This is a genomic window from Streptomyces sp. NPDC102283 (genome assembly GCF_044766265.1).
Taxonomy (GTDB): domain Bacteria; phylum Actinomycetota; class Actinomycetes; order Streptomycetales; family Streptomycetaceae; genus Streptomyces.
In genome coordinates this window covers 1-57,671 of record NZ_JBIWLQ010000022.1, presented here as the reverse complement: position 1 = coordinate 57,671, position 57,671 = coordinate 1, and the positions used below count along the sequence as shown (strand labels likewise).

Genomic DNA, 57,671 nt, shown 5'->3' with positions numbered 1-57,671 from the left:
CACCGGCGCCGCGGGCGTGCACGATCCGCTCCGGGATGCGCTCGCGGTTGAAGTGGGCGAGCTTCTCCAGCAGCGCCTGGTCCTGGACGAGAACCGGCCCGCCGGCGCCGGCGGTCTCGCTGTTCTGGTTGTCGGCGACCGGCGCGCCGGCCTCCGTGGTGAGCGGTCCCTGCGTCACGTGCGCCTCCTGCGTCATGTCCTGCACTTCCAAGATCGGCCGACCTCGGTCGTCGGTCCGATGTTCCGCACAGCCTGTCCCTTGGCGTATGCCGATCCCGATCCTACAATGGACAATGTCTAAGTCAAGTGAACATCCAAAGTCACACCCGATCGGGACTCGGTCCCTCCACTGTTAGGCTGGGCTGCATGAGCGACCTGCTGGAACGACTTCGTGGACGCGGCTGGCGCATGACGGCGCAGCGGCGTGTCGTGGCCGAGGTCCTCGACGGGGACCACGTACACCTGACGGCGGACGAGGTCCACGCGAGGGCCGTTTCCCGGCTGCCCGAGATCTCGCGCGCCACCGTCTACAACACTCTGGGCGAGATGGTGTCCCTCGGTGAGGTGCTGGAGGTCTCCACCGACCGCCGGGCCAAGCGCTACGACCCGAACGCGCACCACCCGCACCACCACCTGGTGTGCGGCCGGTGCGGCGCCATCAGGGACGTGCACCCCGCGGGCAATCCGCTGGCGGACCTGCCGACGGACGAGCGTTACGGCTTCATGGTCTCCGGCGTCGAGGTGACGTACCGCGGCATCTGCCCGGCCTGCGCCGCCACCGCCTGACCCGACCCTTCGGGCCCGCCTCCGGGCGGGCCCGGCCCTTCTCGGTCGCCGTACATGGCGAAGGCGCCGTACATGATGAAGGCCCGGATCTCGATGAGATCCGGGCCTTCGTCCTTCAGTAGCGGGGACAGGATTTGAACCTGCGACCTCTGGGTTATGAGCCCAGCGAGCTACCGAGCTGCTCCACCCCGCGTCGGTGAATGCAACATTACGTCAGCGGGTCGGGCGGCGCAAATTCATTCACCCCGGCCCGTGGGCTCGGCAGGGTTACGCGGTCAGCTCCTGGTGCAGCGCCTCGCGCAGCCGCGCGGCGCGCTCGGCCACCTCGGCGGGACCCAGCTCCACCGCCCGCGCACACCAGCGCTGCCCCTCGGTCAGCTCACCCCGGCGGGCGGCGAGGAGCGCCAGGCGCAGCGCGGCTCGGCCGTGCCCGGCGGCCGCCGCACGGCTCCACCACAGGGCGGCCTCGCGCTCGCTGCCCTCACGGGCCAGCAGCAGCCCGAGGTTGAAGGCCCCGTTGCGGCTGCCCGCCTCGGCGGCCTCCCGGTACCAGTGGGCGGCGCTCTCCGCGTCCCCGCGGGCGGCGGCGAGCATGCCGACCCGGACCTGGGCGCGACGGTGCCCCTGCTGGGCGGCCCGCTCGTACCACTCCTCGCACTCGGTCTTCTCCGGCATCGGCTCACCCAGCGCGGGCGGTCCCGGCGGCGGCTGGCGGGCGTCCAGCACCCCGGCCAGCCGGAACGCGGCCTCGGCGCTGCCGCCGCCCGCGGCGCAGCGCAGGTGCCGCTCGGCCTCCCGGTCCTCGCCGTCGCGCAGGAGGGCCATGCCGACCTGGAGCGCGGCGTCGGTGTGCCCGGCCGCCGCGGCGCGCTCGTACCAGCCCAGCGCCGTACGGTCCTCGTCGCGTCCGGCGTGCAGGATGCCGAGGTTGAAGGCCGCGTCGACGCTGCCCGCCTCGGCCGCCTTGGAGAACCAGGGCTCGGCCCCGGTGTGGTCGCCGGCCTGGAGGAGCAGCACGGCGAGCGCGTTGGCGGCCTCGCGGTGTCCGGCGTACGCGGCGCGGCGGTACCACTGCTCGGCCTGCGGGGTGCGGTCCTGGGCGGCGCAGAGCAGCCCGAGGTTGTACGCCCCGTTGACGTCGCCCGCGTCCATGGCGGCGCGGTACCAGCGCTCGGCGGTCTGCTGCTCACCCCGTGCGGCGTGCAGCGCGCCGAGCGCGTTGGCGGCGTTGCCGTCGCCGTCCTGGGCCGCGCGCAGCCACCACACGGCGGCGCTCTCCTCGTCGCCCGCGTCGCGCAGCAGGAAGCCCAGCGCACAGGCGGCGCGCGGCTCGCCGTCCTTGGCGGCGGTGAGGTACCAGCGTCCGGCCTCCTTGAGCTCGCCGCGCTGCTCCAGGATCGCGCCGAGGTGCAGGGCGGCACGCCGGTGGCCCCGGGCGGCGGCCTGGCGGTACCACTGCTCGGCCTCGCCCACCCGGCCGACGGCGGGTCCCGCCACGGGGCTGTCGCCGTGGGCCGCACTCCTGGCGCCCGCGGGACCCGTCGCCCGTCCGTCACGGGCGGGTGCGGGCGGGTCGCCGGGGAGGCCGAGGCCCGTTCCGGTTCGCCCGGAAGCGGCGCCCCGGCCCAGACCGAAGGCGTCGTGCGGGTCCTCGACGGCCTTCCGCTCCAGGGCGCGGGCCAGCCGGTAGGCGGCCTCACGGTGACCCTGTTCGGCGGCGGCGCGCAGCCAGCGCTCCGCGCCGACGTCGCCGCGGTGCTCCAGCAGGTCGGCCAGCGCGTACGCGCCCAGCGCGTGGCCCTGCTCGGCGGACTGGCGCAGCCAGTACTCCGCGCCGGGCTCGTCGCCGCGCTCGCGGAAGTGCCGGCCGAGCGCGTGCGCGGCGGCGGCGGAGCCGGCCACGGCGGCGATGCGCCACCAGCCGGCCGCCTCGTCCGGGTAGCCGCGCTGATGCAGCAGGACGCCCAGGTTGTTCGCGGCGGCCCGGTCCCCGTCGGCGGTGGCGGCGCGCAGATACCGCTCGGCACCGTCCAGTTCCCCCCGGCGCAGCAGCAGCGCGCCCAGCACGCTCATGGACGAGGTGTCCCCCGCGTCGGCGGCGCGCCGGTGGCGCGCCTCGCTCTCGGCACTGTCCGCGGCGTCGACCGCGTCCGTGGTGTCCTCGTCGGACGTGCTCGCGTCGGCGCTCGCGTCGATGGCGGCGGTCCGCTGGACCGGTGCGCCCGCCCCGACGATGGCAGCGGCGAAAGCCGCGTCTACCGCGCTTTCAGCATCATGGCCGCGCTGCTGCACAAACCGCCCTGTCTCCAACAGAGTTGCCCTGTCCCCCATAAATACCATCGTCGCACCACCTGTAACCCGCGTACACCTGGTATATCGCGGCCAGTGAGGTCACTACAGCGTTTTGTCGACATACCCACAGAGAGACAAGTCAAACACGTCTGAAAGCAACTGCTGCCCAGCGAACCGCACTTCACGCCCACAGCTTGGGACCGACACGGCCTGCACGCACAACAGCACGACGAAGGCCCGGATCCCAAGGGATCCAGGCCTTCGTCTTTTCAGTAGCGGGGACAGGATTTGAACCTGCGACCTCTGGGTTATGAGCCCAGCGAGCTACCGAGCTGCTCCACCCCGCGTCGTTGTGTTCAAACCGTACCACGACGCGGGGTGGACTCTTCTCAGCTGCCCTGGTCGGAGCCCTTCTCGGCTCCTTCGGTCGCATCCGGCTTCCTCACCGGATCCGCCTTGTCCGCGTCCGCCGGCTTCTCGGCGCTCGCGGGTTCGGCCGAGCTGTCCGGCTTGGCGTCGCCCGCCGGCTTCTCGGCGCCGTCGGCCTTGTCCCCCTCGCTGCCCGCCTTGGGCTGCGCGGCGGCGGCTCGCTCCAGGGCGTCCTGAAGAGCCTCCTGGGCCTTGCCGTAGGCCGGCCAGTCCTGCTCCTGCAGCGCCTCCTCGCCGTCGGAGTACGCCTTCTGGGCGTCCGCGATGGCCTTCTTGAGCGCTGCGCTGCCGGTTGCCGGGGGCTCATCGGTCTCGCCCGGCGGCTCATCGGCATCGGGCGGTGGCGTGGTTCCGTCGTCCTCGACCCCGAAGACGGCGTTGAGCGCCTCTCCGAGGCTGTTCTCGAAGACGATCTTCGAGCCGTACGAGGCGGCCACCTTGCGCAGCAGCGGGTAGTTCTGGTTGCCACCGCGTGTGTAGACCGGCTCGATGTAGAGGAACCCGCCCTCCAGCGGAACCGTCAGCAGGTTGCCGTACTCGATGTCCGAGTCGGTGCCCTTCAGGTTTCTCACGAACTCGGCGACGTCGTCGTTGCCGTTGAGCTCACTCTGTACCTGGCCCGGGCCCTTCACGGTGGAGGTGACCCGTAGCAGCCGCATCTCGCCGTAGTCCTTGCTGGCCGCGTCCGCGTTCACCGCCATGAAGGCACCCAGGTTGGGGCGCCCTCGGGGAGTGAACGTGGTGGTCAGCGAGAACTGCTGCGCCTCCTGGCCCGGCATCTTCATGCTCAGGTAGTAGGGCGGGACGGAGCCGGGCTCCTTGTTGGTCGGGTCGTCCGGCACCTGCCACGCGTCACTGCCGCTGTAGAACTGCGCGGGATCCTCGACGTGATAGCGGGTGAGCAGCTCGCGCTGGACCTTGAAGAGGTCCTGCGGATACCGCAGGTGGTCCATGAGCTCCTGCGGGATCTCTCCGCGGGACTCGACCGTCCCCGGGAACGCCTTGCGCCAGGTCTTGAGGACCGGGTCCTTGGTGTCCCACTCGTAGAGCTTGACCTTGCCGTCGTAGGCGTCGACGGTGGCCTTCACCGAGTTGCGGATGTAGTTGACCTGGTTCTGCTGGGCGACGACCGCGCGCTGGTTGGTGGTCAGCGAGTCGGCCGTGGTGTCGCCGAGCGTGGTCCGGGACGCGTACGGATAGCCGTTGCTCGTGGTGTACGCGTCGACGATCCACTGGATCCGGCCGTCGACGACCGCCGGATAGGCGTCACCGTCGATGGTCAGCCACGGGGCGACCGCCTCGACGCGCTCCTTGGGCGTGCGGTTGTACAGGATCCGCGAGCCCTCACCGATGGCTCCCGAGTACATGATCTGCGGCTCGCTGAAGGAGACCGCGTACGCGGCACGGTTGAAGGTGTTCGAGAGGCTGACCCCGCTGTCGCCCTTGTAGCTGGTGGTCTTCTCGCCGTCCTCCTCGTAGTCGAGCTCCTTCTGGGGCCCGCCGACGATGGAGTACTGCTCGGTCTTCTCGCCGTAGTAGATCCGCTGCTCGTACTTGCCGAACTCACCGGTGGAGGGCAGCCCCGACTCGGTGAAGTCCGGGGACCCCGTCGGGTTCGTCCCGGTGGTCGTGCCCCGGGCAGCGATGGCGCCGTAGCCGTGGGTGTACGTGAAGTGGTCGTTGATCCAGTTCCGCTTGGGCAGGCCCTGGATGTTCAGCTCACGCAGACCGATGACGGTGTCCTGCTCCTTGCCGTCCTTGTCCTTGTAGCGGTCGACGTCCAGCGTCTTGGGGAACTGGTAGTAGTTCCTCCGCTGCTGGAGCTGCTGGAAGGCCGGGGAGACGACGTTGGGGTCCATCACCCGGTAGCTGGCGGCCGTGTTGGCCGCCGCCCGCAGCTTGGTGTCGTCCTCCGTCGTCGCCTGGCCCTCGTAGTCGTCCACCGTCGCGTCATCGATGTCATACGCGTCGCGTGTGGCATTGATGTTCTTCTGGATGAACTCCGCTTCCTTGGCCTGCTCGTTCGGCTGGACCTGGAACTTCTGCACGATCGCCGGGTAGAGCCCGCCGATCAGGATCGCCGAGAGCACCATCAGGCCGAAGCCGATGACCGGGAGCTGCCAGGTGCGGCGCCACAGCGTCGCGAAGAACAGCACCGCGCAGATGGCCGCGATGCAGAACAGGATGGTCTTCGCCGGGAGGTAGGCGTTGGCGTCGACGTACCGCAGGCCCGTCCAGTTGTCCGCGGCCTTGAAGTCACTGGACTTCACCGCCAGCCCGTACCGGTCGAGCCAGTACGCCACGGCCTTCAGGGAGACGAAGACGCCCAGCAGCACCGAGAGGTGGCCGGTGGCCGCCCCGGTGGCACGGGCGCCGGGGCTGGTGATGCGCAGCCCGCCGTACAGATAGTGGGTCAGCGCGGCGGCAATCAGCGAGAGCACGGTCGCCGCGAAGCCGAAGCCCAGCAGGAAGCGGTACCACGGCAGGTCGAAGGCGAAGAAGGCGACGTCCAGCCCGAACTGGGGGTCCTTCTGACCGAACGGCACGCCGTTGACGTACAGCAGCCACGTACGCCACTGGCCGGAGGCGGAAGCTCCGCCGATCAGTGCGACGAGCGCCGTGACGGCGAGCAGCACCCACTTCTTGTAGGGGGCGATGCTCATCCGGTAGCGGTCCAGGCTCTGCTGCTCCAGCGACATCGCGCTCAGCGGCGGCCTGAGCCGGTGCGCGAGCCAGATGTTCACACCGATGGCGATCGCCATCAGCAGTCCGAAGACGAGGAACAGCCCGATCTTGGTCCACAGGGTGGTGGTGAAGACGGATGAATACGCGACCGACCTGTACCAGAGCCAGTCCGTCCAGAACCCGGCGAACATGACGAAGGCCATGGCGAGAACCGCCAGGACACCCAAAGTCATGAGCAGGGTACGGGCGCGCCGGGACGGGCGGCCGACTCTGATCCGTGGCCCGGTCGGGCCTCCGCCGCGGTCCGGCATCTGGAAAGCCAACGTGCGCACCTCGTAGTTCGCGGTCGTGTGGACAGGCCCAGCGATCCTGGAGCCCACCTATGCAACTTACTGAGGCTTTACCTAGTTCCCGTTCCCGGGGCGGAAGGAGGCAGGATATTGCCCATGCCCAACGTTTCCCCCGCAGGACCCCCGATGGCCGCGAGTCCGCTCACCGTCGCCGTCCTCGAAATCGACGCCTATGCCTCCAACCTCGGCTGGGACCAGCCCGCCCGGCTGTTCGCCCTGGTCGACACCGCACAGTTGCGGGTCCAGGAGCCCGGTCTCGCCGCTCAGCTGGGCCTTGAGGACCCCAGCTCCTCCGTCGCCGCGCTCACCCCGATCGAGCAGGACGAGCTGCCCCCGGGCACCGCGCTCGACGACTTCCTCGGCACGATCGCCTGGCCCGACGCCGTGGTCGGCTGCGCCATGACGGTGGAGCGGCTGATGCTGCCGCCGTCCGCCGAGGCCTCCGTGCCGGACGGTCTGAACGACAAGCAGCTGACCCAGTGGGTCGCCAAGCACCCCGCCCGGCAGGAGGTACGGATGACCGTGGCCGTCCTGCGGGACGGGGCCCGCGAGTCCGCCGTACGGCTGCGCGAGAAGGACTCCCCCACCGAGGTGCTGACCGGCGCCGGTCTGGTGCCCGGCCTGGCCGAGGCGCTCGCGGCGACGTTCGAGTCCTGATCCGGCCGCTGCCCGGGGCCGTCGTACGGTCCCCGGGCGGCGCGGCCGTCAGCCGGTCGAGCAGCTCGGCAGGCCGGCGGTCTTCCCCGATCGGATCTGCTCCAGCGACTTCGTGGCGTCCTCGATGGTCTTGACCCGCACCAGGGTGAGACCTTCGGGGATGTCCGACGCGGCCGACGCGCAGTTGTCGTCGGGCGTGAGGAAGTAGCGGGCTCCGGCGTTCCGGGCGCCCACCAGCTTCATGGTGATGCCGCCGATCGGGCCGACCTTGCCCGCGTCGTCGATGGTGCCGGTGCCCGCGACGAACTTGCCGCCGGTCAGGTCACCCGGGGTGATCTTGTCGATGATGCCGAGGGAGAACATCAGCCCGGCGCTCGGCCCGCCGACGTCCGCGAGCTTGATGTCGATCTCGAACGGGAACGTGTGGTCCGTCCCGGCCCTGATCCCGACGATCGCCCGGTCCTTCCCGCCCTCCTCGCCGTCGCCCTCGGCGGCGGGAGCCTTAGCGGTCCTGATGGTGATCTTCTCGCCGCCCTCGGGGGCGCGGCCGGCCTTCTCGGCCGCGGCGGCGGTCTTCGCCGGGATGATGGTGAAGGTGACGTTCTCGCCGGGGCGGTGCTCGGTGACGAGCTTCGCCACGTCTCCGGGCTCCTCGACCACCGTGCCGTCGACGGCCTTGATCACGTCGCCCGCGTGCAGCTTGCCCTCGGAGGGGCTGTCCTTGACCACCGTGGAGACCACGACCTGGGTGGCGACCGGGATGTCCAGCTCCTTCAGGGCGGCCACCTTGGCGCTCTCCTGGGACTGGCTGAACTCCTCGGCGTTCTCCTGGGTGGACTGCTCCTCGGTCTTGCCGTCCGGGTAGAGCGTGTCGTGCGGCACCACGACACTGTCGTGGGCCAGCCAGCCGTAGACGGCCTCGAAGATGTTCATCCGGTACTCCGCGCCGGTGACACGGACCGTCGTCATGTTGAGGTGCCCGGATGCCGGGTACGTCTTGCGACCGGAGACCTGTAGGACGGGCTCGCCACGCGCGTCGCCCAGCGTGTTCACCGTCGGCCCGGGGGACATCTCCGAATACGGCACTTTGATCAGCACGCCTGCGCAGAGCAGCGCGATGAGGACGAGAGCGGAGGCGAGCATCGTCGCGGTGCGGCGTGGCATGGAACGACAGTACGGGAAGGGCCTGTCAGTGCACCGCCGGGGCCGGTCCGTACGAGGAGACCGGAACGCGGCGGAAAGTGGTCACGCGGCGTGCGCCGGTCTTCAGAGAGCGCCGGAACCGGAGTGCGATTTCTCCATCGCGTCACGGAACCTGGCGTAGCCGGCGAGTTCGGTGACATCGCCGGTCGTGCGATTGCGGGCAGCCCAACTCGCCCATATCGCACCACCGACAGCAGCGAAAAGTGGAATCAACAGCCAAGCGAGTGCCGCCATCACGACCTCCCTACCCCATGAGCGACCGGATGCCCGATCAGCAGATTAACGATCCGGAAGACCAACGCTCGTGGCGGGGGTGCGGTTACGCAAATCGGGGCTGATACGTCCCGGTCCGGTTTGCGCTCAGCAGGCTCCGACCCACTCCTCCGTGCCGTCCGAGAAACGCTGGTGCTTCCAGATCGGAACCTCGTGCTTGAGGTCGTCGATGAGCTTGCGACAGGCCTCGAAGGCCTCGGCGCGGTGCGGGCAGGCGACGGCGACGACCACGGCCAGGTCACCCACCTCCAGTTCACCCACTCGGTGGACGGCCGCCAGTGCGCGGACCGGGAAGTCCGCGACGACCTTCTCCGCCACTCGGCGCAGCTCGTCCTCGGCCGAGGGGTGACAGGAATAGCCGAGCGCGCCGACGTCCTGCCCCGCGTCGTGGTTGCGCACGGTGCCGACGAAGAGCGCGATACCGCCCGCCGCGTCGTCTCCGACGGCGCGGAAGACCTCGTCGACGGAGAGCGGGGAGTCCCGGATCGCCAGCAGCCGGACGGGGTCGGCCGCCGCGTGCTCGCCGGGGTGGTCGTGGGTGGGTGCCATGCTCCCATCGTGCCGTACGGCTCCGACATCCCGGAATTGCCTGATCTTCCGGCGGCCGGCCGGCCGGTTTGGAGCCTCCTACAGGGCCTCGCGCGCGGCGGGCGGTCAGATGCGGCGGCGGGCCTTGCGTGCGCGGCGCACCACGGCGGCAGCACCGAGCAGGGCGACCGTCGCTCCGGCGGCTCCGGCGGCGGTGGCGTCCTTGCGGCCGAGGCGGCGCCCGGCGAGCGTGTGGCGGCCCTCGACCTCTTCGAGGAGGGCTCCGAGCACCTCCTCGTTCGTCCACTTCGGCCGCCAGCCCACGTCGTGCAGCCGGCTGACACTGACCACCCAGGGGTGCATCGTGTACGCCAGGTCACCGGCCGGGGACGGGGTGAGGCCGATCCGGTGCAGCCGTGCGGCGGCCCCGAGCGCGACGGCGGACGGCAGCTCCATCCGGCGTACGCCGCTGAGCTCCTCGACCTCCTCCTGCTCCAGCCAGCCGTCGCAGCCGACCGCGAACTCGCCGTCGATCTTCTCCAGGGCGGCGTACTCCAGCGCCGTCACCAGGTCCTCGACGTGACAGAACTGCCAGGTGGGGCGCGATCCGGCGACGACCAGGAGGCGCGGGGACTCGAAGTAGCGGGTCAGGGCGGTGTCGGTGCCGCCGACCAGGACGGTGGGGCGCACGACGGTGACGTTGAGCCCGGGGTGGGCGCGCGGGGCCCGGCGGCCGAGCCGCTCGATCTCCAGGAGGTCGCCCACACCGGTGGCCTCGGCGGTGGCGCGCAGCTCGGCGTCCTCGGAGAGCGGCACATCGTTGTCGGCGAGCGCCCCGTAGACCATCGCCGAGGTGCACAGCACGACCCGGTGGACCCCGACGGCGGCAGCGGCGGTGAGCACGGTCTGGGTGCCGCGTACGTTGTACGCGGTGCGTGCGGCGGCGTCGGTCTCCAGATCGAGGTCGAGGGCCAGGTGGACGACGACGTCCGCGCCGCGCAGCTTCTCGGCGATCGCCGGATCCCGTACGTCAAGGATGTGCCAGGTCGCCTCGGAGACCTCTCCCCGGCGCTCGTCGATCGCGATGACCTGCTTGATCGCGTCGGATGCGGCAAGGTGGGCGGTAAGCAGTTCGCCGATGCCGGTGGCGGCGCCGGTGACGGCGACGACGGGGCCCCGGTTTCTGGGGGTCCTGGGGCGTTTCGTTTCGGGTGTGCTCTCGGGCGAGGGGTTGGTCAGGTTTCGCGCTGCGCGAACCTGCGGATCTGGGGAACTCACCGGGCGTCTCCAGCGGTTGTCTTCAGTACGTACCCGAATGACGCGTACGTACCAGGTGGCGTCCATCCTGCCGCAGGCCGGGAGTCGGCGGAGCACTGAGGCCCGAAGCGGGCGTGGTGTCTACGCTGGATGGTGATGTCGGGCAGTCGCCGTCGGTTCGAGCCGGCGGCCCTACGAGCCGAGGAAACCCGTGAGTGACACCCCATTCGGATTCGGCCTTCCGCCGGAGGAGCCGGAGAACGGCGACGAGGGCAAGAAGAAGGACCCCACCGAAGGTGGGCAGAGCGCGGGCGGGCCCGGAGGCCCGTTCGGTTTCGGGCCGGGAGCGGGCGCGGACAACCCGTTCGCCGCGATGTTCGGCTCGATGAATCCGAACGATCTCGGAGCCGCCTTCCAGCAGCTCGGTCAGATGCTGAGCTACGAGGGCGGTCCCGTGAACTGGGACATGGCCAAGCAGATCGCCCGCCAGACGGTCTCGCAGGGCGCCCCGGACGGCTCCAAGGACGCCAGTGTCGGCCCGTCCGAGCGCACGGCGGTCGACGAGGCCCTGCGGCTGGCGGACCTGTGGCTGGACGGTGTGACGTCGATGCCGTCCGGTTCCGTCTCCACCGTGGCGTGGAGCCGCGCGGAGTGGGTCGAGGCCTCGCTGCCAGCCTGGCGGCAGCTGGTCGACCCGGTGGCCGAGCGGGTGGGCCTGGCGATGGGCGATGTGCTGCCCGAGGAGATGCAGGCCATGGCGGGCCCGCTGATCGGCATGATGCGGTCGATGGGCGGCGCCATGTTCGGCCAGCAGATCGGTCAGGCCGTGGGCGTGCTGGCCGGTGAGGTGGTCGGTTCCACCGACATCGGGCTGCCGCTGGGGCCGGCGGGCAAGGCCGCGCTGCTCCCGCTGAACGTGGAGAGGTTCGGCAAGGACCTCAGCGTCCCGCAGGACGAGGTCCGGCTCTATCTGGCCCTGCGCGAGGCCGCTCACCAGCGGCTCTTCGCCCATGTGCCGTGGCTGCGGTCGCATCTGTTCGGCGCAGTCGAGGCGTACGCCCGCGGCATCAAGGTCGACACCAGCAAGCTGGAGGACGTTGTCGGCCAATTCGATCCCTCACAGCCGGAGCAGTTGCAGGACGCCCTTCAGCAGGGCATGTTCCAGCCGGAGGACACGCCGGAGCAGAAGGCGTCCCTGGCCCGGCTGGAGACGGCTCTCGCGCTGGTGGAGGGCTGGGTGGACGCGGTGGTCCACGAGGCCGCCAAGTCCCGGCTGACCTCGTCCGACGCGCTGCGCGAGACGATGCGCCGGCGCCGTGCCTCCGGTGGGCCGGCCGAGCAGACGTTCGCCACGCTCATCGGTCTCCAGCTGCGGCCGCGTCGGCTCCGGGACGCCTCGCGGCTGTGGGCCTCGCTCACGGACGCCCGGGGTCTGGAGGGCCGGGACGCGCTCTGGGCCCACCCGGACATGCTGCCGACGGCCCACGATCTGGACGACCCGGACGGCTTCGTCCACCACGAGCAGGCCGACTTCTCCGAGCTGGACAAGATGCTCGGTGAGGCGGCGCAGGGGCGCTCCGGCAAGCCGAAGGCCCCCGAGGCCGAGGGCGACGATCAGGGCGAGGGCAAGCGCGACGAGGACGGCAAGGACGGCCGCGACCAGTGACCCTGCACGACGACGCGACCCTCGTGCTGAAGGCGTACGGCCCCGAGGACGAGGCAGGTGGCCAGGCGGAGCTGCGTCGGGTCTACCTGGATCACCTGGCACAGCACGACGACGGTCTGTGGAAGGCGTGCGGGGCCGGGCATCTGACGGCCAGCGCGCTGGTGATCGATCCGGAGCGGGGGAAGGTCCTGCTGACCCTGCACCGGAAGCTCCGGATGTGGCTCCAGATGGGCGGCCACTGCGAGGATCAGGACGCCACCCTGGAGGCGGCGGCGCTCCGTGAGGCGACGGAGGAGTCCGGCATCACGGGGCTCACCCTGCTGCCCGGCGGACCGGTCCGGCTGGACCGGCACCCGATTCCGTCTCCCTGCAACTGGCACCTCGATGTGCAGTACGCCGCGCTGGCCCCGGCCGGAGCGGCGGAGCGGATCAGCGAGGAGTCCCTGGAGCTGCGCTGGTTCGGCTACGCGGACGTGCCCGGTGTCGCCGACGCCTCCGTCGTGCGCCTCCTGGAGGCGACACGGTCCCGGCTGTAGCGGCCGGCTGCCTGGATGTGCGTAAGGGGCGGCCTCCCGGAGGCCGCCCCTTACCGCTGTGCCCTGTGGGCGCCGGTGTCAGTTCCAGGCGTTGTTCTGGTTCTGGCCGTGGGAGCCCTGCTGGCCCGCGCCGAACTGGGCGCGGGCGCCCTGGCCGATCTGGGCGTTCTGCGGAGGCATGACCTCGCTCGGCTGGACCAGGGCGAAGCCCTGGCCGAGGAAGCTCAGCTCCCAGCCCTCTCCGGTGTTGCCGCGACGCCTGAAGACGCCCGAGGAGTGCGTCTGGGCCTGCATCTGCACGCGGAGGGAGCTGGACCAGGCGACGATCGCGTCCGCGTCGGCGTTCACGTACTTCTCGGGCGTGACCTGCATCATCAGGGGCTGGCCCGAGGTCATGAGGGCGACCTTGCCCGAGCCGGAGATGTTGAGCTGGTACTTGCCGCTCCCGGAGATCCCGTACTGGCTGTCCACCGCGATGACCTCGGTGTGCAGCGAGGAGTCGAGCGCGAGGACGTAGGAGCTGTCCACGGTCATCCCCTCGCGGTCGACGTCCACGACGTGGATGTACTGCGCGAGGTTGGCGAGGTAGACGGTGCCCTGACCGGACACGCGCATCAGGTCGAGGCCCTCGCCGGTGTTCGCGCGGGCGCGGCGCTGGCCCAGGGACTGGTATTCCCCGTCGAAGTCCATCAGACCCTGGTAGGCGACCATGGCGCCCTTGCGGGCGAGGACGTCGTCGTGGCCGGTCAGCGAGACCCGCAGGAGCTGCGGGTTCTGGATCGCGTAGCGGTCCTGGGTCTGCTGCTCGGTGTGGCTGAAAAGCGGACTCTGCATGATGTGTTCTCCCTCCCCGTCAGTTCCGGATCCGCAGCCGGTCCGTGCTGTCCTCGCTCGGCTGGACGACGACGATGCCCTGGCCGGAGAAGGCCATCTGGTACGCCTCGCCGCTGCCGCGACCGATCAGCGAGCCGGCCTTGAAGCTCCGCTTGCCCTTCACCTTGAGGTTCGGGGACCAGGCGACGAGCGCGTCCGGGTCGACGTACGTCTCGTCCTCGCCGCGTCCGCAGTCGACGACGATCGGAGTGCCGCGTGAGGTGATGGCGACCCACCCGGTGCCCTGGACGACGACGTTCCACAGGCCCTGTCCGGCGAACTTGGCAAGTCCCTTGACCTTCTCGACGCCCCAGGTGAGGTGGGCGTCGAAGGCGAGGAGGTTGGTGCCGTTGACGGAGATGGAGTCGTTGTCGAGGTTGACGACGACCACGTCGGCGCCGTAGTCGGCGAGGTAGAGCAGTCCGTCTCCGGAGCACTTCATGACGGGCGCGCCCTCGCCGGTGATCCACTGGGAGGCGATCTGCCGGGCGGCGGGCGGATTGGGCTCGTACTGGATGAAGCCCTCGTACGCCACCATCGAGCCGGTGCGTGCGAAGAGGTCCTGCCCGGAGGCCATGGCGACCTTGAGCATGGTCTTGCCGTGATTCTCCATACGGGCCGTGACAGGGGTCGGGGCGAAGCCCGCGAGTTGCTGGTCCATGACGGGCTCCCTCAGACCTCGTAGGGCTGGACGACGATGAAGTTGCCGGGGGCTCCCCGGAACTGGAGGTTCACGGTCTCCCCGCTGTGTCCGGGGTACGCGTTGCGGCGCAGCCGGACCTGGCTGGAGACGATCACCTGGGAGGCGGCCGACCAGGCGACGACGGCGTTGCAGTCGGCGAACGTGGTGGGCGTGACCGGCAGGACGACCGGGGTGCCGTGGGTCTTCACGATCACGGTGCCGGTGCCCTGGAACTGCATGGTGAACAGCGCGCCGCCGGGTATGCCGTGCCCCTCGACCCTGCGGACCTCGTACTGGAGGGACTCGTCGAAGGCGAGGACGCTCTCGGCGGAGACGCAGATGGCATCGCCCTGCAGCTCGATCGGGTGCAGATGCGAGCCCTCCTCGGCGAGGAAGACCTGACCGCGGCCGGTACAGCGCATCAGCTGCATCTCCTGGCCGGTGGCGTTTCCCACGGCGCGGCCGACGAACCCGGCGCTCTTGTAGCCGAAGTCCACCTTGCCCTGGTACATCACCATGCTGCCCTGGCGGGCCAGGACGCCGGCTCCGCCCATGGTCAGGTCGACCCGCATGAGCTGCTGGTTCTGCGGGGTCCAGCGCTGCCCGGTCGCGGTCTCCTTGTACGGCTGCAGGGCCGCACGGAGACCCGCGCCCGTGGCCGGCACTCCTTGGGGCACGCCCTGCGGGACACCCGGCGGCATGCCGACGGGGGGCTGCTGGCCGTACGGGGCCGGCGCGGGCTGACCGTAGGGAGCGGGGGCCTGCTGGCCGAAGGGGGCGGCGGGCGGTGCTCCCTGGCCGGGGACCTGGCCGAACTCGGGCTGGTGCGGCTGCTGGGGTTGGCCGTACGGGGACGGGGCCTGGGGCGCCTGCGGCGTCTGAGGAGCCAGCGGGGCCGCGATCGTCGGCGCCGCGTGCATCGGCTGCTGCGGTGCGGGCGGCGGCGCGGGCGCGGACGGGGCTCCGAAGGACGGCGCGGGCTGCGGGGCCGCGGGCGGCGCACCGAAGGCAGGAGGTGCGGCGGCCTGGGCCGGCGGGGCGAATCCAGGAACGGCGGCCGGGGCGGCGGCGGGCGGCGCCTCTTCCTCGGCGACCTCGCCGCCGAAGTTCTTCAGGAGCGCGTCGAGACCGCCGTCGAAGCCCTGGCCGACGGCGGCGAAGCGCCAGACGTCCTTCAGGTAGAAGTCGCCGAGCATCACGGCGCGCTCGGTGGTGAACTCCGACCCGGTGAAGGCGTACCGCACCACCTCCTCGCCGCCCGCGACGATCCGGATGTACCCCGGACCGATCTGGGACATCTGCCCGGAACCGTCGAGCGTCGCGGTGAAGGAGAGCTTCTGGATGGCTGCCGGAATGCGGTCGAGCGTGACGCGGAAGGACTCGGTGTCACCGGACTGCGCGCCGAGGAGCTGGATGGACTCCTCGGGCGATTTCGGCTGGTTGAAGAAGATGAAGTACCGGTCGTCGGAGAGCTGCTCATGTGCGTCGAGGCCGAAGCAGCTGATGTCGAAGGTCAGCCCCGGGGCCGCGATCTGCACGCCTACGTACAGATCCGTCCCCGGCGTGAGATCACTGATCTTGGCCTTGTGGCCGCGTTGGAATTCCCTGGCCATGCGTAACGACCGTCCCCCATCCCGAAGGTAAATGCGTCGCGTCAGGCTAACCGCAAACGACGACATCCGACCAAGCCGGTACAGACCCGGTACAGAATCGGCGAACGGCGACCGGCCCCGGTCACTCCTCGCGGGCGGCGGGCAGGTGGGGCAGCCGGTCGGCCGCCACGACGCCCTCCAGATACCCACGGGCGCGCTCGGTGCGCGGATACGACTCCAGCAGCCGCCAGAACCCGGGGCCGTGTCCGGGAACGAGCAGATGTGCCAGCTCGTGGAGGAGTACGTAGTCGACCACGTACTCCGGCATGCCCTGCAACCGGTGCGAGAGCCTGATGCTGCCCTCGGCAGGGGTGCACGAGCCCCAGCGGGTGTTCTGGTTGGTCACCCAGCGCACCGAGACGGGTCTGGCGCGACCGTCGAAGTACTGGGCGGACAGCCGCCCGGCGCGCTCGACGAGTTCGGTGTCACCCAGGACGCGCTTGTTCTCCTGGGCGGCGAGCTTGTCCAGCATCACGCCCACCCAGCGCCGCTCCTCCGCCTCCGACATCCGGGCCGGGATGAGCACGATGGTGCGGTCGCCCTCGCGGTACGCGGAGACCGTCCTCCTGCGCCGGGTGCTCCGGCGGACCTCGACCGCGCTCGTCGCCGAAGCGCGGGCCGGACGGGCTGCCGCGCTGCGCTGATGGCTTCCGGCGCTGGGCGCGGGGGTCTCCCCGGCGAAGCCGGACGACGGGTCGGCGGGCACGCTACGACGTTACCCGCTGTCCGTGCGGGAAGTCCCGCCCCGGGAGCGGTTCCGGGGCGATCCGCGCCATGGCACGCCCTCCATTCGAACGATTGAAGGCTTGCATCACCAAAGGCTTGAACATCAGAGGCTTGTACGACTGACGCACCGCACCTGTGGACAACTCCCGGCACGGTTCGGTGCGGGCCCGCATTCTGGCGGAGGTCCTGCGGAAAGGCCCGTGGATCAACCGGTCTGCGAGCACACCTGTGCCCGCGACACCGCTCGGGGGGAGAAATCATGTATCCGATGCTGAAGCCCGCACTGCGTCGCGCCTGGCGCGGACGGAACACCGTGCAATTCGGCGTGACACCCGCACATGCCGTGACGCTCGGGCCGGTGGACCTCGCCACGGGGAGCTTCCTGGAACTGCTCGACGGCACGCGCGGCCTGCCGCTCCTGCACGAGGAGGCCCGCGCGCTGGACCTGTCGGAACGTCATGTGGACACCCTGCTGACACGGTTGGCGGAGGCCGGACTCCTGGACGACCCGAGGCCGGCGGGCCCGGGAGTCGATGTCCTGCGCCGTCGCGCCGAGATGATGGACCGCCAGCGTCCCGATGTGGCCTCCCTGTCGGTCGTCCGCCCCGAGCCGGGTGGCGGCACTCGTCGGATGGCGGCGCGGCGGGCGATGCGGGTCCAGGTGCGGGGAGCGGGCCGGGTCGGGGCGTCCATCGCCTCGGTGCTGTCCGGCGCGGGGGTGGGCCAGGTGGAAGTGCTCGACGGAGGCCGGGCCGAGCCCTGGGATGTGGCGCCCGGGGGACTTCCCCCGGCGTCCGTGGGGGAACGGCGCGACGTGGCGGCCCGTCGCCTCGTCCACCGGTCCGCACCCGGGCCCGCTCCCCGGCGGGCGAGGACGGACGGAGCGGGGGCCGACCGGCCGGGAAGCGCCGGGCAGCCCGGCCTGTCCCTGATCGTCGTCGCCCCCCGGGACGGCCTCGCGGTGTACGCACCCGTCGCGGACACGGCCGGTCCCTGGATCGCGTCGGGCACTCCGCATCTCTATGCGGGAGTGATCGAGGCCACCGGAGTGGTCGGGCCTCTCGTCCTGCCCGGGGGCACGGGCTGCGCCGGGTGTCTGGAGCTGCACCGTGCGGACCGGGACCCGCAGTGGCCCCGGATGCTGGCGCAGTGGCGCTCCGGGCGGCGGGGAGCGGTGCCCGCCTGCGATCTGGGGCTCGCGACGGCGGTCGCCGGTCTCGCCGCGGCACACGCCCTCGCGTTTCTGGACGGGGACCTCCCTGCCTGTACCGGAGCCCGCTGGGAGGCGGCCCTGCCGCTGCTGGACTGGCGTTCCGAGCCGATCGGCCCCCATGCGGACTGCTCCTGCGGGGCGGCCGGGGGTGCTACGGGGGAACGGGCCTCCGGTGGTCTTCCGGCGCAGGACACAATGGCGGGGTGACCGCCGTTCGCCGGAGAGATCCCGGAGGCACGAGCGGCACGGCAGTCTGGGAACTGGAGGGGCACATGTCTGATCTTCCCCGGAAGGCGGTTACGCGTACGGCCAAGCTGGCCGCGCTTCCGCTCGGCTTCGCCGGCCGTGCCACATGGGGTCTGGGCAAGCGGATCGGCGGAAAGTCGGCCGAGCTGGTCGCCCGTGAGGTGCAGCAGCGCACGGCGGACCAGCTGTTCAAGACCCTGGGCGAGCTGAAGGGCGGGGCCATGAAGCTGGGCCAGGCCCTCTCCGTATTCGAGTCGGCTCTGCCCGAGGAGGTCGCCGGCCCCTATCGGGCCGCGCTGACCAAGCTCCAGGAGGCCGCGCCACCGCTGCCCGCGCGCACGGTCCACGAGGTTCTCGCGACACGGATCGGGGAGGACTGGCGGGAGTATTTCCTGGAGTTCGAGGACGCGCCGGCGGCTGCCGCCTCGATCGGGCAGGTGCACCGGGCGGTGTGGCACGACGGCCGCGAGGTCGCCGTGAAGGTGCAGTATCCCGGCGCGGGCGAGGCGTTGCTCTCCGACCTCGCCCAACTCAGCCGCTTCGCCCGGCTGCTCGGCCCGCTGGTCCCCGGGATGGACATCAAGCCGCTGATCAAGGAGCTGCGGAACCGGGTGTCGGAGGAGCTGGACTACGAGCTGGAGGCGCGGGCGCAGCAGGAGCACGCGGCGGAGTTCGAGGACGATCCGGATGTGGTGATCCCTCAGGTGGTGCACCAGTCCGACCAGGTGCTGGTGACGGAGTGGATCGACGGGATCCCGCTGTCCGAGGTCATCGCGGAGGGTACGGCGGAACAGCGGGACCGTGCGGGGCAGCTGCTGGCCCGCTTCCTCTTCTCCGGTCCGGCGCGCACGGGCCTGCTGCACGCCGACCCGCATCCGGGGAACTTCCGGCTGCTGCCACCGGTGGCGGAGCGGGCGGAGCAGGCGGAAGAGGACGGCGGTTCGATCCGGTCGTGGCGGCTGGGGGTGCTGGACTTCGGCACGGTCGACCGGCTGCCGGGCGGGCTGCCGCGGAACATCGGCGACTCCCTGCGGCTGACGCTGGAGGGCGACGCGGCGGGGGTGTACGGCCTGCTGCGCGAAGAAGGCTTCGTGAAGGATTCGATCGATCTGGACCCGGACGCCGTGCTCGGCTACCTGCTCCCGATCATCGAGCCCACGAGGGTGGAGGAGTTCACCTTCAGCCGGGGCTGGATCCGCGAACAGGCGGCCCGGATAGCCGATCCGCGCTCCCCCGCCCATCAGCTCGGCCGGCAGCTGAATCTCCCGCCGTCCTACGTCCTCATACACCGGGTCACGCTCAGCACGATCGGGGTGCTGTGCCAGCTGGGCGCGACGGTCCGGCTGCGCGATGAGCTCGAGGCGTGGCTGCCGGGGTTCCTCGCGGAGGACACCGCGGACACCGAGGACACCGACACCGACACCGAGGTGGAGGGGACGGAGCACTCCGAGGAGGAGGGCGAGCAGGAAGGGGAGCCCGTCCAGGCGTAAGGGAGGCCGAGGGGCGGCGCTCACCACCAGAGTGAGTCGAGGCGGCTCTCGATCGCGCGGATGTGGAGGCGGGCGCAGCCCTCGCAGAAGAAGAGGCGGCGTCCGTCCTCCACGGAACAGAGCCAGGTCGGAGGGGCTGTTCCGCCTTCGGCGGCGGTGCCGCACCGGGCGCACACCACGCCATGTTCGGCGGGTTGTTCGGGGGGATGGGTCTCCTCGTCCACCTTCTGACGATATCCCCGTGACCGGATGGCCGACGGCACAACGCACCGCGGGGCCGTCCGTGTCCGGACGGCCCCGCGGTGAGGTGATATCTGCACGGTCAGTGCATGACCGCCATGGCCAGCGCGCGGCGGGCGCGCAGCGAGGCGCGCTCCGCTCGGCGCTGCATCCGGCGGGCGGAGATCAGGCGGGCCGACCGACGGTCCTCCTGAGCCTCCCGCAAGCGGTCGTGCATATGCGCACGAGCCAGGGCTTCTGGGATGAGTTGCATTTCGCGGGTCCTGTTCTGACGCGAGTCGTTCGCGCCGATGATGGTGACGTCGGGGGTGGCGGAGCCGACGGGCTCCTTCGTGGGGGTGATCATCGGTGCCTGATTCCGGGGGTCATGGGTCTGGGGACGGTCGATCGTTCCGAGGCGGAGCCTGCGTGTGGGGGCGGGGACCCCACAGGTCGCGGTCACGCTGCGACCGGGTTCTTGCGCGGACGGCCACGCGGACGCTTGCGGGCCACGACGACACCCTGGACGAAGAGCTCGCCGCCCCAGACACCCCACGGCTCGCGGCGGTCCTTCGCCCCGGCGAGGCAGGCCTCGACGAGCGGGCAGGTACGGCAGAGGGACTTGGCGTACTCGACGTCGGCGGGCGACTCGGCGAAGAAGACCTCCGGGTCGTAGGAACGGCACGGAACGGGTACGCCGAGGTTCTCGATGGCGTCGTCGAGCGCGGTGAGCGTGGTGAGCGGGGTCAAGGCGGAGTCCTCCGTGGAGCCGGGCGGCGAGATCGGGGTGGAAAGCGGTACTGACGGGGCGTGCGTTTCGATGTGCACGGTGGGTGGTGTCCTCGTCTGGTCGTGCCGGCCTGTTGGCCGGTTGGCGGCTGCTGGTACCAGGTCCTGCTAGTCCCGAGGCTCCTTCGTTCCATCCCGTCCGTTCGGACAAAACAAAAGGGCCGCGGATCCCGAGTGGGGTTCCGCGGCCCTGAAGGCGCCGGCCTGATGCTGGATCAGGCTGGATCACTCCAGGGTTCAGGCCCACGGAAGGCCCACATCATGTGGTGCTGCTGCGTCTGCTTCTCGGCTCCGGCACCGGCTGCTGCAAAGGCATAGGCCTGAGCCTGTGCTGCCTTCGCTACTGCTGCCGCCGGTGCCTCGATCGGTCGCTCATTACGCTCCCGCGTCACGGGGAGGCTCACCAGGGACAGCGGACGGACGGCAGAGATGCCGGACAGACCGGTGGCGCGAAGCGAGGCAACCGAGGAGCGGGTGAGGCCGAGCGAGCAGGCGGAGACGACCGAGAGATCGGTCATTTTCTGGGTTTCGATGATGCTGATCACTTCAATCGCCTCCTCTCGGCGTCTCAGGGGGACCGGCCGGAGCCGGTCCTGCGTATTCGGATAAGTACAGCACGGAATCAGGGCTTCAGAGAAGTCGCTGTTCCCGTGGTTAAGAACCTATGGTGACGACTGGGGCGGGCGCAAACTATTTTCTGGACGAGTTTTCCTCAGGTCCCATCGGCGCTCTCCTCGATCTCGCCATCAACCGTCTCACCTGCGCAGATGGCCAGAACATCGGTGCCGAAGCGGCTCAACTTCCGGTTGCCGACGCCGGCGATGACGACCAGCTCGCCCTCCGTGGACGGCACCGACTCGGCGATCGCCATGAGGGTCTTCTCGGTGAACACGCAGAAGTCGGGCTGGCCCAGCAGGGCCGCCTGGGCGGCACGCCAGTCGTACAGCCGCCCGTACAGCCCCTCGTCCATGTCCGAGGGGCACTCCTCGCAGCGCATCAGCTTCATCTCGCCCGCGTCGGTCAGCGTGCGTCCGCAGACCCGGCACCGCACCGGGCTCCTGGGCCTGCGCTCGGCCGAGGAGGTGCGGCTCGCCGCCGCGGCCCGGCCGGTGCCCCGGTCGATGCCTCCTCCGCCGCCGGCCCCGCTCCGCGCGCCCGGAGCCGCCGAGCCCGGCCGCAGACCGTTCAGGAAGCGGGTGGGCCGCCGGCTCGCCCTGCCGCCCGGCGACCGCGACAGCGCCCAGGAGAGCGAGAGGTCGACGCGGGCGCGGGTGATCCCGACGTACATCAGGCGCCGCTCCTCCTCGACCTGCTCGTCGGTCTTGGCGTAGGCGATCGGCATCATGCCCTCGGTCAGGCCTACCAGGAACACGGCGTCCCACTCCAGGCCCTTCGCCGAGTGCAGCGACGCCAGCGTCACCCCCTGGACCGTCGGCGCGTGCTGGGCGGCAGCCCGCTCGTCCAGCTCACGGACCAGGTCGGTCAGGGTCGCCCCCGGTTTCGCCGTCTCGAAGTCCTCCGCGAGGCGCACCAGCGCGGCCAGCGACTCCCAGCGGTCGCGCACGGCCCCCGATCCGGCGGGCGGCCGGCTGGTCCAGCCCTTGGTGGAGAGCACCGCGCGCACCTGGGACGGCAGCCCCTCCGCCTCGTCGAGGAGGGAGTCGTTGCGCCCGGCGCGGGCCGCGCCGCGCAGGGCGGTGCCCGCCTCACGGACCTCGGCCCGCTCGAAGAACCGCTCGGCGCCGCGCAGCTGGTAGGGCACCCCGGCGTCCGCGAGGGCCTGCTCATAGACCTCGGACTGGGAGTTGACGCGGTAGAGCACGGCGATCTCGCCGGCCGGCACGCCCGCGGCGACGAGATCACGGATGCGCCGGGCGGTGCCCTCGGCCTCGGTGGGCTCGTCGGAATACTCCGTGTACACGGGCTCGGGCCCCTTGTCGCGCTGTGAGACCAGCTCCAGGCGGTGGTCGGCGGCCCTGCCGCGGGCCTGGCTCAGCAGGCCGTTGGCGAGGTGGACGACCTGGGGGGTGGAGCGGTAGTCCCGCACCAGCTTGACCACGGTCGCCCCCGGGTGGCGGGTGCGGAAGTTCAGCAGGTGGTCGGGGGTGGCTCCGGTGAAGGAGTAGATCGTCTGGCTGGCGTCGCCGACGACGCAGAGATCGTCCCGGTCGCCGACCCAGAGGTCGAGCAGCCGCTGCTGGAGCGGGCTCACGTCCTGGTACTCGTCGACGACGAAGTGCTGGTACTGGCCGCGCACGTGCTCGGCGATGTCGCTCCGGTCCTGGAGGATGCCGACGGTGAGCAGCAGCACGTCCTCGAAGTCGATCACCGAGCGGTCGCGCTTGAGCTGCTCGTACATCGAGTAGATCTGGGAGAGCTCCGCCGGGTCGCGGGGGGCGTCGCGTTGGGTCTTGGCGACCGCCGCCGGATAGTCGGCGGGGACGGTCTGGGTGACCTTGGCCCACTCGATCTCGCTGGTGACGTCCCGCAGCTCGTTGCGGTCGAGCCGGAGCTGGCAGCGGCCGGCGGCCTCGGCGACCAGCTGGACCTTCCGCTCCAGCAGCCGGGGCAGCTCGCCACCAACTGCTTTCGGCCAGAAGTACTGGAGCTGTCGGAGGGCGGCGGAATGGAAGGTCCGTGCCTGGACGCCCATCGCGCCGAGCTGTCGCAGGCGGCCGCGCATCTCTCCGGCGGCCCGGTTGGTGAAGGTGACGGCGAGCACGGTGGCCGGCTGGACGATGCCCGCGCGCACCCCGTACGCGATGCGGTGGGTGATCGCGCGGGTCTTGCCCGTACCGGCTCCGGCCAGCACGCACACCGGTCCGTGCAGGGCCAGCGCCACCTCGCGCTGCTCGGGGTCGAGCCCGTCGAGCACGGCGTCCGGGGTCTCGGGAACCTGCGGGAAGAGGGTGGAGTGCGTTGCTGCTGTCACCCCGCCATGCTGCCAGGTCCCAGGGGGCGGATGCGGCGGTTGTCCACAGGGGTGAGGCATTCGTCGTACCGGCTACCGCGGCACGGGGCCGGTACAGGCGGTACAGGGCGGTACGGGGCCGGTACGACGGCCGGTACGGGGGCACGGTGGGAATGGTGGCCGCGTCCCGTGCGTTCCTTATCCATGCGGAACGGCCACGGACACAGTGGCCGGACCGCGAGTGACGCTGCCGGCCGCGCAGCGTACGGACGAGACGAAGGAGCGCCAGCGACATGGCGGGCACTGTGACGATGTACAGCACCACCTGGTGCGGCTACTGCCGTCGGCTGAAGAGCCAGATGGACCGCGAGGGCATCGCGTACAACGAGGTCAACATCGAGCACGACCCGGAGTCGGCCGCGTTCGTCGAGAAGGCGAATGGCGGAAACCAGACGGTCCCGACGCTGCTGATCGTGGCCCCCTCGGGCACCGAGTCGGTCATGACGAACCCGTCCCTCGCCCAGGTGAAGCAGGCGCTCACCGCCTGACCAGGCCGAAGGATCGACCGCCCGTCGCGCGCGGCACTGCCCCCGGCACCGCCGGGGGCAGTCGTGTGTCCGGGATGCTCAGGCGGTCCGCTTCGCGCTGCCGGGCCTCGGGAGCGGCTTGCCGTACCAGAGCTCGATCAGGCGGGCCGCGATCGAGATGCCGAACGGGGGCATGACCTCACCGGACTCGAACGCGGCGGTGAGGTCCTCGCGGGAGAACCAGCGGGCCTCCTCGATCTCCTCGCCGTCGACGGTGATGTCGAAGGACGTCGCCCGCGCCATGAAGCCGAGCATCAGGCTGGAGGGGAACGGCCAGGGCTGGCTGGCGATGTACTCCACCTCGCCGACGGTGATCCCGGCCTCCTCGTACACCTCGCGGGCCACGGACTGCTCGATCGACTCCCCCGGCTCGACGAACCCGGCGAGCGTGGAGAAGCGGCCCTCCGGCCAGTGCACCTGGCGGCCCAGCAGGGCCCGGTCCCGGTCGTCGGTGACCAGCATGATGACCGCCGGGTCGGTGCGCGGGTAGTGCTCGGCGCCGCAGGCCTGGCAGCGGCGGATATGGCCGGCCGCCGCGATGACGGTGCGCTCGCCGCAGCGGGAGCAGAAGCGGTGCAGCCGCTGCCAGTTCTCCAGGGCCACCGCGTGCACCATCAGGCCCGCGTCGCGGGGGCCGAGGAGAAGACCCGCCTCGCGGAGTCCCGCGGGCCGGGCCGACTGGTCCATGCGGCCGGGCAGCGAGTCCTTCTGGAGCGCGAAGTAGCTGACGCCGTTCTCGTCGGTGCCGAGGAAATACCGGTGGGTCTCGGTGACCGGGGCTTCGAAGGCCGGGGTCATGACGATCTCGGTGCCCCCGTCGGGGGTGTCGTCGATCAGCACCTGCCCGCCGGAGACGACGAAGACGCGGGTCGTCGGGTGGCTCCACGCCACGGCCAGCCACGCCTCGTCGAGGCGGTGGTGTGCCGCGCGGTCGATGCCGCTCGGCGCGGTGAGGCCGATCGGGCGGTCTGCGGTGGCGTTGTCGAAGGTGCTCACAGGTGCTTCCTACTCCCCCTGGGTGGATCGGGTGTGCACAGATACGTGGAGGGTGTGCAGAGGATTCAGCGGAGTTCCGGTTCCGGGCGTTCGGGAGTTCCGGCGCTCGGCGGAGTGCTGGGCATTCAGCGCAGCGCCGTGGCCAGCTCGCCCCACAGGTGGGCGGTCGTCTCCACACCCTTGAGCAGAAGGTCCAGCTCGACCTTCTCGTCGGGGGCGTGCCAGCCGTCGGAGGGTACGGAGATGCCGAGGAAGAGGACGGGGGCGCCGAGCACGTCCCTGAGGTCGGCGGCGGGTCCCGAGCCTCCTTCACGGGTGAAGAGGACCTTCTTCCCGAAGGCCCGGCCCATCGCGCGGGCCACCGCCTGGAGGGCGGGGTGGTCCAGCGGGGTCAGGCAGGGGCGGGTGGCGGGCTGGAAGGCGATCCGGTGGCGTACGCCCGCCGGGACACGGGACTCGGCCCAGGCCTGGACGGCCCGCTGCACCCGGTCGGGGTCCTGGCCGTCGACCAGCCGGAAGCTGATCTTCACCAGGGCCGAGGAGGGGATGATCGTCTTGCTGCCGGCGCCCTGGTAGCCGCCGCCGATGCCGTTGACCTCGGCGGTGGGGCGGGCCCAGACGCGCTCCAGCGTGGAGTACCCGGCCTCGCCGGCCGCGGCCCCCGACTTCGCGGTGCGCAGCCAGGTGGCCTCGTCGAAGGGCAGCTCGGCGAAGAGGGCCCGCTCGGTGTCGGTGAGGTCGGTGACCCCGTCGTAGAAGCCGGGAATCGCGACCCGGCCGTCCGCGTCGTGCAGCGCGGCGACGAGGCGGGCGATCTCGGTGGCCGGGTTGGGGACGGCTCCGCCGAACGATCCGGAGTGGATGTCCTGGGCGGGGCCGTACAGCTCGATCTCGCACTCCGCGAGGCCGCGCATGCCGGTGCAGACGGTCGGGGTGTCCTCGTCCCACATGCCGGTGTCCGAGACGATCACCGCGTCGGCGGCGAGCCGGTCGGCCCGCTGCTCGGCCAGCGCGCGGAAGTTCGGGGAGCCCGACTCCTCCTCGCCCTCGATCAGCAGTTTGAGGTGGACGGCGGGGGTGGTGCGGCCGGTCGCGGCGAGGTGGGCGCGGACCCCGAGGGTGTGGAAGAAGACCTGGCCCTTGTCGTCGGCCGCGCCGCGCCCGTACATCCGGCCGTCCCGGATCACCGGCTCGAACGGGTCGGTCGCCCAGCCGTCCTCGCGGGCGGCGGGCTGTACGTCGTGGTGGCCGTAGACCAGGACGGTCGGGGCGTCCGGGTCCTCGCTGGGCCACTCGGCGAAGACCGCCGGGGCTCCGGGGGTCTCCCAGATCTCGGTGACCGGGAAGCCGGTCTCCTCGAGCTTGGCGCTCAGCCACTCCGCGCTGCGCCGTACGTCCCCGTCGTGCTCCGGCTGCGCGGACACGGACGGGATGCGCAGCCACTCCGCGAGGTCGTCGAGGAAGGCTGCGCGGTGGTGTTCGGTGTACGTACGGACGGCGCTGTCCGGGGTCTCGCTCATGCTCTTGAGCCTAGCCGCCCTCGGGGGCCGGCTCGTCCAGCAGGATCCGCTCCAGCTCGGCCCGGCCGGGCAGCCCCCGCGGGTGGACGGTCTCCCCGCTGCGTACGTAGAGGAAGGTGGCGGTGACCTCTTCGAGCGGCAGATCGTGCAGTTCGGCCCAGGCCAGCCGGTAGACGGCGAGCTGGAGGGGATCGGCGGTGCGGTGGCGGGTGGTCTTCCAGTCGACGATCTCGTACCGGTCGCCCGTGCGGTAGACGGCGTCGATCCGGCCCCGGATCACGCGGCCCGCGAGGGTGATCTGGAACGGGCTCTCCACCCGGTACGGCGTGCGCCGGGCGTACGCGGTGCGCTCGAACGCCGCCTTCAGTTCGGCGAGGTCCCGCTCGTCGGCGATCTCCGCGTCGCTCCCGTCTCCCCCGGGCAGTTCGTCGGGGCCGAGCATGGGCAGCGGCAGGTTCTCGTACCGCGACTCCACCCAGGCGTGGAACCGGGTGCCCCGGCGGGCCGCGGGCTGCGGCGGGCGCGGCATGGGCCGGGCCAGCTCCCGGGCGAAGGCGTCGGGGTTCTCGGCCAGGCGCAGCAGCTGGGTGGCGGAGAGCGCGGCGGGCACGAGGACCTCGCGCACGGTGGCGCGGGCGCGGCGCAGCTCCCCGGCCAGGGAGTCCAGGTCCCGGTCCCAGGAGGCGAGGGTGCGGGCCTCCTCGGGGGTGAGCCGTTCCGTGGAACCGGCCTCCTGGGGGTGGCGGGCGGCCGGGATGTGCGAGGGCGGGCGCGGGGACGGTGTGGTGACCTGTCCGGTGTCAGGCGCGGTCTTCGGTGCGGTCTTCGGTGCGGTGTCCTGCACGGTCTCCGGTGCGGAGACCGGCGCCGTGTCCGGCGTGCCCGGGGGGCGTTCGGTGGGAAGCGCGTCCCAGTCCCAGTCCTCGTCGACCGGCTCCTCCTCGACCGGCCCCTCCTCGAACAGCGTCTCGTCGGCCAGTACGCCATCGGGTCCGGGCCCGTACGCCGGGGTCTCCTCGTCCCCGTGGACGGCCAGGCGCTCCAGGTGGGCCAGCACGGTGTCCCTGGCGGCACGGCGGCGGGCGAGGGCGTCGGCGTCGAGCGGGAGCGGCCAGGCCAGGTCGGCGTCCCGTTCCGCGAGGGCCGGGTTCTCCTCGTCCTCGGCGGGCTCGTCCGCCCAGGCCTCGATCTCGCCGTGGCCCGCCGCGCAGTGCTCGTACAGCGCGTCGAGGAAGGCGGACGGGCCCCGCGTCCGCTTCTGGGACGGGCCCCACCAGTGGCCGGAGCCGAGGAGCAGGGAGCGGGGGCGGGTGAAGGTGACATAGCCGAGGCGCAGTTCCTCCGTGTGCTGGTGCTCCTTCATCTCCGCCTTGAACGCCTTGATCCCCTTGGCGTCGAGGCCGTCGTGCGTGTCCAGGGCCGGGAGCGTCTCCGCGTCGCCGCGCAGGGCGTGCGGGAGCACCTGGGCCTGGGCGGTCCACGCCTCCCGGGCCCGGTCGCTCGGGAACTGGCCCGTGACCAGTCCGGGTACGGCGACGACGTCCCACTCCAGGCCCTTGGACTTGTGGGCGGTGAGGACCTTGACGGTGTTCTCGCCGCCGGGCAGCGCGTTGTCGAGGCCCTTCTCGTACTGCGCGGCGGTCCGCAGGAAGCCGAGGAAGGCGAGCAGGGTCGCCTCGCCGTCCAGGGAGGCGAACCGGGCCGCGGTGTCCAGGAAGTTGGCGAGGGTCTCCCGGCGGCGGGCGGCCAGCGCCTGCGGGGACGCGGACAGCTCGACCTCCAGTCCGGTGGTGGCCAGGACCCGGTGCAGGACGTCCATCAGGGGGTCCGCGAGCGAGCGGCGCAGGTCGCGCAGCTCCCGGGCGAGGCGGGCGAAGCGGACGCGGGCCTCGGCGGAGAACGGCAGCCCGTCGTCGACCGCGTCCCCCACGACCAGGAAGGTGTCCAGCGCGTCCGCGAGCGATATCACCTCGGCCGGGTCCGTGCCCTCGACCGCGTCCGCGAGCCGCTGGTCCGCGTCGGCGTCGTCCGCGTGGCCGGCCCGGTGCACGAGAAGGCGTGCGCGGCGGCCCAGGAGGGCGAGGTCCCGGGGGCCGATGCGCCAGCGCGGTCCGGTGAGGAGGCGGACCAGGGAGGCGTTGGCCCCCGGGTCCTGGAGGACCTCGCAGACGGCGACCAGGTCCGCCACCTCGGGCAGGTGCAGCAGCCCGGCGAGGCCGACGACCTCGACCGGGATGTCCCGGGCGACCAGCGCCGCCTGGATCTCGGGGAAGTCCCCGGCGGTCCGGCACAGGACGGCGATCTCGCCCGGCGGGGTGCCGGTGCGCACGAGGTGGGCGAGGGAGTCGGCGAGCCAGTCGATCTCCTCGGTGTGCGTGGCCAGCAGGGCGCAGCGGACCATGCCGTCCCGCTCGGCTCCCGGGGCGGGGCGCAGCGCCTCGACACCCTCGTGCATCGCCCGCAGGGGTTCGGCGAGGCCGTTGGCGAGCTGGAGGAGACGGCCGCCGCTGCGCCGGTTCTCGCTGAGGCTGTAGCGGGTGGCGGGGGCGCCGTCTGCGTGCGGGAAGTGCTCGGGGAAGTCGTCGAGGTTGGCGACGGACGCGCCGCGCCAGCCGTAGATCGCCTGACAGGGGTCGCCCACGGCGGTCACCGCGTGGCCGGTGGGCGTGGGGCCGTCCTCACCGGACTCCGTACCGCTGCCGAACAGTGCCGAGAGCAGCAGTCGCTGGGCCACCGACGTGTCCTGGTATTCGTCGAGGAGGACCACCCGGAACTCCTCGCGCAGGATCTTCCCGACCTCGGGCCGGGTCAGGGCCAGCTCGGCGGAGAGGGCGATCTGGTCGCCGAAGTCCACCAGGTCCCGGCCGCGCTTGGCGGCCCGGTAGCGCTCGGTGAGGCCGAGGAGGGAGCGGCGGGCCTCGGCGGTCTCGGGGATCTTGCGGAGGTCGGCGTTGCTGAGCTTCGTGTGCTCCAGGGCGCTCAGCAGCTCGGTGTCGTGACGGTCCAGCGCGCCGGGGCGTACGAGGTGTTCGGACAGCTCCCCGTCGAGCGCCAGGAGATCGCTGACCAGGGTGGGGAAGGACCGGGTGAGCGCCGGATAGGGGCCGGGGGCCTCGCGCAGCACCTTCGCTGCGAGTTGGTAGCGGGTGGCGTCGGCGAGGAGGCGGGTGGTCGGCTCCAGGCCGATGCGCAGGCCGTGCTCGGTGAGGAGGCGGCCGGCGAAGGCGTGGTAGGTGGAGATGGTGGGCTCGCCCGGGGGATGGTCCGGGTCGATGACGTCGGGGTCGGTGACCCCGGCGGCGATCAGCGCCCCGCGGACGCGCTCGGCCAGCTCGCCCGCCGCCTTGTTGGTGAAGGTGAGGCCGAGGACCTGCTCCGGCGCGACCTGTCCGGTGCCCACCAGCCAGACCACGCGGGCGGCCATCACCGTGGTCTTGCCCGACCCGGCTCCGGCCACGATCACCTGCGGGGCGGGCGGCGCGGTGATGCAGGCCGTCTGCTCCGGGGTGAACGGGATCCCGAGGAGATCCTTGAGCTGCTCGGGATCGGTGATGCGTGGGGACACGTGGGAAACGGTAACCGGAGCCACTGACAATCCTGGCCGGTGCCCACGAAAGGCCGTGCTCCACCACCTGACGGGCTTCAGTCGACCACGTGACGGCCCTCCGGCTGCGCGCTGCACGAGGCGCGGAAGGCGCAGTGGGCGCAGTGGGTGCCGGTGGTCGGTGTGAAGCGTTCGTCCAGGACCTTTCCGGCGGCGGTGGCGAGCAGGCCGGAGACCCACTCCCCCGCCAGCGGCTCCTGGGCCTGGACCCTGGGGTGGGCGTCGCCGCCCTCCTTCCTGGGGGCGGGCTGACGGAGCTGGACCAGCTCGGCTCCGCCCGGCTCGGGGCGGCGACCGTCGAAGACCTCGTCGACCGCGCCCTCGCGGACGGCGAGCTGGTAGACGGCGAGCTGGGGATGGGCGGCGACCTCGTCCTTGGTGGGCGCGCCCTTGCCGGTCTTGAAGTCGACGACGTACGCCCGGCCCTCGGCGTCCTGTTCGACCCGGTCCATCGAGCCCCGGATGCGGACGGCGTACTCGCCCGCCTCCAGGGTCACGTCGAAGTCGTGCTCGCTCGCGGTGGGTGTGCGGCCCCCCCGGTCCAGGACGTGCCAGTGCAGGAAGCGTTCCAGGGCGGCGCGCGCGTGGTCCTTCTCCTGCTCGGACTTCCAGGGGGCGTCGAAGGCGAGGCCGTTCCACACGGAGTCCAGGCGTTCCATGAGGACGTCCAGGTCGGCGGGGGTCCGGCTGGAGGCGACCTCGTCGGCGAGTACGTGGACGACGTTGCCGAACCCCTGGGCGGCGGTGGCCGGGGCGTCGGCCTTCACCTCGCGGCCCAGGAACCACTGGAGGGCGCAGGTGTTGGCGAGCTGGTCCAGCGCGCTGCCGGAGAGGGTGACGGGCTGGTCGCGGTCGCGCAGCGGGACGGCGGAGCGGGTCGGCTCCTCCAGGCCCCACCAGCGGTACGGGTGGGCCGCGGGCACCAGCGGCTGCCCCTCGTCGTCGGTGAGCGCGGCGAGCCGGGCGAGGCGGTGGGCGGCGGCCTCGCGCAGCGCGTCGGACGCGGCCGGGTCGACCGTGGTGGCGCGCAGCTCGGCGACGAGCGCGGCGACGGCGAGGGGGCGGCGCGGGCGGCCGGTGACGTCGCGGGGTTCGACGCCCAGCTCGGTCAGGAAGCGGGAGGGCTGGTCGCCGTCGTCGGCGGGGGCCTTCACGGCGGTGACGACGAGGCGGTCGCGGGCGCGGGTGGCGGCGACGTAGAAGAGCCGGCGCTCCTCGGCGAGGAGGGCCCCGGGTGTGAGGGGTTCGGCGAGTCCGTCGCGGCCGATCCGGTCGGCCTCCAGGAGGGAGCCCCGGCGGCGCAGGTCGGGCCAGACGCCCTCCTGGACCCCGGCGACGACGACGAACCGCCACTCCAGGCCCTTGGAGCGGTGGGCGGTCATCAGGCGTACGGCGTCGGGGCGGGCGGTCCGCCGCGAGAGGGTGTCCGCGGCGATGTCCTGGGCGTCGACCTCTTCCAGGAAGTTGAGGGCCCCGCGCCCGCCGGTGCGCTCCTCGGCGCGGGCGGCCGTCTCGAACAGGGCGCACACCGCGTCGAGATCGCGGTCGGCGTTGCGCCCGCCCGCCCCGCCGCGCAGCGCGGCCCGCTCCAGCCTGCCGGGCCAGGGGGTGCCGTTCCACAGGGTCCACAGGGCCTCCTCGGCGGTGCCGCCGCCTTCGAGGAGTTCGCGGGCCTTGCGCAGGAGTGCGCCGAGGCGCTGCGCTCCGTGGGCGTACGCCGGGTCGTGGGTGACGAGCCGTTCGGGCTCGGCCAGGGCGCGGGCCAGCAGGGCGTCGGAGGGGGCGGGGACCCGGATCCCGGCGGCGCGCTCCTCGTCGCGCAGGGCCCGGCCGAGGCGGCGCAGGTCGGCGGCGTCCATGGAGCCGAGCGGGGAGGCGAGGAGGGTGAGGGCGGTCTCGGTGTCGAGCCAGGGGGCGGCTCCCTGCTCTGCCTCATCCTCCTCGACTCCCTGCTCTGCCTCCTCCTCGGCGCTCTCATCCGGCCGGTTCTCCGGCCGGCTCTCCTGTTCCTCCCCCGGCCGACTCTCCGGCTGATTCTCCGGTTCCGTTTCGGCGGTGCTGTGGTGCAGCGCCGCCGCGGCGACCGTCCGCAGCGCCGTCAGCAGGGGGGCGACGGCCGGTTCGTAACGCAGCGGCAGGTCGTCGCCGTCGACCTCCAGGGGGACTCCGGCGGAGGTGAGGGCGCGGCGGACGGCCGGCAGCGAGCGGCCTCCGGCCCGTACCAGCACGGCCATCTCCTGCCACGGCACCCCGTCCTCCAGATGGGCGCGGCGCAGCAGGTCCGCGATGTTCTCCAGCTCCGTGGACGCGGTCGGGTAGGTGTACGTCTCGACCTGGCCGCCGTCCCGGACGGCGGCGGGCTCGCGGTGGGCGCGGACCGTGTCGGCGGGGAGCCGGGTCAGGGGCATCCGGCGGGTGAGCAGCCGGGTCGCCGCGAGCAGTCCGGCCCCGGAGCGGCGGGAGGTGGTGAGGACGCCCACGGGCGCGGGGCTCCCGTCCGCCCGGCGGAAGGTGTCCGGGAAGTCGAGGATGCCGTTCACGTCGGCGCCCCGGAAGGTGTAGATCGACTGGTCGGGGTCGCCGAAGGCGATCAGCGTCCGCCCGCCGCGCGCGGCCGCCCCGCGCTCCTCGGCGTACCCCGGCGCGCGTCCCCGGTTGCCCGCCAGCGCGCGCAGCAGGCGCACCTGGGCCGGGTCGGTGTCCTGGTACTCGTCGACGTACACCGCGTCGTAGCTCCCGGCCAGCCGCTCCGCCACCTCGGGGCGCTCGGCGAGCAGGACCGCGCGGTGCACCAGCTCGGCGTAGTCCAGCACGCCCTGGGCGTCGAGGATGTCGAGGTACTCGGCGAGGAACTGGGCCGCCGCGCTCCAGTCCGGGCGGCCGGTGCGGCGGGCGAAGGCGGCCAGCGCGTCCGGGCCAAGGCCCAGTTCACGGCTGCGGGCCAGGACGGCGCGCACCTCGTCGGCGAAGCCGCGGGTGGTCAGGCAGGACCGCAGCTCGTCCGGCCAGCGGACGTGGGCCAGGCCCTCCTTCTCCAGGTCGAGCTGGCCCGCCAGCAGCTCGCGGACGGTGACGTCCTGTTCGGGTCCGGACAGGAGGCGCAGCGGGTCGGCGAACAGGTCGGCGTCCTGGTGGGCCCGGACCAGGGCGTAGCAGTACGAGTGGAAGGTGGTGGCCTGCGGGCCCCGGGCCGCCCCGAGGCGGGCGGCCATCCGGTCGCGCAGCTCGACGGCGGCCTTGCGGCTGAAGGTGAGGACGAGGATGCGGGCGGGGTCGGCACCGCGGTTCACCCGCGCGGCGACGGATTCGACGAGGGTGGTGGTCTTCCCGGTGCCGGGCCCGGCGAGGACCAGCAGCGGGCCGCCCGGATGGTCAACCACAGCGCGCTGGCCTGCGTCAAGGAGGGGGGACTCCACGGAACCCGGCGGAGTGCGGACCAGGCGGTACGCACCCGTGGTCCGCGGCCGTGACTCACGGCGCGGACTGTGCCGGGTGGAGGAGGAACTCACGTGGATCGCCGGTCCTGGTGGGTGTACGCGGGTGTACTGGTGATGGGTGACGGGGGACGGGGTCGGTGCGGACGGGAAAGAAGAGGAAGGGGCGGAGCGTGCCGCGCGATGACGACGCTACGCCAGCGGCGGCGCGGGAGGCGGCGGCCGTGCTGCGTCGCTCGTCACGTGCACTGCCGCCGTCACGTGCTCTGCCGCGTCGGGCCGCGTCCGCCGGAAGCCGATGGCGGAAGCTGTCAGGTGTGAGCTTTCTCGCCCGAACCACCCGAACCGCCCGAACCGTCCGGACCGCCCGTGTCCGCGTCACCGCCCGGACCGCGCCCCTCGTCAGGTGCGGCCTCCGCCGGCCCGCCGCCGTCCCAGCGGGCACGCCGCATGTCGATGCGCGGGATGTGCCCCTCCGCGTGCCGCGACGCCTCGCGCAGCGGGGTGCCCTCGGCGCGGTAATGGCCCAGCGCCCGCAGCTCGTGCGCGGGGAGCAGCGTCCCGTCGGAACGGACGACGCGCCACCACGGCACGGCCGATCCGTACAGCGCCATGACCCGGCCGACCTGGCGGGGCCCGCCCTCGCCCAGCCACTCCGCGATGTCGCCGTAGGTCATCACCCGGCCGGGCGGGATCAGGTCGGTCACGTCGAGGACGCGCTCCACGTACTCCGGCAGTGCCGCACCGGTCGGTTCCGGCAGTTCGGCGCCGGTCGGGGTGGCTCCGGTCGGGGCGGCGCCGGCCCCGCCCCCGGCCGTCTGGTCCTGGCTCATCCGACCCATCCTGCCGTACGTCACCGACAGTCCCGCCGAAACGGTGTCCGTCCGGGCACACAGCGTGCACACGGGTGGAAAGGAGCGTATGTTGCGCTTCCCGCGCCCGTGCGATGCACCCTGATGCCCTCCTCCGTCTACGGGCCGTGCCACCATCATGCGGGCGGTGACCGGTGATACCAGAACACGAAGACGAACCAGAGGCGACGAAGGAGCAGGGCGTGCAGCCACCGAAGGCGGCGGACGCCTCCGATGCCGGGGAGCGCCCGCAGGGTGATTCCGAACCCTCCGGAGCAGCCCGATCCTCCACCGGAGCCCCCCTCGCCGACGGTCCCACGACGTCCACCACCGGACATCTGGCCGGCTCGACGCTCGCCTCGGCCGAAGCCGCTCTGACCGACCGCGTCTCCGGCGACGAGCCGCTGCTCCCTGCCCGGGTGCACCGGCCCTCCGACCTGATGCGGCTGCTCATCGGGGTACTCGCGATCGCGGTGCTGTTCTCGATCGCCGCCTTCGCCCAGGGCACCACCACCGGCCTGGAAGACGACATCTCCAAGGGCACCGAGCAGGCGCCCGACCTGCTGATCAAGATCGCCGGTCTGGTGTCCAGCATCGCCGTGCTGCTGGTGCCGGTCGCCTTCGCCATCGAACGCCTCATCAAACGCGACGGACTGCGGATCGCGGACGGCGTGCTCGCCGCCGTGCTCGCCCACGGAGTGACGCTCGCCACCGACCTCTGGGTCTCGCGGTCCGCGCCCGGCACCATCCAGGACGCGCTGACCCAGCCGCAGACGGCCGGCGGGCTGACCGACCCGGTGCACGGCTATCTCGCGCCGGTCATCGCGTACATGACGGCGGTCGGGATGGCACGGCGGCCGCGCTGGCGCGTGGTGCTGTGGGTGGTGCTGCTGCTCGACGCGTTCGCGATGCTCGTCGGTGGGTACACCACCCCGTTCTCGATCATCCTCACCGTGCTGATCGGCTGGACCGTGGCGTACGGGACGCTGTACGCGGTCGGCTCGCCGAACGTCCGCCCCACCGGCCAGCACCTGATGGCCGGTCTGCGGCACGTGGGCTTCCACCCGGTCGCGGCGATGCGCACCGAGGACGCCCCGGACCACGCCGACCAGAACGACCGGGGGCGGCGCTATCTGGTCACCCTGGAGGACGGCCCCCCGCTGGACGTCACCGTCGTCGACCGGGAACAGCAGGCCCAGGGGTTCTTCTACCGGGCCTGGCGACGGCTCACGCTGCGCGGGATCACCCAGCGGCGCTCGATCCAGTCGTTGCGCCAGGCGCTGGAGCAGGAGGCGCTGCTCGCGTACGCGGCCATCGCCGCCGGGGCGAACGCGCCCAAGCTGATCGCCACCTCGGAGCTGGGCCCCGACGCGGTGATGCTCGTCTACGAGCACATCGGCGGCCGGACGCTGGACTCGATGGAGGACGAGGAGATCACCGACGATCTGGTGCGCGGCACCTGGCGTCAGGTGAAGGCCCTCCAGTCACGGCGGATCGCGCACCGCAGGCTGACCGGTGACGCGCTCCTGGTGGACCGTTCCGGGCGGGCGTTCGTGACGGATCTGCGCGGCGGCGAGATCGCCGCCGGTGATCTGGTGCTGCGGATGGACGTGGCCCAGTTGCTGACCACGCTGGGGCTGCGGGTGGGAGCCGAGCGGTCGGTCGCCGGGGCGCTGGCCGTACTCGGCCCGGACGCGGTGGCGGACTGTCTGCCGCTGCTCCAGCCGATCGCGCTGAGCCGCTCCACCCGGGCGACGCTGCGCCGGATCGCCCGCGAGCGTTCGCAGCGCGAGCGGGAGGCGGTGGTGGAGGCCTCGCAGGCGGCCAAGCAGGCGAAGGCGCAGGCCGCCGCGGAATCCGTGGCATCCGCGGAAACCGCCGGGGGGGCTCTCCCGGATCACGGCGCGGACCGGGCGGCCGAACAGAGGACGGCGCCCGGGACCGGACCCGAGGCGGGCCACAAGACCGGCCCCAAGACCGGTCCCAAGACGGACCACAAGGCGGAGCGCAAGTCGCTGCGCACCGAGAAGCAGGCCGAGAAGCGCGCCATCGACGACGCGCTGGAGGAGGCCCGCGAGGAGGATCTGCTCGCCCAGATCCGCCGTCAGGTGCTGCTGATCCGCCCGCAGGCCCCGGTCGAACCGGTCCGCCTGGAGCGCATCAAACCGCGCACCCTGTTCAGCTTCATCGCCGGGGCCATCGCCGCGTACTTCCTGATCTCGCAGGTCACCCAGGCCAACTTCGGGGTGGTCGTGGAGCAGGCGGAGTGGGGCTGGGTGGCGGCCGCCCTCGGCTTCTCGGCGCTGAGCTACGTGGCGGCGGCGATGAGCCTGCTGGGCTTCGTACCGGAGCGGGTGCCGTTCCGCAAGACGGTGCAGGCGCAGGTGGCCGGCTCCTTCGTGAAGATCGTCGCGCCGGCCGCCATCGGGGGCGTGGCACTGAACACCCGCTTCCTCCAGCGGGCCGGGGTGCGCCCCGGGCTCGCGGTGGCGAGCGTCGGGGCCTCGCAGCTCTTCGGGCTCGGCGCCCACATCATGCTGCTGGCGCTGTTCGGTTATCTCACCGGTACGGAGAGGACTCCGGACTCGTTGACCCCGTCCCGGACGGTGATCGCCGGTCTGCTGACGGTCGCGGTACTGGTGCTGGTGGTGACGGCGATCCCGTTCCTGCGGAAGTTCGTGGTGACCCGGGTGCGCTCGCTGTTCGCGGGGGTCGTGCCACGCATGCTGGACGTGGTGCAGCGGCCGCAGAAGCTGCTCACGGGCATCAGCGGCATGCTGCTGCTGACCGGCCTGTTCGTGCTCTGCCTGGACGCCTCCATCCGGGCGTTCAGCGGCCCGGGCGTTCCCCAGCTGAGCTACGCGAGCATCGCGGTGGTCTTCCTGGCGGGGAACGCGATCGGCTCGGCGGCCCCGACGCCGGGCGGGATGGGCGCGGTCGAGGGCGCCCTGACGCTGGGCCTGATCGCGGTCGGCCTGCCGGCGGAGGTCGCGGCGCCCGCGGTGCTGCTGTACCGCGTGATGACGCTGTGGCTGCCGGTGCTGCCGGGGTGGATCTGCTTCAACCAGCTCACCCGCAAGGGCGAGCTGTAGCCGAGCGGGGACCCGGCGGCAGCGGGCGTCCGCCACCCGCATGGACCGTGCCCGGCCGCGCTCCCCGGCGCCCCGCCGCACGATGGGGGCATGAGGACTTCCCCCGCTCTGCGTGCCGCCGCCCTCGCCGCCACCGCCTCCGTGCTGCTGCCGCTGGCCGCCTGTTCGGACGACGGTGACGGGGAGGGAGCCTCGACTCCCACCGGGGCCTCGACCGCCTCGCCGTCCTCCACCCCCGAGGACCTGGCGTCGCAGCAGCTCGCGTGGTCCCCGTGTCCGCCCCCGAACTCGGCCCAGGGCGGCGGCGAGTCGCCGTCCCCGCTGCCCGGCGGCGTGGTGTGGGAGTGCTCCTTCATGGACGTGCCCCTCGACTACGCGCAGCCGGACGGCCGCACGATCGAGCTGGCGCTGGTGCGGGCGAAGGCCAAGGAGCAGAAGCGGCGGATCGGCTCGCTGGTGTTCAACTTCGGCGGGCCCGGCGCGTCCGGCGTCGCGACGCTGCCCGCGTTCGGCACCGAGTACGACAAGCTGCGCACCCGGTACGACCTGGTGAGCTTCGATCCGCGCGGGGTCGGCCGCAGCGAGGGCGTCGAGTGCGCGGACGACGCCCAGCTCGACGCCTTCTACCAGGAGGACTCCACCCCGGACGAAGCGGCCGAGGAGAAGCAGTTCGTCCAGGGGCAGAAGGACTTCATCGCGGACTGCTCGGAGAACTCCGGCTCCGAACTCCCCTTCGTGGGCACGACGAACGCCGCCCGCGACCTGGACCTGATGCGCACGGTGCTGGGCGACGACCAGCTGCACTACTTCGGCATCTCGTACGGCACGGAGCTGGGCGGCGTCTACGCCCACCTCTTCCCGGACAAGGTCGGCCGGGCGGTGTTCGACGCGGTCGTCGACCCCACGAAGGACGCCGAGCAGTCCTCCATCGGCCAGGCCCAGGGCTTCCAGCTGGCCCTGGACAACTTCACGAAGGACTGCGCGGAACGCGACGACTGCGCGCTGCCCGGGGCCACCCAGCAGGAGGTCGAGCAGGGCATCGCCGATCTGCTGGTCGAGCTGGAGGAGGAACCGATCGACGGGCTCGGCGACCGGGCGCTGACGCAGACGCTCGCCACCACCGGCATCGCCTCCGCGCTCTACTCCAAGGAGACCTGGCCGCTGCTGGAACAGGGCCTGGACGAGGCGGGCGGCAAAAACGGCGGGCTGCTGCTCGCGCTGGCCGACTCGCTCAACGGCCGCTCGGAGGACGGGCGGTACGACAACTCCAACGCCGCCAACATCTCCATCAACTGCGCGGACAACGAGCAGCGGTTCTCCCTGGAGCAGACGAAGGCGGCGCTGCCCGCGTTCCGCAAGGCGTCCCCGCTGTTCGGGGACTATCTGGGCTGGGGCCTGATGAGCTGCACCGGCTGGCCGGTGGCGGGCACCTGGAAGACCCCGGACGTCGCTGCCCCCGGCTCCGCCCCGATCCTGGTCATCGGCAACACCGGCGACCCGGCGACCCCGTACGCGGGCGCGAAGGCGATGGTGGAGAAGCTGGGCAAGGGCGTCGGCGTCGAGCTGACCTACGAGGGCGAGGGGCACGGGGCGTACAACAGCAAGGACGCGTGTGTGCAACGAGCGGTCGACGGCTATCTGTTGAACGGCACGGCGCCGAAGTCCGGCACCGTCTGCGGGTGACACCGGCCCCCGACTCCCGTGTCACGCACGGCGGTTAGCATGGCCGCACATCACAGCCGCCCGAGGTGTCACCACCGGCTTCGGGCCAGAGGGCGTCGCGGACCCGACCCTCACCGACAAGACGCCCCGCCCAGGGGAAGGAAGCCGGATCATGCGTGCGCACCGTCGTGCCCAGCGGATCGCCGTCAGGACAGCAGCAGCTCTCCTCGCGGCCGGACTGCTCGCCGGCTGCGGCCTGTTGAGTTCGGAGCCGGAGGCGAGCGAGCCGGCCGACGGCCGCCCCGGCGAGACCTCCGCCTCGCCCGCGCCCGCGCCGACGGGCCTCAAGGACTCCCCCGGGACGCCGAAGCTGCCCTCCGCCCTCACCTCGCAGCGCCTCGACTGGAAGCGCTGCCCGGCCCCGGGGGCCGGCGAGGCCCCCGGTTCCGCCTGGCGTTGCGCGCGTGTGGACGTTCCGCTGGACTACGCGGAGCCGTCGGGGGAGACGCTCTCCATCGCACTGGTCCGCAAGCAGGCCCGCGACAAGGGACGTCGGCTCGGTTCGCTGCTGTTCAACTTCGGCGGACCCGGCAAATCCGGCGTCGGGATGCTGCCGCGCTCGGCCGACGGGTACGCGAAGCTCAACTCCCGCTACGACCTGGTGAGTTTCGATCCGCGCGGGGTCGCGGCCAGCTCCGGGGTGCGCTGCCGTGCCGACAAGGAGCAGGAGCAGGCCCACCGGAGCGTCGACCTGACTCCGGACACGGCGGCGGAGGAGGCCGCGTTCATCGAGGACGCCGCGGACTTCGGCGCCGGCTGCGAGCGCCGCTCGGGCGCGGTCCTGCCGCACGTCGGGACGGACGACGCCGCCCGCGACCTGGACCTGATCCGCGAGGTCCTGGGCGACGAGAAGCTGTCCTACCTCGGCTTCTCCTACGGTACGGAGCTGGGCGGAACGTACGCGCACCTCTTCCCGCACCGGGTGGGACGCACCGTGCTGGACGCGGTCGTCGACCCGACGGCCGACGGGACCGGGCACGCCCGGAACCAGACCACGGGCTTCCAGCGCGCCCTGGAGAACTACCTCAAGGACCGCGGCCAGGACCCGGAGGCGGGCTCCGAGCGCATCGCCCGGCTACTGGCCCGCATAGACCGGAGCCCGCTGCCGACCGACTCGGGCCGCGAGCTGAGCGAATCGCTCGCCATCACCGGCATCGTCGCCCCGCTGTACTCCGAGTCCGGCTGGCCCGCCCTGACGGCCGCGCTCGACGAGGCGGAGAACAACGGCACGGGCGATGGCCTGCTCCGGCTCGCCGACTCGTACAACGGCCGCGACGCGCAGGGGCGTTACGACACCCAGAGCCACTCCCAGCGGGCGATCTCCTGCGCCGACTCCACGTCCCGCCCCACCGTGGACGAGGCCCGTGCGCTGCTGCCGGAGTTCCGGAAGCTGTCACCGGTCTTCGGCCCGTTCCTGGCCTGGGACACCGCGGGCTGGTGCGCCCGGTGGCCGGTCGAGGGGGAGAGCGAGACACCGGAGACCAGCGCGCCGGGTGCGGGCCCGATCCTGGTCGTCGGGACGACCGGCGACCCGGCGACCCCGTACGAGGGGGCCCGGCGAATGGCGGACGAGCTGGGCAAGGGCGTCGGCATCCTGCTGACCAACAAGGGCGAGGGGCACGGGGCCTACGGGGGCAACGACTGCGTGACCGCGACGATCGACGCCTACTTCCTGGACGGGAAGGTCCCGGAGGACGGCACGACCTGCTCGTAGGAGGGGCCCGGTAACCCGGGCACCCGGAAGGGGCCGGCCCGCGCCTGCGCGGACCGGCCCCTTCCGTACGGCATCGGTACGGAACGCTCTAGTACACCGGCTTCTCGGGCTCGATCTGGTTGACCCAGCCGATCACGCCGCCGCCGACGTGCACCGCGTCGGCGAAGCCCGCGGACTTGAGGACCGCGAGGACCTCGGCGCTGCGGACGCCCGTCTTGCAGTGGAGGACGATGCGCCTGTCCTGCGGGAGGTCCTGGAGGGCGGTGCCCATGAGGAACTCGTTCTTCGGGATCAGCTTCGCGCCGGGGATCGAGACGATCTCGTACTCGTTCTTCTCGCGGACGTCGATGATCTCGATCTTCTCGTCGCCGTCGATCCACTCCTTGAGCTGCTTGGGAGTGATCGTCGCGCCGAGCGCCGCCTCCTGGGCCTCCTCGGACACGACGCCGCAGAAGGCCTCGTAGTCGATGAGCTCGGTGACGGTGGGGTTCTCGCCGCAGACCGCGCAGTCGGGGTCCTTGCGGACCTTGACCTGGCGGTACTGCATCTCCAGGGCGTCGTAGATCATCAGGCGGCCGACCAGCGGGTCGCCGACCCCGGCGAGCAGCTTGATGGCCTCGGTGACCTGGATGGAGCCGACGGACGCGCAGAGCACGCCCAGCACGCCGCCCTCGGCGCAGGAGGGGACCATGCCCGGCGGCGGGGGCTCGGGGTAGAGGCAGCGGTAGCAGGGCCCGTGCTCGGACCAGAACACGGAGGCCTGGCCGTCGAAGCGGTAGATCGAGCCCCAGACGTACGGCTTGTTCAGCAGCACCGCCGCGTCGTTGACGAGATAGCGGGTGGCGAAGTTGTCCGTGCCGTCCACGATCAGGTCGTACTGCGCGAAGATCTCCATCACGTTCTCGGCTTCGAGCCGCTCTTCGTGAAGGACCACGTTGACGTACGGATTGATGCCCAGCACCGAGTCCTTGGCGGACTCCGCCTTGGACCGGCCGATGTCGGCCTGGCTGTGGATGATCTGGCGCTGCAGGTTCGACTCGTCGACCTCGTCGAACTCCACGATGCCGAGCGTGCCGACACCGGCCGCGGCCAGATACATCAGGGCCGGCGAGCCGAGGCCGCCGGCGCCGACACACAGCACCTTGGCGTTCTTCAGGCGCTTCTGTCCGTCCATCCCGACATCCGGGATGATCAGGTGGCGGGAGTACCTGCGGACCTCGTCGACGGTGAGCTCAGCAGCTGGCTCGACCAGGGGTGGCAGCGACACAGGAACCTCAACAATGCAGGTGGTCGGATTCTACGTAGACCGGCTTCTTACGGTCGACTACGTACGGTTGTTCTCCCCGTAACACTGCCACGCCCCTTCTCATTCCGAGATACCCGGTCCGATCCGCGAGACGATTTCGTCCCAGTACCTGGGCAGCGCGGCGAATGGGCCACTTTGTCCGGTTCGATCTTCCCGGTCGGCGCGGTCGGTCCGGTCGGTCCGGTCGGTGAAGAAGATCGTCCCGGCACCCTGCCAGCGGGCGATGCGCATGGCCTCCTCCAGGTGGGTGCGCGGCACCCCGTGGACGAAGTGCGCGAACCGCGCCGGTGGATAGTCGGCGGTCCACTCCGCCACCTGTGACCAGCGGTAGTCGGTCCAGGAGCCCTGGAAGGTGACCAGCTGGTCCGCCGCCTCCGCGTACCCGGGATACGGGTGGGTGCCGTGGCCCAGCACCAGGCGGCCCCCGCCGTCGGCGCTGTCGCTCTCCGCCAGCAGGGCGTGGAGCGTACCGGTGAGACGGCGGACGGCGGGCAGCCCGGCCCGCTCGGCGGGGCACCGGGCGAGGTAGAAGCCGCTGATCCGGTACCAGTCGATGAAGGACCGGGCGTCCGCGATCAGCTCCTCGAACGGCCGCTCGCCCCAGGCCAGGTCGAGGTGGCCGAGCAGCCTGCCGCCGGAGGCCCGGACGGTGTCGTCCGGGGAGCAGCCGTGCAGGGCCCGTTCGCGGGCGTTGCGCAGCCGGCCCGCCGCCTCCAGGCAGTGCGGGTCGGGCCGAGCGCCGGGTCCGTCCGCGATGTTGAGGACGGCCCAGTGCAGCGGGGTGCCGGGGCGGACCAGCTCGGCCCATTCGGCGGGGGCGAGCAGCGGGTGGGCGTAGCCGGGGACACCGAAGCCGAGCTGTTCGCCGCCCGCGATGCGGCGGGTGTCGGCGGGAGCGGTCAGATACGGCACGCCGCCTCCATCCAGATGTCCGCGAGGGACTCCTCCAGATTGATCCGGGGCCGCCAGCCGAGCCGGTCCCGCGCGGTGCGGACATCGGCCTGCTGCCAGGCGCCGCAGCCGTCGGGATAGGGCGACGGGGTGGCGGAGAGGTGCTCCATGACGGATTCGGCGGAGGTGCGCGGGGCCCCGATGGGCAGGCGCGCGGGGGGCGTGTCCAACTCGTGGAGCGCGCCCGCGTATCCGGCGACTCTCGCCAGGACGGAGGCGGCGTCACGCAGACGGACGGCCCGCCCGGTGCCGATGTTGACGACGCCCTGGGCGGCGGAGAGCGAGGCGGCGTGGACGGCCCGCGCCACGTCCCGTACGTCGACGAAGTCCCGCTGCACGCCGAGGCCGCTGAGCTTCAGCTCGCCGTCGCCGGACTGCATGGCCCGGCGCATCGCCTCGGCGAGCCGGCCGAGCGGGGAACCGGCCGGGGTCCCGGGTCCGACGGGTGAGAAGACCCGCAGGACGACGGCGTCGAGGCCGGAGCCGAGGACCAGTTCGGTGGCGGCGAGCTTGCTGACGCCGTACGGGCCGCCGGGGCGCGGGACCGCGTCCTCGGCGGTGGAGGACCCGGGCTGCGAGGGCCCGTACTCCGAGGCGCAGCCGACCTGGACGAGCCGCGCCCCGCAGCCGCTGCGGCGCAGCGCCTCGCAGACGGTGGCGACGGCGACGGTGTTGTGCCGGGTGAGGTCGCGGGCCCCGCCGCGCGTGGCGCCCGCGCAGTTGACGACGACTCCGGGGTGGACGGCGTCCAGGAAGCGGGTGAGCGCCCCGGGGCTGCCGCCCGCGAGGTCGAACCGGACGTCGGCGTCGTCGCCGCGGCCGAGCGCCGTGAGGTGGACGGCCGGATCGGCGAGCAGACGGTCGGCGACGAAGCGGCCGAGGAATCCGTTGGCTCCGAGCAGCAGCACCCTCATCGCGCACCGCCTCGGTGCCGACGGCTGACTGCCGGTGCGGGGGATTGGGGGGTCATGGCGGGTTTCTCCTCGTTCTGTTCGTACGGTGCTTTGCGGCCCGCGGCGTCGGCTCCGCGGGAGTGGTGCGGTGGAGCGGGTGGAGCGGGTGGAGCGCTTTCAGCGGTGGTCGGCGGTGGTACGGAGGCGGGTCGTGCGGTGGTACGTCGGTGGGGCCTGCTCAGGCCCGGGCGGGGGCGGAGGTCCGGGTATGGGCGGAGGCCCGGGAGAGCGCGAAGGCCGCGTACAGCAGCAGGCCTGCCGCGGCCCCGCCGCAGGCGAGGGCGGGCACGGCTCCGGTCCCGCCCGCGGAGACGAGGGCGTTCACGGGCTGGGAGACGGGTTCGAGTCCGGGGAGCCGGGCGGCGAGGACGAGGGCCGGGGCCCCGGCCTCGACGGCGCAGGCGGCGGCGAGCGCGACGGTGCCCGGCTCGGGCAGCCCGTGCGCGGCAAGCAGCCGGGCCACGAAGAACAGCACCCCGAGGCCGGCGGCCGCGACGGGCGTGCCGCCTCCGCCGAGGCCGAGGTCGGCCAGGCACAGCAGGGGCAGCAGCGCGCCGAGGAAGAGGGTGACGGCGGCCAGGAGCAGGGGGCGCACGCCCGCGCCGAACTCCTCCAGGGCGCGGCTGCCGGCCAGTTTGCGGTGGGCGTGGACGGTGAAGAGGTGGGCGCACCACGCGGCCGGGGCGATGGCGGCGGCGAGACCGAGCAGCGGGGCCGGGGTGCCGTCCCACGGGCCGTCCGGGCCGCCGGTCATGACCTGGGCGAGCAGTTCCTCGCCGTACACCGCGTAGCTCAGCAGCCAGCAGCCGTACATCCCGGCGCGGCCCGCCCCTTCGGGGGCGCGCAGGGGGCCGCGGCCCAGGCACGCCCGGAGCGCCAGGCAGGCCAGGACCGCGCCGACGACGGTGACGAGGGCCCGTGTCCCGTCGCCGAGGAGGCCCTCGGTGACCCGGAGGACCCCGGCGGTCGCCAGGCAGGCGGCTCCGGGGAGCAGGGCGAGAAGCGTCCAGGCGGCCCGTGCGTCGGTGTCGGGTCCGGGGCCGGAGGGCGGGCCCGCGGCGAGGTCCGGTGCACGGGGCGGCATACGGGCGTACAACTCCTCGGCGAGGGCGAAGACGTCCCGGTGGCGGTAGCGGGCGGCGGTGCGGTCGGTGAGGCCGTGCGCTTCCAGCCCGGCGGCGATCTCCAGGGGGTCCACGGCCCGTTCGCACAGGTCGCGGTGGTGGTGGAGGAGGGACTTCACCGGGTCTGCCGGGCCCCGGCGGGCGGTGGAGCCCGGCGCCCGGCGCGCCGTGGTGCTGGGCCGGATCTCCGCGGGGCGTTCCGGGGCGGACGAGGACGCGGGGCGTTCCGGGGCGGCGGCGGGGGTCGCCGGGTCGTCCGGACGGGTCATCGGGTGGTCTCCGTGGTCGGGGCGGCCTCCGGAGCCGAGGTGGTCTCCGTGGGCGGGGCGGTGTCCGTGGGCGGGGAGGCTCGGTTCGTCAGAGCTCGGCCTGTGGAGGGCCGGTTCACGCAGAGCCGGTCCGTGGAGGGCCGGTCCGTGGAGGGCCGGTCCGTGGAGAGCCGGTCCGTGGAGAGCCTGGTGGTCACGCATCGCCGTCTCCCGCCGGTCCGGCCGCGACCGCGCAGACGCCCTCGGGCTCCGGCTGCCGCGTGTGCTGCGGCTCGGGCTCGCCGGGCCGGTCCGGCAGCCGGGACCCGGGGGTGGCTGGCCGGCTCGGCACGGCGGCGGGCCGACCCGGGTCCGGCCGCGGCCGGAGGTGCGACCCGGGACGGGTCCAGTGGCCGAGGAGGCGGGCTTCCGGCGGAGTGGCGAAGGGCAGCGGGTCGCCGTGGGCGTCCACCGTGTCGGCCTCGCGGCACACCGGGGTGTGCGAGATCAGCTCCAGGTAAATGCCGCGAAATGCCGCGAGGTTCTGTTCGACGGTGAAGAGTTCGAGCGCGCGGGCCCTTGCGGCGGCCCCCAGGCGTGCTCGACGCTCGGGGTCGCGCAGCAGCGCGACGCAGGCGTCGGCGAGCGCCTTGGGATTGCGCGGGGGCACCACCAGGCCGGTGCCGCCGATGACTTCGACGACCGCGCCCACGTCGGTGGAGACGGTGGCCCGGCCGCAGAACATGGCTTCGACGAGGCTGACCGGGAAGCCCTCGACGACGCTGGACAGCACGATCACGCCTCCCGCCCCGTAGGCCGCGGCGAGGTCGGGGGCCTCGGGGCCGCCGATCTCCTCGAAGCTGACCGGGCTGACGCCCTCGGTGTGCGCGCCGGTGGCCTCGTCCGGGAAGAGCTGGGCGGCCAGGGCCGTGCAGTGGGCGAGGTAGGCGGTGGCCTCGTCGCCGTCCGCCGGGGCGCCGAAGACGCGCAGCCGGGCGGCCGGCGCGGCGCGACGGACCTCGGCGAAGGCGTGGAGGAGGGCGATCAGATCCTTGGACGGCTCGACCCGGCCGACCCAGACCAGCGTGTCGGGACCGCCCGCGCCCTCGCCCTCGCCGGTCGAGGCGAGGCGTTCGGCGTCCTCGCCGACCTGGCCGAACCGCTCGGCCGCCATGCCGGGGTAGACCGTGCGCTGCTTGGCGGGGTCCGCACCGCACCGCTGCTGCCAGCGGCGGACGTGGGTGTTGCCGGGGGTGACGATCGCGGCCTGCCGGTAGACCTCGGTGGTGAGGCGGCCGTGGAATCCGGCGAGGAGGGCGCGCATGGGGGTCCCGTACGGGGTGTCGGCGGCGGCCAGGTAGTGCGCGCGCAGCGGGACGCCGTGCTCGGTGACCAGCAGCGGCACCCCGAAGAAGCGTTTGGCCAGGAGTCCGGGGAGGGCGGCCGCTCCGCCGGAGGCCGCATGGCAGAGATCGACCGCGCCGAGGCTCTCCTGGTCGTACCAGTCCAGCGAGAGCGGGCGCAGCGCGCGTTCCAGCTCTGCGGCGAAGGCGAGGTGGTCGGGGACGGTGGCGTTCTGCACGGCGCGGCCGGTGCCACGGGCGCGGGAGGCGCCCTCCAGGATCCGTACGGTGTCCTCGGAGCGCAGGGCGAGATGGAGTCCGCCGCGTTCGCGGGCCAGCTCGGCGAGGCCGTAGAGCCCTTCGGCGAACAGCTGCGCGCCGGGGCCCTCACCGGCCTCCGTGCCCGCCTCGTCGGGGGTGCAGATCGCGGTGGCGAGAGCGGTGAGGCGGTCGGTGAAGCGCCTGCGGTCACGCCGCCCGTAGGACTGTTCGCCCCCGGTCACCAGCCGGGCCAGCAGGCCGCGTTCGCCGCTGCCGCGCAGGGTGCCGTCCTCGGGGGTCCACAGCGGCGCGGTGCGCACCCGGCTGACCTGGGGCGGCAGCCGGACCCAGCCCTGGTCCTCCTGGTGGGCGGAGCGGCTCAGGGCGAACAGGTCGAACTCGTGTTGCGGCAGCCCGCGCACCAGCCGGTCGCACCAGAGTCTGGACTCACCGGTCGCATACGGATAGCCACCGTCGGTGAGCAGTCCGATCCGCACGAATACACCCCCGATCTCCCTTGTGGGCGGCCGCCGTTGAAACGACCACTCGCAGCGGGACGACCGTAAGCGGATACGCCGGTGGTGCGACGGACGGTTGTCCATCGCACCACCGAAAGGGGTGAACCGTCGTAACTTTCCCGCCCCGGTCGCGTTCCGTCGCGATACAGCGGTCGGTTGCTACGGAGGGTCAGGCCCGGGCCAGCTCCTTGCGGGCGGTCCGGCGGGCCGCCGCGAGCCCGGAATCGAGGGCGGGCACGGCTGCCAGCAGCCGGCGGGTGTACGGGTCCCGGGGGTCTCCGTACACCGCGTCGGCGCTGCCCTGCTCGACGATCACACCCCGGTGCATCACCGCGACCTCGTCGCTGACCTGCCGGACCACGGCGAGGTCGTGGGCGATGAAGACCAGGCCGATGCCCAGCTCCCGCTGGAGCTCCGAGAGCAGTTCGACGACCTGGGCCTGGGTGGTGACGTCCAGCGCGGAGACCGGTTCGTCGCAGACGATCAGCTTCGGTTCCGCGGCCAGCGCGCGGGCGATCCCGACGCGCTGGCGCTGTCCGCCGCTGAACTCGTGCGGGTAGCGCTCGTAGCGGCCCGGGTCGAGCCCGACGCGCTCCAGCAGTTCGCCGACCCGGTCCCGGATCCGGCCCTCGTCGCTCTCCCCGGCGGCCCGCAGCGGGTCGGCGACGGACTCCCCGACCGAGCGGCGGGGGTTGAGGGAGGCGACGGGATCCTGGAAGACCATCTGGAGGTCGCGGCGGAAGGACCGCAGCTCCTTCTCCGGCAGCGAGCCGATCTCCCGGCCCCCGTAGCGGAGGCGGCCCGCCGTAGGGTCGAGCAGGCGGACCAGCATCCGGCCCAGCGTGGTCTTGCCGCTGCCACTCTCGCCGACGATGCCGAGCGTGCGCCCGGCGTGCACGGTGAGCGAGACCCCGTCCACGGCGGCGACCCGCCCGCTCCCCCGGCCGAACTCGCGCCGCAGGCCGACGGCTTCGAGCAGGGGTGCGGCGTCCTCCGCGACACGCGGCAGGGGCACCGGGACGACCCTGCGGGTCTCCAGGCGCGGTACGGCGGCCAGCAGCTCCTTGGTGTACGGCTCGCGCGGCGCGCCGAGGACCCGGGCGACCGGGCCGCGTTCCACTTCCTTGCCGTGCCGCATCACCAGCACCTCGTCCACGCTCTCCGCCGCCACGCCCACGTCGTGGGTGACCAGCAGGAGCCCCATGCCCGTCTCGTGGCGCAGATCGTGCAGCAGGTCCAAAATCTGGGCCTGCACGGTGACGTCGAGGGCGGTGGTCGGCTCGTCCGCGATCAGCAGGCCCGGTTCGCAGGCGAGCGCCATCGCGATGAGGGCCCGTTGCCGCATGCCGCCGGAGAACTCGTGCGGGCGCTGCCGCGAGCGGCGGGCCGCGTCCGGGATGCCGACCCGGTCGAGCACCTCGACGGCACGGGCGCGGGCGGCCTTGCGGGAGACGGGCCGGTGGACCCGGTACACCTCGGCGATCTGGTCGCCGACCGGGTAGTACGGGTCGAGCGAGGACAGCGGGTCCTGGAAGACCATGGCGGCCCCCGCGCCCCGCAGCGCCCGCAGCGCCCGGTCGTCGGCCGCGTTCACGTCCCGGCCGGCGACGCGGACGCTCCCGCCGACCCGGGCGCCGGTTCCCCGGTGGAGGCCGAGCAGGGCGTGGGCGGAGGCGCTCTTGCCGGAGCCCGACTCCCCCACCACGCCGAGTGCGCCGCCCGCCTCCAGGGTGAAGGAGAGGCCGTCGACGGCCCGGACGGGACCGAAGTCGACGGTGAGGCCACAGACCTCGACCAGGGGCTCGCGCGTTGTCATGTCAGGACCACCCGTCGGTCGGCCAGCGCGTACAGCAGGTCCGCGACGGCGTTGGCGAGGACGACGAAGAACCCGGTCACCAGCACCATGCCGACCACGACGGGCAGGTCGACGACCTTGACCGCGTGGACCAGCTCGCGCCCGATGCCGGGGATGCCGAAGAGGGACTCGGTGAGCACCGCGCCGCCGAACATCGAGCCGAAGTCCAGCGCGCTCAGGGCGATGACGGGGGCGATCGCGCCCCGGAGCGCGTGCCGTCCGACGATGGCCCGCTCGCCGACCCCGTACGCGCGAAAGGTGCGCACGTGGTCCTCGGCGAGGGTCTCCAGCATGGCGCTGCGGGTGAGGCGGGCGTATTTGGCGGACTCGATGAGCGCCAGCGACGTCCAGGGCAGCAGCAGCCCCCAGGCCCACTGTTCGGGGTTCTCGGTGAACGGTACGTAGGAGGGCGCGGGCAGCCACTGGAGGGTGGAGCAGAACACGATGATGAGCAGCAGCCCGATGACGAAGACGGGGGTGGCGGAGCCGGCCAGGGTCAGCCAGGTCAGCACCCGTTCGGTGAGCCGGCCGCGCCGCCATGCGGAGAGCACGCCGGTGCCGACGCCGAGGAGCAGCCAGCCGGCGAACGCGCCGATCACCAGGGAGCCGGTGACCGGGAGCTTGGCCAGGATCAGCCGGGTGACCTGCTGGTCGGACTGGTAGGAGACGCCGAGGCAGGGCATCGCGCAGTGCTCGGTGCCGGTCCCGGTGGAGAAGTCGCGCCCGGCGACGATGCCCTGGAGGAAGTGCGCGTACTGCACGTACACCGGATCGTCCAGGCGCAGTTGCTCGGTGACCTGGGCGACCTGGGCGGGCGAGCAGCGGGGGCCGCAGGCGATCTGGGCGACGTCGCCGGGGGCCACGTAGAAGATCGCGTAGAGGATCGCGGTGAGGGCGAGCAGGACGAGGGCCGCCCCGCCGAGCCGCCGGAGCAGGAAGCCGGTCATGCCGCGTCCTCCTTGGCCGTACCGGTGCCGACGCCCAGGCGGGAGGCGGCACGCGGGTCGAGTGCGGTGCGCACGCCCTCGCCGAGGACGGTGAGCGCGAGGACGGTGACGAAGAGGAGTCCGGCGGGGATCAGGAGGTAGGTCGGGGCCGCCTGGTACCAGGTGTCGGCCTCGGTGAGCATCTGTCCCCAGGACGGGGTGGGCGGCTTGATGCCGACGCCGAGGAAGGACAGGGCCGCCTCGACGACGATGTTGGTGGGAAAGGCGAGGGCCGCGTACGTGATGACGGGCGCGGCGAGCGAGGGCAGCAGTTCACGGCGGGCGATGGACCACTTTCCCCGCCCGCTGAGCCGGGCCGCCGCGACGGAGTCGAGGGACTTCAGGGCGAGCGCCTGGGCCCGCACGATCTTCGACGTACCGGACCAGCCGATGCCCCCGATGACCAGGGCGATCAGGACCGGGCGGGGGAAGGACCCGGGCACGATCGCCAGGAGCGCCAGGGCGATCACCATGACCGGCAGGGCCACGTTGATGTCGGTGATCCGGCCGAGGAGCTGGTCGACCCGGCGGCTGCCGAGCGCGGCGGCGAGCCCGATGACCAGGCCGAGGGCGATCTGCAGGACGGTGGCGACGAGGGCGACGCCGAGCGAGACCCGCGCCCCGTACACGATCCGGGCGAACAGGTCGCGGCCGGTGCCCGGTTCGACGCCGAGCCAGTGCTCGCCGCTGATGCCGCCGAAGGAGCCGATGGGGACGCCGCCGGCCGCCGAGTCGACGAGGTCGGGGTGGTAGGCGTTGGGGTCCTGGCCCGCCAGTGCGGTGAGCAGCGGTGCGGCGAGCGCGACCAGGACGAGCAGGAGGACGACGAGGGCCGCGGCGGAGGCGGCGCGCTGGGCGCGCAGCCTCTGCCGGAACAGCCGCGCCCCGGAGGCGGGGGCGACGGCCGGCGCCACTCCCGCCTCCTGGACCGGAAGTGCTTCGGACATGGCTACTTGACCGCGACCTGGGAGACGTCGAGGACGCCGGTCCAGTCGCTGATGACGATGTTCTTGACGTCCTCGCCGTACAGCCGCTTGTAGACCGGGTGGAAGAGCGGCACGGTCAGGGCCTGCTCGCCGATCTTCTTGTCGAGCGCCCCCCAGCGGGCGGCGGCGGCCTTCAGGTCGGTGATCTTGTTGATCTCGTCGATCTCCTTGTTGACCGCGGGGTCGTTCAGGAAGCCGGTGTTGAAGTTGGCGCCGTCCTTCACGATCTGGCGGCCGTCGAAGATCGGGGCGAGGAAGGGGCCGCCTGAGGGCCAGTCGGCTCCCCAGTGGGCGAGGAAGAAGCCGGGCTCCTTCTTCGCGCTGTGGATGGTGTCGGAGTAGTCGTTGCTCTCCAGGCCCTGGAGCTTCACGGTGATCCCGGCCTTCTTGAGCGCGGCCTGGATCGCGGTGGCGATCTCGGGGCTGGTCTCGAAGTCCTTGTCGTTGGAGTGGGTGAGGGTGATGGTCAGGCCCTTGTCGTGCCCGGCCTCCTTCAGCAACTCCCTCGCCTTCTCGGCGTTGCCCGTCCTCCCGGCCGGGAAGTGGTCGTAGGGGCTGTGGCCGAAGGAGTCCCGCTCGGGCAGGAAGGTGGTCGCGGGTTCGGCGAGCGAGGAGCCGCCCGCCGCGTTGACGATCGAGGTGCGGTCGACGGCGTACGAGATCGCCCGGCGCACCTTCGGGTCGTCGAAGGGCTTCACCTTCGGGTTGAAGGCGATGTAGTTGGTGTAGCCGAAGTGGCCGGTGCCGACGCGGGCGGCGAGCTTCTTGTCGCTGCCGACCTTGGCGAGTTCGGCCGGGCCGAGGTTGGTGTCGGTGGTGACGGCGGCGGCGTCCGGGCCCTGGGAGGCGGAGAGCCGCTGGTTGATGACGGCGGAGTCGAGTCCGGAGCGGACGTCGATCCGGTCGGGGTAGGCCTTGCGCTCCTCGTCGGTCTTCGCCGACCAGTGCGGGTTGCGCTCCAGGACGATCCGCTCACCGTCGTTCTCGTTGGTGACGACCTTGTACGGGCCGGAGGAGACGGGGTGCTCCTCGTACGTGGTGCCGGTGTCCTTGGCCTGCGGCACCGGGGTGGTCTGGGTCTGGGTGGCGAGGTAGGGGAACTCGCCCTCGGGCTTGTCGAGGTGGAAGACGATCGTCTTCTCGTCGGGCACCTCGATGGAGTCGAGGCCCTTCTTGTCCTTGTACGGGCCCTGGTAGTCGGCCCCGCCGATCAGCCAGTCCCGCAGGTAGGGGGCGCCGCCGGAGAGTTCGGCGGCGAAGGAGCGCTCGATGCCGTACTTGATGTCGGCGGAGGTGATCGCGGTGCCGTCCTCGTACTTCAGGCCGTCCTTGAGGGTGTACGTCCACACCGTGGCGCCTCTGCTGGGCGTGCCCAGGTCGGTGGCCAGGTCGGGGACGACTTTCGCGCCCTCGGCCCCGTCCTCGCGGTTGCGGGTGGTGAGGGTGCGGAAGACGAGGGAGGGGACGTTGCCGCCGCCGGAGGTGTAGAGCCGGGCGGGGTCGAAGTCCTGCTGCGGGTTGCTGTTCAGGACGGTGAGGGTGCCGCCCTGCCGCGGCTTGCCATCGGCCCCGGAGGCGCCGGCGGCGCCCTCGGTGTCCTCGGGACCGCAGGCCGCGACTCCCGCGGCCAGGACGAGAACCGCGGTGGAGGCTGCCACACGGCGGGATATGACGGACGGTTGACGCATCGGAAAGAGACCTCTCGGAGCACGGCGGGCGGAGGAAGCGGAGGAAAGCGAAAAGGCGACATCCGCGCAGGCAGCGGCGAGAAGGACGAACGCGAACGGACCCCGTCATAGGGGAACGAAAAAGGAAAGCCGCGCCTGCGGACGGAATGCGTCCGGGCGCGGCAGTCACAGGGGCCCGCCGGAGCCGAAAAGGCTCACGGGAAAAGAGGGAGAAAAAGGGCCGACGCGCGCTCGGACAGCGTCAGCGACAGAGAACGTCGGCTACGCAGTGCCCGGTCACGCCGAGAAGCGCCAGCTCAAGGGCGGCGATCTCGGAAGGTGCGGGGCTGCGCGACATGCCGAGAAATATGAACGACCGTCTTGACCGCTGTCAAAGCGGAACAAGACGGCCGTCTCACCATGTGGACGCGTGGAGGTCAACTCTCGGGGTGCACCCAGGGGTTGGCCTTGCACTTGACGCCTTCGAGTTCGAGGGTCTTGGTCTGCTGCTGCATGACCGGAGCCAGGGCCCCGGGAGTGCGGCAGCTCACATGGTTGTGGCCCAGCCGGTGGCCGACCTCGTGATTGATGAGCATCTGACGGTAGGCCAGCAGTTCCTTCGGGCCGAAGGTGGCGGCGCCCTGCGCCCAGCGATAGGCGTTGATCATCACGCGGTCCGTCGCGGCGGAATCGCAGGAGACGTTGTCGATCGTGGTGTCCAGACCGGATTTGGCGCACCAGTCACCGGTCGTCCCGGGGCTGGCGAGCGTGATCACGAAGTCCGGGGTTCCCGAGGAGATGCGCTCGAAGGTCATCGCGCCGTTGTGCGCCCAGCTCCGGTCGTCGTTGAGCGTCTTCTGCACGGCTTCGGCGAACAGGCCGGCGTCGAGGCCGAGGCCCTTCTCCACGTCGATGCGGTAGCGGTGTTTCTGCCCCTTCCCGGGGGCCTTCGCCAGACCGGGCACCGCCTCGAACGTGCCGCTCGCCTTCAGGTCCGCGGCGAGCGGAAACGGCTGCGCCATCTTGGCCGCGTACGAGAGGGGCTTGACCTCGGGCTTGACCGAGGGCCGGTTCGGGGTCGGACGGGCGTCGGAGCGGGAGGCCTCCTCGCCCAGGCCCTGCCGCTCCACGTCGCCGGCGCGCGCGGCGGCCGTACGGCCGCCGGAGTCCTCGGCGACCTGTCCGGCCACCACGACCGCCAGCACGGTGGTCACCGCGGCCGCGGCGATGCCGGTGAACGTCCGCCCCTTGGAGCCCCGGGCCGCGGCGCGTTCGTCCGGCTCCCCGGCCTCGGTGTCGGTGCCGTCCACGCCGTCCGGCGTTCCGGCCGGCGGCGCTGCGGGTGCTCCCGGCGGGGCGTCGGCGTCGAAGGCGTCGACGAACTCCCGGCGCGGGCCCGGCACCGGGGCACCCGGGGGCGTCGACTTCTGTGCAGCCCGGCCGTCCGCGGCGCGCTGGGCCGCACGCTGGGCGGACACCTGGCGGGCCACTGCTCGCTGCCGGGCGGCGTCCTGGGGGCCGGCGGTGCCGCCGGAATCCGGCCGGGCGTCGGTGGAGCGGTTGTCCTGACCGGTGTGCGGGCCCGGATACGGGTGGGGGGCGCTCGGCCCCTGGCCGAAGCGGGGGACGGGTCCGGTGCCCCAGCCGCCGCCCTGCTCACGCTGTTCGGGGTGGCCGCCGCGTACCTGCGGTGCGTCGGAGGAGAACGGGCCCCGCCCGTCACCGGTCGACGCGGGAGCGGTCCGCCTGCGCCGGCCGCCGCCGGGCGCGGGCCTCGCCGCGGCGCGCTCGCCGCCCGGTTCCGCTGCCGCCGCGTCCGGGTGGATCGCCCCGGAGCCCTTTCGACTGTGTCGTCCCACGCCCCGGATCAGCTCCCGCCGCAATCGTCCAGCAGTTCCCGGAACGCCTGGGCGACCGCCTCCGGGTACTCCATCATCGCCACGTGCCCCGCGTCGGGCAGCGTCAGCAGCCGGGCGTCGCGGAAGGCCGCGGACGCCCTGCGTGCCATCCGGTACGAGACGAGCTGGTCCCGTCCGCCGTACACGAGCTGGGTCGGTGCGAGCACCCGCTCGGCCTGGCGCCACAGTCCGTGCTGGCCGCCCAGGGTGTACGCATCGACGATGCCCCGGGCCGAACGCGTCATCGCGTCCCAGAAGTACGGCAGCTCCAGCCGTCGCTCCATCTCGGCCACCGCGTTGCGGAAGGCTTCGTCGGAGACCCGTGCCGGATCGCCATAACAGAGTGCCATGACTCCGCGCGTCCGCTGCTCCGCCGTCCAGCCCTTCGTCAGCCGGGAGAACAGGGATGCGACGCCCGGCACCGCCAGGAGTCCGGTCGGGACGGCGGGTCGCTGCACCCGCCACTCCGGCAGGGCGGGCGAGATCAGGGTGAGGGTGCGCACCAGGTCGGGGCGGACGGCGGCGACCCGGGTGGCGACGGCGCCGCCCAGCGAATTGCCGAACAGGTGCACAGGCCCCCGCTCCTCCGCGTCCAGCAGCCGGATCACCGCACGGGCGTGTCCGGTCACCGAGTAGTTGCCGTCGTCCGGCGGCGGCGAGTCCCCGAATCCGGGCAGGTCGACCGCCTCGCCGTCGACCAGGTCGGACAGCAGCGGCATCAGCGCGGACCAGTTCTGCGACGAGCCGCCGAGCCCGTGCACGTACAGCGCGGGGGGCAGTCCCGTCCGGTCGCCCGGCCGGCAGCGGATGTTCAGGCCGATCCCCGGCAGTGACACGGAGCGCAGTCGTTCGCCGTCGGCGACCCGGACGGCACTGACCGTGGGCGCCAACGCGGCGGCGGCGGCCTGGACACCCGGCAGCTCGGTCGAAGACATGCGGCAATGTTACGAGACGATCACGCCCTCATTCATGTGTTCGCCGTCACAGGCCGCATCGCGGGGTGGACGGGTAGCTCCTAGGCTTCAGGGGAAGGAAGGGAGCTGCACATGACGGTCGACCCGAGCGACCCGGACACCTTCGAGAACGCCGAACCCGAACAGCCGGGGCCCGAGGCCCCGGAGGCGGACGTCGCCGAGCAGCGGGCGGACGTCCGGCCCGAGGACGACGAACGGGCGGAGAGCGTCGATCCGGACACCGCCGATGAGGCCGATATGGCGGAGCAGCGCAGGGTGATCCCCCTGGATGAGGACGATTACCGGTAATACGCCCCGGTTTGCTCACGACCAGGGAGAACTGTGGCTTCCACAGCCGTCCGGTCCATGAAATTCTGCGTCCGCGCCGCGCACACCCGGGTTACCCAAAAGTACGATGGCTGTACGGCGCAGTGTGCACGGACCGGCTGTGCTGGAACACATATTTGGGAGGCGGCGTGACAGCCATCGAGCAGACAGAGGCGGCGCGCCCGCGGGGTACACGCCTTCCCCGCCGCGCCCGACGCAATCAGCTGCTGGGCGCCGCACAGGAGGTCTTCGTCGCGCAGGGCTACCACTCCGCCGCGATGGACGACATCGCCGAGCGGGCCGGAGTCAGCAAGCCGGTGCTCTACCAGCACTTCCCCGGAAAGCTGGAGCTCTACCTGGCCCTTCTCGACCAGCACTGCGAGTCGCTGCTCCAGGCCGTGCGCACGGCGCTGGCCTCGACGACGGACAACAAGCTGCGCGTCGAGGCGACGATGGACGCCTACTTCGCGTACGTGGAGGACGAGGGCGGCGCGTTCCGGCTGGTCTTCGAGTCCGACCTGACCAACGAGCCCGCCGTGCGCGAGCGGGTCGACCGGGTGTCCCTCCAGTGCGCCGAGGCCATCTCCGACGTGATCGCCGGGGACACCGGCCTGTCCAAGGACGAGTCCATGCTGCTGGCCGTGGGTCTCGGCGGCGTCTCCCAGGTGGTGGCGCGCTACTGGCTCTCCAGCCGGTCCACCATCCCCCGCGACACGGCCGTCCAGCTCCTCACCTCGCTGGCCTGGCGGGGCATCGCGGGCTTCCCGCTGCACGGCGTCGAGCAGACCTGAGCCCTCCGGCGGGGAACGTCCGGCGCCGTGTTCGCTGCGGGCGTTGCCGGTCGGTCCCTGAGCCCCGCTCCCGCCGGGCTAGTGTGGCTGCGTACGGCGCGGTTCGCCGCGCAGGGACTGACCGTCGGAGGGACATAGCCGTGGAGGTCAAGATCGGGGTGCAGCACACGCCCCGCGAGATCGTTCTGGAGAGCGGGCTTTCCGCCGAGGACGTCGAGAGCGCGGTCGCCGCGGCACTGGGCGGCAAGGCGGAGCTGCTCAGCCTCACGGACGACAAGGGCCGCAAGGTCCTGGTGCCGGCCGACCGGATCGCGTATGTGGAGATCGGTGAGCCGACCACCCGGCGGGTGGGGTTCGGGACGCTGTAGTCCACCGGACGCGTTGATCACGGGAGCGGGGGGGGGGGGGGGGGGGGGCCCGCCCCGCCCGCCGGGGGGGGGGGGGGGGGCGGGCCCCCCCCCCCCCCCCGCCCCGGGCGCTCTCCGTGCACGCCTACGCGCGCCCGGACCGCAGCGACCTGC

The 57,671-nt window shown here is 72.3% G+C and carries 46 protein-coding genes and 2 tRNA genes (1 of these 48 running past the window's edge); 13 read left to right on the top strand and 35 right to left on the bottom strand.

Annotation, left to right across the window (positions count from 1 at the left end):
* On the bottom strand, window positions 1-196 hold the 5' end (the start) of the coding sequence (locus ACIRJT_RS32420; RefSeq protein WP_403916312.1) for a catalase. It extends 1,274 nt beyond the left edge of the window; the window shows 196 of its 1,470 coding nt (coding positions 1-196); it begins with the start codon at window positions 194-196; its stop codon lies off the left edge, out of view.
* A 170-nt stretch (window positions 197-366) separates the two neighbouring features.
* Between ACIRJT_RS32420 and ACIRJT_RS32415 the strand changes: the two genes are divergently transcribed.
* Window positions 367-786: a Fur family transcriptional regulator gene (locus ACIRJT_RS32415; protein ID WP_403916309.1), complete on the top strand. Its 420-nt coding sequence runs from the start codon at window positions 367-369 to the stop codon at window positions 784-786.
* 119 nt (window positions 787-905) lie between these two features.
* Here ACIRJT_RS32415 and ACIRJT_RS32410 read toward each other — a convergent pair.
* The 4 genes from ACIRJT_RS32410 to ACIRJT_RS32395 form a co-directional block, all read right to left on the bottom strand.
* Window positions 906-979 (bottom strand) — tRNA-Met (locus tag ACIRJT_RS32410).
* Between the two features lie 74 nt (window positions 980-1,053).
* Complete coding sequence (locus tag ACIRJT_RS32405) at window positions 1,054-3,126, bottom strand: tetratricopeptide repeat protein (RefSeq protein WP_403916308.1); 2,073 nt, start codon at window positions 3,124-3,126, stop codon at window positions 1,054-1,056.
* 225 nt (window positions 3,127-3,351) lie between these two features.
* Window positions 3,352-3,425: transfer RNA gene (locus tag ACIRJT_RS32400), tRNA-Met, on the bottom strand.
* A 42-nt stretch (window positions 3,426-3,467) separates the two neighbouring features.
* Window positions 3,468-6,503 carry a UPF0182 family protein gene (locus ACIRJT_RS32395; RefSeq protein WP_403916484.1) on the bottom strand — a complete coding sequence of 1,012 codons (3,036 nt, stop codon included), beginning with the start codon at window positions 6,501-6,503 and terminating at the stop codon, window positions 3,468-3,470.
* Between the two features lie 135 nt (window positions 6,504-6,638).
* Between ACIRJT_RS32395 and ACIRJT_RS32390 the strand changes: the two genes are divergently transcribed.
* The gene (locus ACIRJT_RS32390) at window positions 6,639-7,199 is read left to right on the top strand and encodes a PPA1309 family protein (protein ID WP_403916305.1); all 561 of its coding nucleotides are present in this window, start codon (window positions 6,639-6,641) and stop codon (window positions 7,197-7,199) included.
* A gap of 48 nt (window positions 7,200-7,247) precedes the next feature.
* Here the strand turns inward: ACIRJT_RS32390 and ACIRJT_RS32385 are convergent, their stop codons facing one another.
* From ACIRJT_RS32385 to ACIRJT_RS32375, 3 genes are all read right to left on the bottom strand, one after another.
* Window positions 7,248-8,363 (bottom strand): PDZ domain-containing protein, encoded by a 1,116-nt coding sequence (locus ACIRJT_RS32385; protein ID WP_403916302.1) that lies wholly within the window; start codon window positions 8,361-8,363, stop codon window positions 7,248-7,250.
* Window positions 8,364-8,762: 399 nt separating this feature from the next.
* A complete protein-coding gene (locus tag ACIRJT_RS32380; protein ID WP_097870409.1) occupies window positions 8,763-9,224 on the bottom strand; it encodes a molybdenum cofactor biosynthesis protein MoaE in 462 nt (153 codons plus the stop codon).
* Window positions 9,225-9,329: 105 nt separating this feature from the next.
* Window positions 9,330-10,481 carry an SDR family oxidoreductase gene (locus ACIRJT_RS32375; protein ID WP_403916300.1) on the bottom strand — a complete coding sequence of 384 codons (1,152 nt, stop codon included), beginning with the start codon at window positions 10,479-10,481 and terminating at the stop codon, window positions 9,330-9,332.
* Window positions 10,482-10,671: 190 nt separating this feature from the next.
* Between ACIRJT_RS32375 and ACIRJT_RS32370 the strand changes: the two genes are divergently transcribed.
* Together ACIRJT_RS32370 and ACIRJT_RS32365 are read left to right on the top strand one after the other, a co-directional pair.
* Window positions 10,672-12,126, top strand: a complete 1,455-nt coding sequence (locus tag ACIRJT_RS32370; protein ID WP_403916297.1) for a zinc-dependent metalloprotease — start codon at window positions 10,672-10,674, stop codon at window positions 12,124-12,126.
* Window positions 12,123-12,662, top strand: coding sequence for an NUDIX hydrolase (locus tag ACIRJT_RS32365; RefSeq protein WP_403916295.1), 540 nt, complete (start codon window positions 12,123-12,125; stop codon window positions 12,660-12,662). The genes ACIRJT_RS32370 and ACIRJT_RS32365 overlap by 4 nt, the downstream gene beginning before the upstream one ends.
* Before the next feature lie 78 nt (window positions 12,663-12,740).
* Here the strand turns inward: ACIRJT_RS32365 and ACIRJT_RS32360 are convergent, their stop codons facing one another.
* From ACIRJT_RS32360 to ACIRJT_RS32345, 4 genes are all read right to left on the bottom strand, one after another.
* The gene (locus tag ACIRJT_RS32360; RefSeq protein ID WP_403916293.1) at window positions 12,741-13,496 is read right to left on the bottom strand and encodes an AIM24 family protein; all 756 of its coding nucleotides are present in this window, start codon (window positions 13,494-13,496) and stop codon (window positions 12,741-12,743) included.
* A gap of 19 nt (window positions 13,497-13,515) precedes the next feature.
* The gene (locus ACIRJT_RS32355; protein ID WP_403916291.1) at window positions 13,516-14,196 is read right to left on the bottom strand and encodes an AIM24 family protein; all 681 of its coding nucleotides are present in this window, start codon (window positions 14,194-14,196) and stop codon (window positions 13,516-13,518) included.
* An 11-nt stretch (window positions 14,197-14,207) separates the two neighbouring features.
* Window positions 14,208-15,830 (bottom strand): TerD family protein, encoded by a 1,623-nt coding sequence (locus tag ACIRJT_RS32350; protein WP_403916288.1) that lies wholly within the window; start codon window positions 15,828-15,830, stop codon window positions 14,208-14,210.
* Window positions 15,831-15,951: 121 nt separating this feature from the next.
* The gene (locus ACIRJT_RS32345) at window positions 15,952-16,575 is read right to left on the bottom strand and encodes a M48 family metallopeptidase (protein WP_403916286.1); all 624 of its coding nucleotides are present in this window, start codon (window positions 16,573-16,575) and stop codon (window positions 15,952-15,954) included.
* A 279-nt stretch (window positions 16,576-16,854) separates the two neighbouring features.
* Between ACIRJT_RS32345 and ACIRJT_RS32340 the strand changes: the two genes are divergently transcribed.
* A complete protein-coding gene (locus tag ACIRJT_RS32340) occupies window positions 16,855-18,015 on the top strand; it encodes a ThiF family adenylyltransferase (RefSeq protein ID WP_403916283.1) in 1,161 nt (386 codons plus the stop codon).
* Window positions 18,016-18,080: 65 nt separating this feature from the next.
* Window positions 18,081-19,544 (top strand): ABC1 kinase family protein, encoded by a 1,464-nt coding sequence (locus ACIRJT_RS32335; protein ID WP_403916280.1) that lies wholly within the window; start codon window positions 18,081-18,083, stop codon window positions 19,542-19,544.
* 20 nt (window positions 19,545-19,564) lie between these two features.
* On the opposite strand, the gene ACIRJT_RS32330 is transcribed toward ACIRJT_RS32335, so the two are convergent.
* The 5 genes from ACIRJT_RS32330 to ACIRJT_RS32310 form a co-directional block, all read right to left on the bottom strand.
* Window positions 19,565-19,768, bottom strand: coding sequence for a hypothetical protein (locus ACIRJT_RS32330; RefSeq protein WP_403916278.1), 204 nt, complete (start codon window positions 19,766-19,768; stop codon window positions 19,565-19,567).
* A gap of 98 nt (window positions 19,769-19,866) precedes the next feature.
* Window positions 19,867-20,226 (bottom strand): hypothetical protein, encoded by a 360-nt coding sequence (locus ACIRJT_RS32325; protein ID WP_402101075.1) that lies wholly within the window; start codon window positions 20,224-20,226, stop codon window positions 19,867-19,869.
* On the bottom strand, window positions 20,223-20,591 hold the full coding sequence (locus ACIRJT_RS32320) for a WhiB family transcriptional regulator (protein WP_007460056.1): 369 nt from the start codon (window positions 20,589-20,591) through the stop codon (window positions 20,223-20,225). The genes ACIRJT_RS32325 and ACIRJT_RS32320 overlap by 4 nt, the downstream gene beginning before the upstream one ends.
* Before the next feature lie 176 nt (window positions 20,592-20,767).
* Window positions 20,768-21,097: a hypothetical protein gene (locus ACIRJT_RS32315; protein ID WP_403916273.1), complete on the bottom strand. Its 330-nt coding sequence runs from the start codon at window positions 21,095-21,097 to the stop codon at window positions 20,768-20,770.
* A gap of 167 nt (window positions 21,098-21,264) precedes the next feature.
* Window positions 21,265-23,544 carry an ATP-dependent DNA helicase UvrD2 gene (locus ACIRJT_RS32310; RefSeq protein ID WP_403916270.1) on the bottom strand — a complete coding sequence of 760 codons (2,280 nt, stop codon included), beginning with the start codon at window positions 23,542-23,544 and terminating at the stop codon, window positions 21,265-21,267.
* Window positions 23,545-23,756: 212 nt separating this feature from the next.
* On the opposite strand from ACIRJT_RS32310, the gene ACIRJT_RS32305 reads away from it, so the two are divergent.
* A complete protein-coding gene (locus tag ACIRJT_RS32305) occupies window positions 23,757-24,011 on the top strand; it encodes a glutaredoxin domain-containing protein (RefSeq protein WP_403916268.1) in 255 nt (84 codons plus the stop codon).
* A gap of 78 nt (window positions 24,012-24,089) precedes the next feature.
* On the opposite strand, the gene nudC is transcribed toward ACIRJT_RS32305, so the two are convergent.
* From nudC to ACIRJT_RS32280, 5 genes are all read right to left on the bottom strand, one after another.
* Window positions 24,090-25,046 (bottom strand): NAD(+) diphosphatase, encoded by a 957-nt coding sequence (gene nudC, locus ACIRJT_RS32300; protein ID WP_403916265.1) that lies wholly within the window; start codon window positions 25,044-25,046, stop codon window positions 24,090-24,092.
* A gap of 125 nt (window positions 25,047-25,171) precedes the next feature.
* Window positions 25,172-26,566, bottom strand: a complete 1,395-nt coding sequence (locus ACIRJT_RS32295; RefSeq protein ID WP_403916262.1) for a dipeptidase — start codon at window positions 26,564-26,566, stop codon at window positions 25,172-25,174.
* Between the two features lie 10 nt (window positions 26,567-26,576).
* Window positions 26,577-30,131, bottom strand: a complete 3,555-nt coding sequence (locus ACIRJT_RS32290; RefSeq protein ID WP_403916260.1) for a UvrD-helicase domain-containing protein — start codon at window positions 30,129-30,131, stop codon at window positions 26,577-26,579.
* Between the two features lie 77 nt (window positions 30,132-30,208).
* Window positions 30,209-33,679, bottom strand: a complete 3,471-nt coding sequence (locus tag ACIRJT_RS32285; protein WP_403916258.1) for an ATP-dependent helicase — start codon at window positions 33,677-33,679, stop codon at window positions 30,209-30,211.
* Window positions 33,680-33,915: 236 nt separating this feature from the next.
* Window positions 33,916-34,437 (bottom strand): MGMT family protein, encoded by a 522-nt coding sequence (locus ACIRJT_RS32280; protein WP_403916255.1) that lies wholly within the window; start codon window positions 34,435-34,437, stop codon window positions 33,916-33,918.
* A gap of 221 nt (window positions 34,438-34,658) precedes the next feature.
* Here ACIRJT_RS32280 and ACIRJT_RS32275 point away from each other — a divergent pair, with 221 nt between their 5' ends.
* From ACIRJT_RS32275 to ACIRJT_RS32265, 3 genes are all read left to right on the top strand, one after another.
* A complete protein-coding gene (locus tag ACIRJT_RS32275; RefSeq protein ID WP_403916252.1) occupies window positions 34,659-37,547 on the top strand; it encodes a lysylphosphatidylglycerol synthase domain-containing protein in 2,889 nt (962 codons plus the stop codon).
* 90 nt (window positions 37,548-37,637) lie between these two features.
* Entirely contained in the window at window positions 37,638-39,230 is a 1,593-nt protein-coding gene (locus ACIRJT_RS32270) for an alpha/beta hydrolase (RefSeq protein ID WP_403916249.1), read from the top strand.
* Window positions 39,231-39,381: 151 nt separating this feature from the next.
* Window positions 39,382-40,983: an alpha/beta hydrolase gene (locus tag ACIRJT_RS32265; RefSeq protein WP_403916246.1), complete on the top strand. Its 1,602-nt coding sequence runs from the start codon at window positions 39,382-39,384 to the stop codon at window positions 40,981-40,983.
* An 88-nt stretch (window positions 40,984-41,071) separates the two neighbouring features.
* Here the strand turns inward: ACIRJT_RS32265 and moeZ are convergent, their stop codons facing one another.
* From moeZ to ACIRJT_RS32200, 13 genes are all read right to left on the bottom strand, one after another.
* Window positions 41,072-42,250 carry an adenylyltransferase/sulfurtransferase MoeZ gene (moeZ, locus tag ACIRJT_RS32260; protein ID WP_103507873.1) on the bottom strand — a complete coding sequence of 393 codons (1,179 nt, stop codon included), beginning with the start codon at window positions 42,248-42,250 and terminating at the stop codon, window positions 41,072-41,074.
* Window positions 42,251-42,349: 99 nt separating this feature from the next.
* Window positions 42,350-43,201 carry a spherulation-specific family 4 protein gene (locus ACIRJT_RS32255; protein ID WP_403916243.1) on the bottom strand — a complete coding sequence of 284 codons (852 nt, stop codon included), beginning with the start codon at window positions 43,199-43,201 and terminating at the stop codon, window positions 42,350-42,352.
* A complete protein-coding gene (locus ACIRJT_RS32250) occupies window positions 43,189-44,154 on the bottom strand; it encodes an NAD-dependent epimerase/dehydratase family protein (RefSeq protein WP_371625794.1) in 966 nt (321 codons plus the stop codon). Before ACIRJT_RS32250 ends, ACIRJT_RS32255 begins: the two co-directional genes overlap by 13 nt.
* A 217-nt stretch (window positions 44,155-44,371) precedes the next feature.
* Entirely contained in the window at window positions 44,372-45,586 is a 1,215-nt protein-coding gene (locus tag ACIRJT_RS32245) for a hypothetical protein (RefSeq protein WP_403916240.1), read from the bottom strand.
* On the bottom strand, window positions 45,583-45,783 hold the full coding sequence (locus tag ACIRJT_RS32240; RefSeq protein WP_403916237.1) for a hypothetical protein: 201 nt from the start codon (window positions 45,781-45,783) through the stop codon (window positions 45,583-45,585). The genes ACIRJT_RS32245 and ACIRJT_RS32240 overlap by 4 nt, the downstream gene beginning before the upstream one ends.
* Window positions 45,780-47,666, bottom strand: coding sequence for a DUF3492 domain-containing protein (locus tag ACIRJT_RS32235; RefSeq protein WP_403916234.1), 1,887 nt, complete (start codon window positions 47,664-47,666; stop codon window positions 45,780-45,782). The genes ACIRJT_RS32240 and ACIRJT_RS32235 overlap by 4 nt, the downstream gene beginning before the upstream one ends.
* 190 nt (window positions 47,667-47,856) lie before the next feature.
* Window positions 47,857-49,503, bottom strand: a complete 1,647-nt coding sequence (locus ACIRJT_RS32230; RefSeq protein ID WP_403916231.1) for an ABC transporter ATP-binding protein — start codon at window positions 49,501-49,503, stop codon at window positions 47,857-47,859.
* On the bottom strand, window positions 49,500-50,489 hold the full coding sequence (locus ACIRJT_RS32225; protein ID WP_403916228.1) for an ABC transporter permease: 990 nt from the start codon (window positions 50,487-50,489) through the stop codon (window positions 49,500-49,502). Before ACIRJT_RS32225 ends, ACIRJT_RS32230 begins: the two co-directional genes overlap by 4 nt.
* The gene (locus ACIRJT_RS32220; RefSeq protein WP_403916225.1) at window positions 50,486-51,475 is read right to left on the bottom strand and encodes an ABC transporter permease; all 990 of its coding nucleotides are present in this window, start codon (window positions 51,473-51,475) and stop codon (window positions 50,486-50,488) included. The genes ACIRJT_RS32225 and ACIRJT_RS32220 overlap by 4 nt, the downstream gene beginning before the upstream one ends.
* Before the next feature lie 2 nt (window positions 51,476-51,477).
* Entirely contained in the window at window positions 51,478-53,202 is a 1,725-nt protein-coding gene (locus tag ACIRJT_RS32215) for an ABC transporter substrate-binding protein (protein ID WP_403916222.1), read from the bottom strand.
* 241 nt (window positions 53,203-53,443) lie between these two features.
* Window positions 53,444-53,539 carry an Ms4533A family Cys-rich leader peptide gene (locus ACIRJT_RS32210; protein ID WP_316943073.1) on the bottom strand — a complete coding sequence of 32 codons (96 nt, stop codon included), beginning with the start codon at window positions 53,537-53,539 and terminating at the stop codon, window positions 53,444-53,446.
* 79 nt (window positions 53,540-53,618) lie between these two features.
* On the bottom strand, window positions 53,619-55,040 hold the full coding sequence (locus ACIRJT_RS32205) for a DUF3152 domain-containing protein (RefSeq protein WP_403916219.1): 1,422 nt from the start codon (window positions 55,038-55,040) through the stop codon (window positions 53,619-53,621).
* 8 nt (window positions 55,041-55,048) lie between these two features.
* Window positions 55,049-56,014, bottom strand: coding sequence for an alpha/beta fold hydrolase (locus ACIRJT_RS32200; protein ID WP_403916216.1), 966 nt, complete (start codon window positions 56,012-56,014; stop codon window positions 55,049-55,051).
* Window positions 56,015-56,125: 111 nt separating this feature from the next.
* On the opposite strand from ACIRJT_RS32200, the gene ACIRJT_RS32195 reads away from it, so the two are divergent.
* The 3 genes from ACIRJT_RS32195 (at window position 56,126) to ACIRJT_RS32185 (ending at window position 57,518) form a co-directional block, all read left to right on the top strand.
* A complete protein-coding gene (locus tag ACIRJT_RS32195) occupies window positions 56,126-56,341 on the top strand; it encodes a hypothetical protein (RefSeq protein WP_403916214.1) in 216 nt (71 codons plus the stop codon).
* Window positions 56,342-56,508: 167 nt separating this feature from the next.
* On the top strand, window positions 56,509-57,150 hold the full coding sequence (locus ACIRJT_RS32190; protein WP_215102634.1) for a TetR/AcrR family transcriptional regulator: 642 nt from the start codon (window positions 56,509-56,511) through the stop codon (window positions 57,148-57,150).
* A gap of 140 nt (window positions 57,151-57,290) precedes the next feature.
* Complete coding sequence (locus ACIRJT_RS32185; RefSeq protein ID WP_003966467.1) at window positions 57,291-57,518, top strand: DUF3107 domain-containing protein; 228 nt, start codon at window positions 57,291-57,293, stop codon at window positions 57,516-57,518.
* The last annotated feature ends 153 nt before the right edge of the window (window positions 57,519-57,671 follow it).

Coding starts and splice junctions, on each gene's coding strand:
- ACIRJT_RS32230 (WP_403916231.1), bottom strand. CDS start 49,503: ATGACAACGCGCGAGCCCCTGGTCGAGGTCTGTGGCCTCACCGTCGAC.
- ACIRJT_RS32335 (WP_403916280.1), top strand. CDS start 18,081: ATGTCTGATCTTCCCCGGAAGGCGGTTACGCGTACGGCCAAGCTGGCC.
- ACIRJT_RS32355 (WP_403916291.1), bottom strand. CDS start 14,196: ATGGACCAGCAACTCGCGGGCTTCGCCCCGACCCCTGTCACGGCCCGT.
- ACIRJT_RS32215 (WP_403916222.1), bottom strand. CDS start 53,202: ATGCGTCAACCGTCCGTCATATCCCGCCGTGTGGCAGCCTCCACCGCG.
- ACIRJT_RS32210 (WP_316943073.1), bottom strand. CDS start 53,539: ATGTCGCGCAGCCCCGCACCTTCCGAGATCGCCGCCCTTGAGCTGGCG.
- ACIRJT_RS32415 (WP_403916309.1), top strand. CDS start 367: ATGAGCGACCTGCTGGAACGACTTCGTGGACGCGGCTGGCGCATGACG.
- ACIRJT_RS32350 (WP_403916288.1), bottom strand. CDS start 15,830: ATGGCCAGGGAATTCCAACGCGGCCACAAGGCCAAGATCAGTGATCTC.
- ACIRJT_RS32360 (WP_403916293.1), bottom strand. CDS start 13,496: ATGCAGAGTCCGCTTTTCAGCCACACCGAGCAGCAGACCCAGGACCGC.
- ACIRJT_RS32295 (WP_403916262.1), bottom strand. CDS start 26,566: ATGAGCGAGACCCCGGACAGCGCCGTCCGTACGTACACCGAACACCAC.
- ACIRJT_RS32220 (WP_403916225.1), bottom strand. CDS start 51,475: ATGTCCGAAGCACTTCCGGTCCAGGAGGCGGGAGTGGCGCCGGCCGTC.
- ACIRJT_RS32245 (WP_403916240.1), bottom strand. CDS start 45,586: ATGACCCGTCCGGACGACCCGGCGACCCCCGCCGCCGCCCCGGAACGC.
- ACIRJT_RS32225 (WP_403916228.1), bottom strand. CDS start 50,489: ATGACCGGCTTCCTGCTCCGGCGGCTCGGCGGGGCGGCCCTCGTCCTG.
- ACIRJT_RS32200 (WP_403916216.1), bottom strand. CDS start 56,014: ATGTCTTCGACCGAGCTGCCGGGTGTCCAGGCCGCCGCCGCCGCGTTG.
- ACIRJT_RS32405 (WP_403916308.1), bottom strand. CDS start 3,126: ATGGTATTTATGGGGGACAGGGCAACTCTGTTGGAGACAGGGCGGTTT.
- ACIRJT_RS32280 (WP_403916255.1), bottom strand. CDS start 34,437: ATGAGCCAGGACCAGACGGCCGGGGGCGGGGCCGGCGCCGCCCCGACC.
- ACIRJT_RS32310 (WP_403916270.1), bottom strand. CDS start 23,544: ATGCCTCACCCCTGTGGACAACCGCCGCATCCGCCCCCTGGGACCTGG.
- ACIRJT_RS32195 (WP_403916214.1), top strand. CDS start 56,126: ATGACGGTCGACCCGAGCGACCCGGACACCTTCGAGAACGCCGAACCC.
- ACIRJT_RS32250 (WP_371625794.1), bottom strand. CDS start 44,154: ATGAGGGTGCTGCTGCTCGGAGCCAACGGATTCCTCGGCCGCTTCGTC.
- ACIRJT_RS32265 (WP_403916246.1), top strand. CDS start 39,382: ATGCGTGCGCACCGTCGTGCCCAGCGGATCGCCGTCAGGACAGCAGCA.
- ACIRJT_RS32385 (WP_403916302.1), bottom strand. CDS start 8,363: ATGCCACGCCGCACCGCGACGATGCTCGCCTCCGCTCTCGTCCTCATC.
- ACIRJT_RS32390 (WP_403916305.1), top strand. CDS start 6,639: ATGCCCAACGTTTCCCCCGCAGGACCCCCGATGGCCGCGAGTCCGCTC.
- ACIRJT_RS32270 (WP_403916249.1), top strand. CDS start 37,638: ATGAGGACTTCCCCCGCTCTGCGTGCCGCCGCCCTCGCCGCCACCGCC.
- ACIRJT_RS32340 (WP_403916283.1), top strand. CDS start 16,855: ATGTATCCGATGCTGAAGCCCGCACTGCGTCGCGCCTGGCGCGGACGG.
- ACIRJT_RS32395 (WP_403916484.1), bottom strand. CDS start 6,503: ATGCCGGACCGCGGCGGAGGCCCGACCGGGCCACGGATCAGAGTCGGC.
- ACIRJT_RS32380 (WP_097870409.1), bottom strand. CDS start 9,224: ATGGCACCCACCCACGACCACCCCGGCGAGCACGCGGCGGCCGACCCC.
- ACIRJT_RS32305 (WP_403916268.1), top strand. CDS start 23,757: ATGGCGGGCACTGTGACGATGTACAGCACCACCTGGTGCGGCTACTGC.